This window comes from Dellaglioa sp. BT-FLS60 (assembly GCF_054941065.1).
This window is the reverse complement of sequence record NZ_JBSOLI010000035.1, coordinates 115,343-167,615: the sequence shown is the minus strand read 5'-3', so window position 1 is coordinate 167,615 and position 52,273 is coordinate 115,343. Positions and strand designations below refer to the sequence as shown.

General features: G+C 34.6%; 51 protein-coding genes and 1 tRNA gene (1 of these 52 only partly in view). 11 read left to right on the top strand and 41 right to left on the bottom strand.

From position 1 onward, the window contains the following. Positions 1-164: 164 nt before the first annotated feature. The 7 genes from ACVQ8P_RS07265 to ACVQ8P_RS07235 form a co-directional block, all read right to left on the bottom strand. The gene (locus tag ACVQ8P_RS07265; protein WP_462298548.1) at positions 165-830 is read right to left on the bottom strand and encodes an ABC transporter ATP-binding protein; all 666 of its coding nucleotides are present in this window, start codon (positions 828-830) and stop codon (positions 165-167) included. Then, positions 831-1,892 (bottom strand): FtsX-like permease family protein, encoded by a 1,062-nt coding sequence (locus ACVQ8P_RS07260; RefSeq protein WP_462298547.1) that lies wholly within the window; start codon positions 1,890-1,892, stop codon positions 831-833. It lies immediately after the preceding gene. Between the two features lie 100 nt (positions 1,893-1,992). Next, the gene (locus ACVQ8P_RS07255) at positions 1,993-2,949 is read right to left on the bottom strand and encodes a hypothetical protein (RefSeq protein WP_462298546.1); all 957 of its coding nucleotides are present in this window, start codon (positions 2,947-2,949) and stop codon (positions 1,993-1,995) included. Between the two features lie 128 nt (positions 2,950-3,077). Next, complete coding sequence (locus ACVQ8P_RS07250) at positions 3,078-3,410, bottom strand: AzlD domain-containing protein (RefSeq protein ID WP_462298545.1); 333 nt, start codon at positions 3,408-3,410, stop codon at positions 3,078-3,080. Positions 3,411-3,412: 2 nt separating this feature from the next. Next, on the bottom strand, positions 3,413-4,192 hold the full coding sequence (locus ACVQ8P_RS07245; RefSeq protein WP_462298544.1) for an AzlC family ABC transporter permease: 780 nt from the start codon (positions 4,190-4,192) through the stop codon (positions 3,413-3,415). 247 nt (positions 4,193-4,439) lie between these two features. Next, positions 4,440-4,676: a hypothetical protein gene (locus ACVQ8P_RS07240; RefSeq protein WP_462298543.1), complete on the bottom strand. Its 237-nt coding sequence runs from the start codon at positions 4,674-4,676 to the stop codon at positions 4,440-4,442. Between the two features lie 90 nt (positions 4,677-4,766). Further along, complete coding sequence (locus ACVQ8P_RS07235) at positions 4,767-6,179, bottom strand: MDR family MFS transporter (RefSeq protein ID WP_462298542.1); 1,413 nt, start codon at positions 6,177-6,179, stop codon at positions 4,767-4,769. Between the two features lie 170 nt (positions 6,180-6,349). Between ACVQ8P_RS07235 and ACVQ8P_RS07230 the strand changes: the two genes are divergently transcribed. Then, a complete protein-coding gene (locus tag ACVQ8P_RS07230; RefSeq protein WP_462298541.1) occupies positions 6,350-6,955 on the top strand; it encodes a TetR/AcrR family transcriptional regulator in 606 nt (201 codons plus the stop codon). Between the two features lie 60 nt (positions 6,956-7,015). Here the strand turns inward: ACVQ8P_RS07230 and ACVQ8P_RS07225 are convergent, their stop codons facing one another. The 6 genes from ACVQ8P_RS07225 to ACVQ8P_RS07200 all read right to left on the bottom strand — a co-directional run bounded on the left by ACVQ8P_RS07225 (position 7,016) and on the right by ACVQ8P_RS07200 (position 15,043). Beyond that, a complete protein-coding gene (locus tag ACVQ8P_RS07225; protein WP_462298540.1) occupies positions 7,016-10,132 on the bottom strand; it encodes a YhgE/Pip family protein in 3,117 nt (1,038 codons plus the stop codon). Positions 10,133-10,330: 198 nt separating this feature from the next. Further along, on the bottom strand, positions 10,331-11,683 hold the full coding sequence (locus ACVQ8P_RS07220) for a serine hydrolase (protein ID WP_462298539.1): 1,353 nt from the start codon (positions 11,681-11,683) through the stop codon (positions 10,331-10,333). Between the two features lie 51 nt (positions 11,684-11,734). Then, positions 11,735-12,898 carry a sensor histidine kinase gene (locus ACVQ8P_RS07215; RefSeq protein ID WP_462298538.1) on the bottom strand — a complete coding sequence of 388 codons (1,164 nt, stop codon included), beginning with the start codon at positions 12,896-12,898 and terminating at the stop codon, positions 11,735-11,737. 13 nt (positions 12,899-12,911) lie between these two features. After that, complete coding sequence (locus ACVQ8P_RS07210) at positions 12,912-13,598, bottom strand: response regulator transcription factor (RefSeq protein WP_462298537.1); 687 nt, start codon at positions 13,596-13,598, stop codon at positions 12,912-12,914. A gap of 144 nt (positions 13,599-13,742) precedes the next feature. Further along, the gene (locus ACVQ8P_RS07205; protein ID WP_462298536.1) at positions 13,743-13,946 is read right to left on the bottom strand and encodes a hypothetical protein; all 204 of its coding nucleotides are present in this window, start codon (positions 13,944-13,946) and stop codon (positions 13,743-13,745) included. A 17-nt stretch (positions 13,947-13,963) separates the two neighbouring features. Continuing rightward, complete coding sequence (locus tag ACVQ8P_RS07200) at positions 13,964-15,043, bottom strand: lactate oxidase (protein ID WP_462298535.1); 1,080 nt, start codon at positions 15,041-15,043, stop codon at positions 13,964-13,966. Between the two features lie 276 nt (positions 15,044-15,319). Between ACVQ8P_RS07200 and ACVQ8P_RS07195 the strand changes: the two genes are divergently transcribed. Beyond that, positions 15,320-16,075 carry a hypothetical protein gene (locus tag ACVQ8P_RS07195; protein ID WP_462298534.1) on the top strand — a complete coding sequence of 252 codons (756 nt, stop codon included), beginning with the start codon at positions 15,320-15,322 and terminating at the stop codon, positions 16,073-16,075. 83 nt (positions 16,076-16,158) lie between these two features. Here the strand turns inward: ACVQ8P_RS07195 and ACVQ8P_RS07190 are convergent, their stop codons facing one another. The 11 genes from ACVQ8P_RS07190 to lepB all read right to left on the bottom strand — a co-directional run bounded on the left by ACVQ8P_RS07190 (position 16,159) and on the right by lepB (position 25,818). Continuing rightward, on the bottom strand, positions 16,159-16,914 hold the full coding sequence (locus tag ACVQ8P_RS07190) for an SDR family oxidoreductase (RefSeq protein ID WP_462298533.1): 756 nt from the start codon (positions 16,912-16,914) through the stop codon (positions 16,159-16,161). 190 nt (positions 16,915-17,104) lie between these two features. Beyond that, positions 17,105-18,592, bottom strand: a complete 1,488-nt coding sequence (guaB, locus tag ACVQ8P_RS07185) for an IMP dehydrogenase (protein WP_462298532.1) — start codon at positions 18,590-18,592, stop codon at positions 17,105-17,107. Positions 18,593-18,748: 156 nt separating this feature from the next. Then, positions 18,749-19,504 (bottom strand): DUF1129 family protein, encoded by a 756-nt coding sequence (locus tag ACVQ8P_RS07180; protein ID WP_462298531.1) that lies wholly within the window; start codon positions 19,502-19,504, stop codon positions 18,749-18,751. Between the two features lie 29 nt (positions 19,505-19,533). Continuing rightward, complete coding sequence (gene ychF / locus ACVQ8P_RS07175) at positions 19,534-20,634, bottom strand: redox-regulated ATPase YchF (RefSeq protein ID WP_462298530.1); 1,101 nt, start codon at positions 20,632-20,634, stop codon at positions 19,534-19,536. Positions 20,635-20,656: 22 nt separating this feature from the next. Then, a complete protein-coding gene (locus ACVQ8P_RS07170) occupies positions 20,657-20,857 on the bottom strand; it encodes a DUF951 domain-containing protein (protein WP_462298529.1) in 201 nt (66 codons plus the stop codon). Positions 20,858-20,871: 14 nt separating this feature from the next. Further along, positions 20,872-21,753 carry a ParB/RepB/Spo0J family partition protein gene (locus tag ACVQ8P_RS07165; RefSeq protein ID WP_462298528.1) on the bottom strand — a complete coding sequence of 294 codons (882 nt, stop codon included), beginning with the start codon at positions 21,751-21,753 and terminating at the stop codon, positions 20,872-20,874. After that, complete coding sequence (locus ACVQ8P_RS07160; RefSeq protein ID WP_462298527.1) at positions 21,743-22,510, bottom strand: ParA family protein; 768 nt, start codon at positions 22,508-22,510, stop codon at positions 21,743-21,745. Before ACVQ8P_RS07160 ends, ACVQ8P_RS07165 begins: the two co-directional genes overlap by 11 nt. A 6-nt stretch (positions 22,511-22,516) precedes the next feature. After that, the gene (noc, locus tag ACVQ8P_RS07155; RefSeq protein WP_462298526.1) at positions 22,517-23,359 is read right to left on the bottom strand and encodes a nucleoid occlusion protein; all 843 of its coding nucleotides are present in this window, start codon (positions 23,357-23,359) and stop codon (positions 22,517-22,519) included. 18 nt (positions 23,360-23,377) lie between these two features. Beyond that, on the bottom strand, positions 23,378-24,112 hold the full coding sequence (gene rsmG, locus ACVQ8P_RS07150; protein WP_462298525.1) for a 16S rRNA (guanine(527)-N(7))-methyltransferase RsmG: 735 nt from the start codon (positions 24,110-24,112) through the stop codon (positions 23,378-23,380). A 99-nt stretch (positions 24,113-24,211) separates the two neighbouring features. Next, positions 24,212-25,162 (bottom strand): pyrimidine-specific ribonucleoside hydrolase RihA, encoded by a 951-nt coding sequence (rihA, locus tag ACVQ8P_RS07145; protein ID WP_462298524.1) that lies wholly within the window; start codon positions 25,160-25,162, stop codon positions 24,212-24,214. Between the two features lie 53 nt (positions 25,163-25,215). Further along, the gene (lepB, locus tag ACVQ8P_RS07140) at positions 25,216-25,818 is read right to left on the bottom strand and encodes a signal peptidase I (protein WP_462298523.1); all 603 of its coding nucleotides are present in this window, start codon (positions 25,816-25,818) and stop codon (positions 25,216-25,218) included. Positions 25,819-26,295: 477 nt separating this feature from the next. Here lepB and ACVQ8P_RS07135 point away from each other — a divergent pair, with 477 nt between their 5' ends. After that, positions 26,296-27,495: a C40 family peptidase gene (locus ACVQ8P_RS07135; RefSeq protein ID WP_462298522.1), complete on the top strand. Its 1,200-nt coding sequence runs from the start codon at positions 26,296-26,298 to the stop codon at positions 27,493-27,495. A gap of 172 nt (positions 27,496-27,667) precedes the next feature. On the opposite strand, the gene ACVQ8P_RS07130 is transcribed toward ACVQ8P_RS07135, so the two are convergent. The 4 genes from ACVQ8P_RS07130 to ACVQ8P_RS07115 all read right to left on the bottom strand — a co-directional run bounded on the left by ACVQ8P_RS07130 (position 27,668) and on the right by ACVQ8P_RS07115 (position 32,421). Continuing rightward, a complete protein-coding gene (locus ACVQ8P_RS07130; protein WP_462298521.1) occupies positions 27,668-30,238 on the bottom strand; it encodes an efflux RND transporter permease subunit in 2,571 nt (856 codons plus the stop codon). Positions 30,239-30,348: 110 nt separating this feature from the next. Continuing rightward, a complete protein-coding gene (locus ACVQ8P_RS07125) occupies positions 30,349-30,927 on the bottom strand; it encodes a TetR/AcrR family transcriptional regulator (protein ID WP_462298520.1) in 579 nt (192 codons plus the stop codon). A 120-nt stretch (positions 30,928-31,047) separates the two neighbouring features. Then, entirely contained in the window at positions 31,048-31,731 is a 684-nt protein-coding gene (locus tag ACVQ8P_RS07120; RefSeq protein WP_462298519.1) for a VIT1/CCC1 transporter family protein, read from the bottom strand. Positions 31,732-31,743: 12 nt separating this feature from the next. Next, the gene (locus tag ACVQ8P_RS07115; protein WP_462298518.1) at positions 31,744-32,421 is read right to left on the bottom strand and encodes a VIT1/CCC1 transporter family protein; all 678 of its coding nucleotides are present in this window, start codon (positions 32,419-32,421) and stop codon (positions 31,744-31,746) included. 286 nt (positions 32,422-32,707) lie between these two features. Between ACVQ8P_RS07115 and ACVQ8P_RS07110 the strand changes: the two genes are divergently transcribed. Together ACVQ8P_RS07110 and ACVQ8P_RS07105 are read left to right on the top strand one after the other, a co-directional pair. Beyond that, positions 32,708-32,780, top strand: a tRNA-Ala gene (locus tag ACVQ8P_RS07110). A 256-nt stretch (positions 32,781-33,036) separates the two neighbouring features. Beyond that, positions 33,037-33,258, top strand: coding sequence for a hypothetical protein (locus tag ACVQ8P_RS07105; RefSeq protein WP_462298517.1), 222 nt, complete (start codon positions 33,037-33,039; stop codon positions 33,256-33,258). On the opposite strand, the gene ACVQ8P_RS07100 is transcribed toward ACVQ8P_RS07105, so the two are convergent. Beyond that, positions 33,253-33,564 (bottom strand): helix-turn-helix domain-containing protein, encoded by a 312-nt coding sequence (locus ACVQ8P_RS07100; protein WP_462298516.1) that lies wholly within the window; start codon positions 33,562-33,564, stop codon positions 33,253-33,255. The genes ACVQ8P_RS07105 and ACVQ8P_RS07100 overlap by 6 nt on opposite strands. A 380-nt stretch (positions 33,565-33,944) precedes the next feature. On the opposite strand from ACVQ8P_RS07100, the gene ACVQ8P_RS07095 reads away from it, so the two are divergent. Both ACVQ8P_RS07095 and ACVQ8P_RS07090 read left to right on the top strand, forming a co-directional pair. Further along, positions 33,945-35,459, top strand: a complete 1,515-nt coding sequence (locus tag ACVQ8P_RS07095) for a TcaA 3rd/4th domain-containing protein (protein WP_462298515.1) — start codon at positions 33,945-33,947, stop codon at positions 35,457-35,459. Between the two features lie 18 nt (positions 35,460-35,477). Then, positions 35,478-36,365, top strand: a complete 888-nt coding sequence (locus tag ACVQ8P_RS07090; protein ID WP_462298514.1) for a DUF6574 domain-containing protein — start codon at positions 35,478-35,480, stop codon at positions 36,363-36,365. A gap of 100 nt (positions 36,366-36,465) precedes the next feature. On the opposite strand, the gene mnmG is transcribed toward ACVQ8P_RS07090, so the two are convergent. The 4 genes from mnmG to jag all read right to left on the bottom strand — a co-directional run bounded on the left by mnmG (position 36,466) and on the right by jag (position 41,210). Then, the gene (mnmG, locus tag ACVQ8P_RS07085; protein WP_462298513.1) at positions 36,466-38,376 is read right to left on the bottom strand and encodes a tRNA uridine-5-carboxymethylaminomethyl(34) synthesis enzyme MnmG; all 1,911 of its coding nucleotides are present in this window, start codon (positions 38,374-38,376) and stop codon (positions 36,466-36,468) included. Positions 38,377-38,406: 30 nt separating this feature from the next. After that, positions 38,407-39,795, bottom strand: a complete 1,389-nt coding sequence (gene mnmE / locus ACVQ8P_RS07080; protein ID WP_462298555.1) for a tRNA uridine-5-carboxymethylaminomethyl(34) synthesis GTPase MnmE — start codon at positions 39,793-39,795, stop codon at positions 38,407-38,409. Between the two features lie 208 nt (positions 39,796-40,003). Further along, positions 40,004-40,456 (bottom strand): MarR family winged helix-turn-helix transcriptional regulator, encoded by a 453-nt coding sequence (locus ACVQ8P_RS07075; protein WP_462298512.1) that lies wholly within the window; start codon positions 40,454-40,456, stop codon positions 40,004-40,006. 25 nt (positions 40,457-40,481) lie between these two features. Further along, positions 40,482-41,210, bottom strand: a complete 729-nt coding sequence (gene jag / locus ACVQ8P_RS07070) for an RNA-binding cell elongation regulator Jag/EloR (protein WP_462298511.1) — start codon at positions 41,208-41,210, stop codon at positions 40,482-40,484. A 171-nt stretch (positions 41,211-41,381) separates the two neighbouring features. Between jag and ACVQ8P_RS07065 the strand changes: the two genes are divergently transcribed. Then, positions 41,382-42,236: an aldo/keto reductase gene (locus ACVQ8P_RS07065; RefSeq protein WP_462298510.1), complete on the top strand. Its 855-nt coding sequence runs from the start codon at positions 41,382-41,384 to the stop codon at positions 42,234-42,236. 408 nt (positions 42,237-42,644) lie between these two features. On the opposite strand, the gene ACVQ8P_RS07060 is transcribed toward ACVQ8P_RS07065, so the two are convergent. Together ACVQ8P_RS07060 and ACVQ8P_RS07055 are read right to left on the bottom strand one after the other, a co-directional pair. Continuing rightward, the gene (locus ACVQ8P_RS07060; RefSeq protein ID WP_462298509.1) at positions 42,645-44,597 is read right to left on the bottom strand and encodes a glycoside hydrolase family 127 protein; all 1,953 of its coding nucleotides are present in this window, start codon (positions 44,595-44,597) and stop codon (positions 42,645-42,647) included. 34 nt (positions 44,598-44,631) lie between these two features. Then, on the bottom strand, positions 44,632-45,969 hold the full coding sequence (locus ACVQ8P_RS07055) for an MFS transporter (protein ID WP_462298508.1): 1,338 nt from the start codon (positions 45,967-45,969) through the stop codon (positions 44,632-44,634). A 191-nt stretch (positions 45,970-46,160) separates the two neighbouring features. Between ACVQ8P_RS07055 and ACVQ8P_RS07050 the strand changes: the two genes are divergently transcribed. Both ACVQ8P_RS07050 and ACVQ8P_RS07045 read left to right on the top strand, forming a co-directional pair. Continuing rightward, positions 46,161-47,006 (top strand): helix-turn-helix domain-containing protein, encoded by an 846-nt coding sequence (locus ACVQ8P_RS07050; RefSeq protein WP_462298507.1) that lies wholly within the window; start codon positions 46,161-46,163, stop codon positions 47,004-47,006. A gap of 54 nt (positions 47,007-47,060) precedes the next feature. Beyond that, complete coding sequence (locus tag ACVQ8P_RS07045) at positions 47,061-47,936, top strand: ROK family protein (RefSeq protein ID WP_462298506.1); 876 nt, start codon at positions 47,061-47,063, stop codon at positions 47,934-47,936. 463 nt (positions 47,937-48,399) lie between these two features. Here ACVQ8P_RS07045 and ACVQ8P_RS07040 read toward each other — a convergent pair whose 3' ends face one another. From ACVQ8P_RS07040 to rpmH, 6 genes are all read right to left on the bottom strand, one after another. After that, positions 48,400-48,594, bottom strand: a complete 195-nt coding sequence (locus ACVQ8P_RS07040; protein ID WP_462298505.1) for a PspC domain-containing protein — start codon at positions 48,592-48,594, stop codon at positions 48,400-48,402. Between the two features lie 116 nt (positions 48,595-48,710). Then, positions 48,711-49,601, bottom strand: a complete 891-nt coding sequence (locus ACVQ8P_RS07035) for an IS3 family transposase (protein ID WP_462298554.1) — start codon at positions 49,599-49,601, stop codon at positions 48,711-48,713. After that, positions 49,556-49,939 carry a helix-turn-helix domain-containing protein gene (locus ACVQ8P_RS07030; protein WP_462298504.1) on the bottom strand — a complete coding sequence of 128 codons (384 nt, stop codon included), beginning with the start codon at positions 49,937-49,939 and terminating at the stop codon, positions 49,556-49,558. The genes ACVQ8P_RS07035 and ACVQ8P_RS07030 overlap by 46 nt, the downstream gene beginning before the upstream one ends. A gap of 185 nt (positions 49,940-50,124) precedes the next feature. Beyond that, on the bottom strand, positions 50,125-50,964 hold the full coding sequence (gene yidC, locus ACVQ8P_RS07025) for a membrane protein insertase YidC (RefSeq protein ID WP_462298503.1): 840 nt from the start codon (positions 50,962-50,964) through the stop codon (positions 50,125-50,127). 22 nt (positions 50,965-50,986) lie between these two features. Further along, entirely contained in the window at positions 50,987-51,325 is a 339-nt protein-coding gene (rnpA, locus tag ACVQ8P_RS07020; RefSeq protein ID WP_462298502.1) for a ribonuclease P protein component, read from the bottom strand. Positions 51,326-51,389: 64 nt separating this feature from the next. Continuing rightward, positions 51,390-51,524, bottom strand: a complete 135-nt coding sequence (gene rpmH, locus ACVQ8P_RS07015) for a 50S ribosomal protein L34 (protein ID WP_057974157.1) — start codon at positions 51,522-51,524, stop codon at positions 51,390-51,392. A 509-nt stretch (positions 51,525-52,033) separates the two neighbouring features. Between rpmH and dnaA the strand changes: the two genes are divergently transcribed. Further along, on the top strand, positions 52,034-52,273 hold the beginning of the coding sequence (gene dnaA / locus ACVQ8P_RS07010; protein ID WP_462298501.1) for a chromosomal replication initiator protein DnaA. The gene runs 1,113 nt beyond the window's last position; 240 of the gene's 1,353 nt are visible here — the first part of the coding sequence; the start codon lies at positions 52,034-52,036; its stop codon lies off the right edge, out of view.

Genomic DNA, 52,273 nt, shown 5'->3' with positions numbered 1-52,273 from the left:
TTAGAAACTTTTATAGATTTCGCATCAGAATATTTTATACCCTTAAGATTCATACAAAAAAAGGCCTAATCACTAAGTGATTAGAACCTTCATAATATCATTCACCAACAACAGTTGACGAAGAACCAAATAAGAAGCATGCTTTCCTTTTAACCTATTATTCATTATTCTTCTGTTAATTGACCATCTCGCATGAAGAATGTTTGATCCGTATAAGCCAATACATCTTCATCATGTGACACCATAATAATCGTTTGTCCGGTTGCTTTAGTAATATCAGCCAACTGTTGGGCAACTTGCTTAGCTCTGGCACTATCCAGACTAGCCGTTGGTTCATCAGCAAAGATTAACTCTGGCTGACCAAACAAAGCTCTAGCAATTGCGACACGTTGTCTTTGTCCACCTGATAAACTACCAGGATATTGATTTCGTTGATCCCACACGCCTAATTCACGTAACATTGTTTCGGGATTTTTATTTTCTTTTTTAGCATGCATTTTATTCACTAATTCAAATTGTTCTAAAACAGTTAAAAATGGCACTAAATTTGACCCCTGTAAAATAAAGCCAAATTCATTAAATCGTAAACTAGTTCGTTCCTTTTCACTTAATTTACCAATTTCTCGATCTTTGAAATAAATATCGCCTTCACTTGGTCCTTGTAAACTGCCCATAATGGTTAGCAACGTCGTTTTCCCTGATCCAGATGGTCCTGTTAAGCCAATAAACATTCCTGGTTCAACAACCAAATCAATATTTTTAAGCGCTAACTTAGCACTATCACCTTTGCCAAATGTTTTAGAAACGTTAGATAATCGCATTAAACTCATTTAGACACCTCCAATTGCATCAAGTGGATCAACACGTAAGATTTTAAAAATTGAAAATAGTGAGCCCAGAATAATCATCATTAATAAAACAACTGAGAACCCAATAACTAAGAAGGCATTATTTAAAAATGGTACGGCAGCTGGCAAGGATAACGCCGTGGCCACATCTGCAATAATTCCCAATCCAATTCCAGCTAAACCTAACAACGATGATTCCCAGATAAGGCTCTTGACTAAGGTGCTACTTGAAATTCCTTGGGCACGCAAGACGCCGTAAACTGCTGTTTTTTCAATCGTTAAAATGTACATAAAGATGCCGACAATAAACGCAATAATAACGAATAATGCCCCAATCATTAACGTAAAGGTCTTTACTTCAGGACCATATCCAGGAATGTTATTGATTAATTTTTTCATCGTTAATGTCGCAAATTGTTTATCTTTTTTGATTTTGGCCGAATTTTTCAAAACAACGGCACTTATTTTTTTAGACGTATCGTTCGAGCCATAACGCAACATCTGATAATCCGTTAAGCGTAAGTAAACGACTGGTGCTGTTGTATATTTATTCCCAGTCGTTATCCCAACCACTTTATAGACTTGATCTACGTTATTAATCTTTATTTTCTGTCCTAATTTAGTTGCTTCTAACCCATTATCAACAACCACTTCATTAGCCTTTTGTGGCATTCTTCCTTGAACTAATTTGGGCTTCAAAAATTGGTTAAATTGAATACCAAACACACTAATGTCAGCTTTTTTTTCATTACTTCGACTAGCAACACCCATCATTTGTCCTAAATAGGCACGATCAGCACTTGCGCCTGAAATTTTAGGAAGTGTATCCATTTGTATCTCAGAAGATGCTAAATTATCATTCGCATACTGGTCGATAACCACACTATCTGCGTGCCAATTATCAATCGACGAACGGTTATTATTCGCAAGTCCAAAAGCTAATCCCGTTAAGAAAAAAATCAGATAGGATACTAGAAAAATAGTGAAAATGATAAGTCCGTATCGAAACTTGTTATGTTTAATCTCTTTAATAGCTAAGTACATCTAACATTCCTCCTTTTTTACTATGAAATACCTCTTTAATTTTAAGAAAAGAGCATGATTCCCAACAAAACTAGGAATCATGCTCTTACAAATAATTAACTTATTTATAGTCGCGTGCTGCGATAGCTTTAACACTCATTGTTTCTTTAACAGCTTGTTTAATGATTTTAGCAACATCTGAATCACTAAATGCATTAGGATTTACGCCAGCAAATTTAATTGAATCACGTGCTGCCTGAATACGAGATGCTGAGATTTTCTTACCATTGCCATCCACAAACTCTGATGAACTTGTTGTGTATTCGTTTGAACCTGAATACGATTTTGCAGCAGCCTGTTCTTCTGATGTCAATGTAGCTGATGAACTCGTTTTTACACTATCAGCAGGATTACTGTACCCTTTTGCACTAGAAGAATCACTACTACTGTCGCTACTATTACGACTACTTTGTGACGTTACCAAACTTTCTGAACTACTTGTTGGATAACCAATAGTTACTAATTGTTTATCATTATTTTGTTGTAAGGCTGTTGCCTTTTTCTTTAAATCTGAGTAATAACTTTTATCGATATTACTATCTTTTAAAATTTCAGCTAATTTTGTGTTTGATTCTGTATAACTATATTGCGCATTTAAGTTCATTGCAGCATTATAATCTTTTGTAAATGATGCCCGTTTTTTAATCACTGTTGTTAATTCTTTATTTAAATTTGTTGCTCGCTTCTTAATCACAACTGATGCGTCATGGTCTGCTAAAACGACGCTAATTGAATCCTGTGCCTTAGCATACTGACGGGCTTCGACTTTATCGAGAGCCGTCCTATAATGCATCACTTGTAATTTATAAGCTTGTGCTGTTGCATCATTTGACTTTTTTTGTAGTGCAACGTCAAAAGAATTTTCAGCTTTAGTATATTCTGCATTCTTAATTGCAGTTTTACCTTTTTTCATTGCTATATTATAATTTTTTGCAGCTTCTGCATGCTTCGTTAAACCGTAGCCACCGAACATCCCTACGATAACGATTACAACTAGTCCCCATACCCATTTCTTCATCTTAACCACACCTCTTAATATCATATTTAACTTACGGTTATTATATCATGGAATGCCCTTCAACCACTAATTAAAAATAAGAATTCAGTCTCATAGAGAAACTGAATTCTTATTTTTTTAATTTATATTTATAAGATGAGTGATAATAACATTATTGCGCAAAGTCCGAGTACAACGGATAGACCCATTGATCTCGTTCGATAAGCTATCGCAAATACAATTACGGCAGCTATTAATTTTGTTACGTTATCTACACCCACAAATTGGAATTTTGAATTAATAAAAAGGTCTTTAAAAACTAATGCCGAAAATAAAGCAACAGGTACATATTTCATCCATTCATTAAACCATTCTGGAATTTCTCGAGATGAAAAAACTCGTAATGGAATAAATCGAGGTAAATAAGCAACAATTGCAGATAAAACAATTAATAAAAGATGCTCCATTGATGTCATTTCCATAATTATTTTTCCTCAGAAACTTTAGATTTTCTATTTATTGTGTGTCGACTTGCTCTGGGCTTAATCGTATTTAGCAACTTATTACGTTTACCTTTTCTGACGATTTCATGTTCTATAATGAATCCAATAAAAGAGGCTAATAATGTTGCAACAACTAATCCCATTGTACTTTGGAATAGGGCCATAAAGACAATGGCTAATATTCCTGATAGGATACTAATAATAATCGTTAAGTAATTTTTAAGTTGCATGACAATCATATAAATAAATAATGACGTTAATGCAAATTCAACGATACTTAAATCAATTTTTAATCCAGCACCAATTAAACTACCGACAACATTACTCATTGCCCAAAATAGTAATGAATAATGTTCAACCATTAAGGCATCTTTTGGTTTCCATTCTTTATCTGTTGCAAACTTCAAATAATTAACTGCGTAATTTTCATCGTTCATTGATGCCGCAAATATGTATAAGAATTTACGACTAGTCCCTCGAATATATTGCGATAAACTAGCGCCTAATAACGCGTAACGCAATTCAAGGAAAAATAACATTGTCACAATTGAAAGGATTGGTGAGTGAATTGTCAGCATTGATGCAATCAAAAACTGTGCACCACCTGAAAAAACAAGCACGGAAACTAATCCTGCTAGTATCGTATTGAAGCCTGCTGCATGTAATAAAATCCCGCATGCGAGTCCAATTGGAATATAACTCAGGCAAAGTGGCATCACAATTTCGAAAACTGTCAGCCAGCGTTTTTCCTTTTCTTTCACGATAGTCCTCCAATAACATAAAATGGTTTTGCGCTATAAATTATAGCATACATCTATTTTTTAATACTCTTTATTTAATAAATCTAATCAAAAAGTTATCCAATAATGCGCTATTTGCTAAAAATATGTCTGGTTCGACGATACGATCCGTTAAGATTACCATAAAATTTGTATCTATAAATACCCTACCCACAACTAGTTATCTAAAAAAGAGGTTAGCGTTAAATAAGCACGCTAGCCTCTAGTCCTACTTAATTAATTCTAATCCTGCATAATTAATGACAACTTTTTGTTTCAATTCTTCAGCTGTTTCATTCTTAAGAAATTCTTTATCGAATTTAATAATAGCCGAATTTTTTAATTGTTTTTCAACGACGCCAGTAAAGAACTCATTATTTGTTTCGAAGCTAACTCGTGTATCCACTGTGAACGGGGTACCTTTTTCGTTAACTTCAATATTCTTTTCATCAAAATGACTTAACATAATTTGACCTCCTATTGGTTTAAACATTAATATTTATAGTATAACGCTTTTCCACTATTATTACGACTATTAGCATTATCTAAACACAACTTATATTTTGACTTTATGACTTAACATCATGGCCGGAATCAAGATGACGATAACAAGTGCTGTCGACCACATGAAGCCATACTGATACGTATGCGCTAATTGAGCAATATTAGAAACATGATGGTTTGTGTTATACGCTGTCACAGCTGTGGCTAAGACTGCTGTCGCAAATCCAGATCCAATTTGTTGGAACAGATTTGAGCTAAGTGATGCTGCAGCTGAATCTGATTTATCTAACCCAATATAGGCATCTGCCTGAGTAGCCGATTTGATTGCTGAGCCACCAATACCTCGAATGAACATGACTAACGCAATTAATACATAAGGACTCGATGCATCAAAGTACATGAACGGAATTGTTCCAACTAATGTCACAGCTACACCAATGATTGTGACCCAACGAGCACCTAATGAATCAATTAAATTACCAATGGCTGTTCGTGAAACTAACATGCCAATTGATTGTGGAATCAGTGATACTGCAGCAATGATGGTACTTTCACCACGAATATCTTGGAAGAAAAGAGGCAAGAGTAACATAGGCCCTGATGTAACAAATCCTGATAAGAAGATACCTAACATTGAACCTGAAAAGTTACGATGTTTGAATAAATGTAATGGCATAACCGCCTTTTCTTTATTCATTCGTGCATAACCTATATAAATGAACGCAAGCATCATTCCAACACCAACATAAGCTAATGTGGTGGCATTATTAAACGTCCCTTTCGTACTGGCCTGCACCACACCGTACACAATTGTCGTGGAGATTGCGATAAGCAAGGCGACACCGACATAATCAAATGGCATGGTCTTATTCTTTGGTGCAACTTGTGGCACTTTAAGTGTGAGTAATATTGCAGCAACGATAACAACTGGCACATTGACGAAGAAAATCCAGCGCCATGATAGATATTGAACTAACAAACCACCAATAATCGGACCCACCATTGGACCCAGTGTCATTGGAAGACCAATAATGGCCATCATACGACCCATTCTGTTACCACCGACTGAATCAACTAATAACGTAAACATGACTGGCATAAGTAAGCCACCAGCGAAACCTTGAATCAAACGGAAAATAATTAATGACTCGATATTCCAAGAAATACCTGATAATAATGAAGCAACTCCAAAAGCAATTTCTGCCCAAAGATAAACAGTCTTACCTGAGAAACGCATCACTAACCAACTTGAAAATGGTACAGCAGCACCCATAGCCAGAATGAAGCCGGTAACAGTCCATTGAACAAGTGCTAAACTGGCGTAAAAATCGATACTTAATTGGTTAACTGCAATATTAACCATTGTGGAATCTAGCATTGGCGCCATGATACCAAGCACCATAATCCATGACATAATAACCAATTCACGTGGAATTGGATCAAGCTTTGTATTTTTAGTTTTCATATAAAAATCTCCTAATAGTTATTTTAGATACACTGTGTATCTTTCTACGAAAATAACTATAACCTTAATTGCTATCAAAAGCAAGTTTTAATTACATCGTGTATCTATTTTAAGTTCATTCTGTATTTATGTTATACTTAATTCACCTAAAATGAAGGGACTTGAAGACTATGATTGATAACGAAAGAGCAGCTCGTATGACGAAAAAAGAATTGACCCAGGCTATTTTCCAATCGGCTATTACTATTTTGAATGAATCAGGTTATGAAAATGTAACTTTTTCAAATGTGGCACGACTTGCCAAAACAGGACGTCCTGTTCTCTACCGACGTTGGAAAACACCTTTTGATTTGCTTTTAGATGCCGTTACTTACTTCTCTGAAGATGAAGTGACTGACTATTCATCTATTGATTTTTCTGGTGAAACACTTCGTGATAATTTAATTTCGGTACTTAGTCATTTCGATGCATCCCCTCAGTTCATGCGTGCCTTCTTATTTGAACTAGGCCGAGACACCTCCTCTGTTCAAAAATATTCAACTCAAATGCGTCAACAAAATTTATATTTAATGGAACAATTACTATCGCAAGCTCAATTAAATGGCGAAATTCAGCACACTGTCACTGATGATATTAAGCTCTTACCTTTTAATTTATTGCAATACCAAGCCATGATGACACCCAATGATATGACTACCCAATTTGTAACTGATTTTGCAGTCCGGATTGTTGATCACATCGTTTTACCTGCTATTTTGGCACAGCAAAAAGAATAATAACCAAAAAAAATAAGGTCACACAGAAATCAATTCTGCGTGACCTTATTTTTGTAGCACTTATTTTTCTAAATCTTGTAATTTTTGATTATCATCTAGTTGTGATTTACCAGCAAGTCCAATATTTTGGAGAACTTGCATTGCAATCCATAGTAGAACTAATGAAACAACAGCGAAGATTACAAGAACAAAGACACTCGTTCCAATTTGACCACTACCCATTCCAGATGTTAATGATTCACGGAATCCTAAGGTAGAATACGTCATTGGTAAGAAAGGATGAATAGCGTTAAAGAATTTATTCGTCACTTCCATTGGGAATGTACCACCAGCACCACCAAGTTGTAACATCAGAAGAACCATAGCCACGAATCGACCAGGGTTATCGAATGCCATAGCAAGTGCCATAACAAGGTACATCGACGTTAATGAGAAGACTGTTGCAATTAAGTATGTTTCAGCAATACTGTTTGCTTGTAATCCGAAGATAAGCATACCAGTAACTTCAATAACCGCCATACCAATGGCAACAACTGTTCCGATAGCAACTTTACTCCAGAACCATGCAGTTGCTGATTGACCTTCTGTTGAAATCTTACGAATTGGGAAAGCAAAGTTAAAGACGATTGCCCCAACATATAACGCAAGTGAAAGAACATATGGTGCTAAAGCATGTCCGTAATTAGGGACATAACTATAGTTCTTATGTTTCAAGTCTGAAGGTGCAGCAAACATTGAAGCTGTTTTATTAGTTGCTTTAATGCCGTTTACAGTATCTGAACCTGTTTTAAGTGCAGTAGCTAACGTTTTTGAACCCTTTTTAAGTGATTTAGAACCATTACCCAATTTATCTGAGTTATCATCTAATTTTTGAGTACCATCAGCTAATTGGCTAACACCTGAAACAAGTGTTGGTACTTGATCATTCAAGCTAACTAACCCATTTGACAATGTATCTGATCCAGTCGCTAATTGACCAACGCCTGATGTCAATGCTGGTACTGAACTGTTCAACGTTGTTAATCCTGTACTTAATTGACCTGAGCCTGATACTAGTGCACCACTATTTTCTGCCAATTGTGATGAGCCATTTGCTAATTGACTTACTCCTGATGTCAAGGTTGGTACTGAACCATTTAATGTTGATAGGCCTGTACTTAATTGACCTGAGCCTGATACTAAAGCACCACTATTTGCTGCCAATTGTGATGAACCAGTATTAGCAGTTGAAACACCAGCAGTGTACTTTTGGACACTTGGAATCAATCCAGGTGTCTTGCTTGTTCCATTTAATCCAGTTTTAATTTGGCTTAACCCATCATTTAATAATTCTGTTGCTTGGATAGCACCCATAGTAGATTGTGTATTTCCTTGTTGTGTTAATCCAGTTTCAACAGTTGTCAAACCAGCGACTAACTGAGTAATCGCATTACTTGAGAGATTCAGGACTTTCCCACCGGCTGCTAACTTAGCAACGCCTTCTTTTAATTCTTGTAACTTAGGTATTAATTCTTTAACAACTGCTAATTGAGTTTGAATATCTTTCAATTTATCGCCATTATCAGTCAATGGTGTTGTCATATCAGATAAATCTGTTTTAATTGCTGCAGTATTGCTTCCTGATGCATTTAAACTAGTACCTGCAATTGTAAGATTATCTCCTAATCCTTTTATAGAATTAGCAATATCTGTTGCCATTGTTGGATCTGATTTTACTAATTCAGCAAAATCTTTTGATTGCGTAAATGCTACTAATGCAGCCATATTACTTTTTGAATCTTTTAACTGTTCAGCAACACTAGATGTCTCCGTTGTACTATAGAGATGATCATTTAAAGAACTTAATTGTGACCCGGCATCAGTTGCTTTAGCAGCAACTAATTTTGTATTAGCCCCAATTTGAGTCAAGTCTGCTGTTAGTTTGTCAACATCAATATCGGGTGCATCTGCACCATTTAATTCAGAGTTTAATTTTGTTATTCCAGCATCTAATGCTGTAAGACCTTCTGTTAATTTTTTTTCATTAGTTGTATTATCCGAACCAACAGTAGTTAGATTTTTTAATTTATCATTAATTTCAGTAGCAGATTTTTTTAAACTTGCAGTTAATGCTTGATTACCTGCTTGAACTTGTGTAACACCTGTTCCCAACTCACTTGTTCCAGCGTTCAATTTTTTAGAATTTGAACTTAATTCTCCCAAACCGTCATTTAATGAAGAAACACCATTCGTGTACGTCTTAACACCGCTTGCCAATGTTGTTGAACCATCATTTAACTTCGTAACGCCTGATGCTAGTGCACCAGTGCTTCCATTCAATGTTTGTAATCCGGTATTAACAGTGCCAACACCATTCGTGTACGTTTTAACGCCACTTGCCAATGTTGTTGAACCATCATCTAACTTCGTAACGCCTGATGCTAATTCGCCTGTACTTCCATTAAGTTTCGATAATCCAGCACTTAATGAACCCGCACCTGTTGTTAATTTTTGAACGCCATTTTTTAATGGCACAACACTCGTTGATAATGTTTGAACACCATCGTTAACAGTGCCAACACCAGTAATATAGCTATTTAACCCATCATTCAATGTTACCGTACCATCAGATAATGTTTTTGAACCAGTTGCAGCTGTCTTAAAGCCTTTACCGATTGTTTTAACTTGATCAAAAATAGCCGTTGCGTATGATTTCGTAACTGATTCTCGAATTTGACTATTTAGTTGTTTTGCTGCTGCTTCACTAATAACTTCACCAATGTAGTTACGTGATGCATTGGTATCGTAAGTGATTTGCATTTTCTTAGGATTTGTATCCAACAATGTTGCAGCGTTAGAAGAGAAGTTTTCAGGCAACGTAATAGTTGTATAGTACTTGTTGTCTTTCATCCCCTGTTTAGCTTGTTTTTCGGAAACAAATGTCCACTTCAATTGGTGGTTACTCTTCAACTCTTTCACAAGTTGGTCCCCAACATCCAAGGTTTCACCGTTATATTTAACGGATTTATCGTTGTTCACAACCGCTACTGGTAGCTCACTTGTTTTACCATATGGATCCCAAACTGATTTCAAGAAAAAAACAGCATATAGAATGGGAATGAGCATAATAACGATTGTTGAAAGAAGAATAAGTTTATTCTTTCCAACAAATTTAAATTCATTTTTGATCATTTTCATTGAAATTGGTGCCCCCTTAGTTAATTATCTTTACTTATATAAACTTTTATCGATACGTTATAATATACATCAAATGTCCACGAAGGACAAATTTTTTTTACTTTTTATTTTCTTTTTAATGTTTCTTTAATTTCGTGCCACTAACTTAACCTAGATAGACAAAAAAATCATCTTAAAATACAGATGATTTTTATTGGTTTAAAATAGATTTTTGAAGAAGTTAGCAGTTGCTCGCCACATAATAACGAAAACATTCGCTTTTTCAATTGCTTTTTCGTTTGTTCCAACAACAGAAAGTGATTTTGCGCCATCAACATAAGTTAATGCATTATCTTTACCCGTTAATTTAAGCGTACCAATATTACTGTTAGCCTTAATTGGTGCTTCTAATCCTGTCTTTTTAACTAATTTTTCATTTTTTGAAACTTTAGCTGAAATAACACTCTTAACTGTTTCGCCTTTTTTTAACCAAACTTTTTGGTCAGATTTAAGCGTTACTTTTGCTGTTAATTTTTTACCATGGAATACAGGTAAACTATCGGCATTTTTAAATGTCGTACCAGCTTTGATTGTTTTAACATTAAACACATCAAAAACATATGACATAATTTTTTGTGTATCTTTAAAACGACTCACATCTGTCTGACTTTTGTGCGATGATCCTAAAACCACCGTAATAATCCGATGTCCGTCTTTTTTGACAGTCCCTGTGAAACATTCACCCGCTTTATCTGATGTCCCTGTCTTCAAGCCATCAACAGGTAATTCAGTATAAGCCTTAGCTAAACCAGGTAACATCCAGTTCCAATTTTCCATTAAAGTTTGGTCAGATGTGCCTTTATCGAAATATTTACGTTTAATACTGGTTGTTTTCAAGACTTCTGGGTATTTTTTAAGTAAATTTTTAGCGATGATTCCCATATCTTTAGCTGTCAATGCATTTTCATCTGACTTAGCTGAACCAGGGTAACGATCATTTTTACTAATATCACTATTTGTTAATCCAGATACATTATAGAGTTTTGCGTCTGTAATACCCCATGACTTAACTTTTGCGCGCATTAATGTAACGAAATCTGCTTGTGTTCCAGAAACTTGATGAGCCAATGCCATAATAGCACCATTAGCTGAATAAATTAAACTGGCATCATACAATTCTTTAACTGTATATGTCTTCGTTTTACTCAATGGCACATTTGACAATGAGGTATCCTGACTGATTTTATAAGAATCATTATCAATTTTAACTTTTTGATCCCAAGTTAACTTACCACTTTTAATTTGGTCCAAAATAATATCAATCGAAACTAATTTCGACATCGATGCAATCGGTAAGACCGCATCAGCATTCTTTTCATAAATAACCTGACCCGTATCTGCATCAATTGCTAAAGCGGCTTTTGCCGTTAAGTTAATCGCAGTTGAACTTGTTGTTGCTGCTGCTGATACTTGTTTAACATCGTGAAGTCCCATTGCTGTGACCCCAGTAAATAATGCTGCACCTGAAATAAGGCCAATTACGAATTTCTTTGTCTGTTTTAAAAATGTCATTTTCCTTTACCCTCTAACTTCTCTTAGTCCTTTAAGAATACCTAATAATACCTATTCTTGCAACTGTTCTTCTTGCTTTCTAATCAGCTTTTTGTCCTTATTAAGTGGTAAATGAATCACAAAACTAGTCAGATCATCATTTGAAATAACATAAATATACCCGCCATGAAGTGTCACAATACTTTGAGCAATAGCGAGTCCTAAGCCCGTACCTCCTGTTTTTTGGGAACGCGATTCTTCTACTCGATAAAAGCGATCAAACAACTGGTTAAGTGATTGTTCAGGAATTTTTGGGCCATCATTGGACACTTTTACGATAACTTCCTGACCAATTTTTTCCGCATCTAAATAAATATGTTTCCCACCAGAACCATATTTTAAGGCATTAGAAATTAAATTATTGAACACACGACCTAATTTGTCAGTATCAGCTTCCATCATTAATGGATTAGGGGTCGTGTCGCTAGTAATAACCATCCCTTTATTTTTGGCTTCAAACTCAAAACTAGCCGCTAACTGCGCTAACATTTGATTCATATCGAAGTCAATCGCATTAATCGGCGTCGATGTTTGACGGACTTTTGTATATTCAAATAGATCTTCCACCAAAACTTTCATTTGTTTTGATTTTACAAATGCCGTATGTGTGTAAGATAGCAAATCCTCTTGTGAATTATATTGATTATCTTCTATTAAACCTAAGTAACCAATAATTGACGTTAATGGGGTTCGAATATCGTGACTAACATTAGTAATCAGCTCATCTTTCGAATTCTCAATTCGACGTTCCTCTTCCATCGATTCAATCGTACTTTGAACCAACGCATTAATACTTGAGACCACCCGTGCCATATCCCCTTGTAATTTAAATGAAATTTGATGATCATAATGACCATCCGCAATATAATGTAATTCTGAAATAACATGTCGTAACTGCATTTGTCGATAACGTCGAATTAATCGCCAATAAAGAACAACAACATCCACAATAACCATGAACGCAATAAAAACGTTGCCCCAACTCCAGATATTGAAATCATTGGGTCCAAATGTTAATGCTGTCTTTATTTGGAATATCCCATTTCTAAGTCCTGGATTAGAAGCAATCGTTTGATTTAATAAGATAAAAATTGATAAATTCAGTAAAACTAATAAAATAATCGTGATGAATCCTTCACCGATTAATTCACTTTTTTCTCTACCGGTTAATTTCAAAGATATCCCCTCACTAATGCATTTCTATCTTGTACCCAACGCCCCAAACGGTTTTGATAATATCATCACCATTTGTCGCTGCTTCTATTTTATCACGCAAATGACTAACATGAACCATGACTGTTTTTGCTGAAATAATTGATTCTTGTTGCCATACTTGCTCAAAAATATCATCAGCAGAATAAACATGATTTGGATGTGAGGCTAATAAATATAAAATTCCGAATTCTAAGGCAGTTAATTGGATATCATTCCCCTCAACCGTTTGAACTTCATGAGAATCTTTTTTTATGATTAATGGTCCAATTTCAAGTGCAACATCAGGGACTGGATTTGAATTCTGGCTACGACGGAGCAATGATTTTACACGAGCCATAATTTCTAGTGGATTAAATGGCTTAACAACGTAATCATCAGCCCCCGTAATCAATCCCCGAATCTTATCCATATCTTCTGTTTTGGCAGAAACCATCAGAATTGGTATCTCAGAAGTTTTACGAACTTCTTTAATAACATCCATTCCGTTCATTTTAGGCATCATCACGTCTAGAATCATTACGCCTATTTCTGGCATTTCTTGTAATTTTTCAATCGCTTCAAGACCATTTTGAGCAGTGACAGCTTCATAACCTTCATTTTTTAAATAAATAGAGATTAGATCAACAATTTCTTTTTCATCATCTACAACTAAAATTTTCATTGGATGTCTCCTGACTTTTCTTAATTATAATTACATTGTATCAAATATCCCCCACGATAACTTTAAAGAATTGCTTAAGACTACTATTTGTAGCAACAAAAAAAGCTTCCATTATAAAAATGAAAGCTCTCTTCTTTAAAGAAATTAACCACGTGCTAATAAGTAGTTGAACAAACCACCCATTGTTTTGTCTGATAATTCAATTTCTTTACCAGCTTCAGTTACTTTAGTAATTACATAATAATCTTCAAATTCGGGTACCTCTAATTGCATCATCGCAACGAAAGCGGCAGCCGTTTTGTAAGTTGCTTGTAAATCTTCCCCATGAACATAATCAATGACTAACATTATTTATCCCCTTTTCTTTAGACTAATTCTGTCTTTTTAATAGCATCAACCGTTTTTGTTCCGGCTAATTGCATGTCAATTGTTAATTCTTTAGCTAAATGTTCAAAGACTGATTGAACCCCTTGGGCACCACCCAAATGAAGACCATAAACCATTGGGCGACCAATTGCTACGACATCTGCGCCACTAGCAAGTGCTTTGAAAATATGTGAGCCACGACGAATTCCACTATCAAAGACGATTGGTACACGTTTGTTAACTTTTTTAGCGATTGATTCAAGAACATCAAATGCTGCTGGTCCACCATCTAATTGACGACCACCATGATTAGAAACCCAGATACCTTTGGCACCGGCTTCAATAATAGCATCAACATCTAATGGTGATTGAACCCCTTTTACAAAGACAGGTAAGTCGGTGTAATCAGAGATTGTTTTGATATCAGCTAAACTTAACGTTTGTTTAGCGTTCGCATAAATTGCAGCAATTCCTTGTCCTTCACCTTCACCATATTCAGCTAGGTTAGCCATAGGAATAGGGAATGTGAAATTATTAATACTATCAGCTTCACGATTACCACCCAATGTTGAATCAGCTGTTAAAATGATTGCTTTCATCCCAACTTTTTTAGCTTGATCTAATAAGAAACGGTTAAATTTTTCATCTTTACTCATATATAGTTGGAAGAATTGAGGACCACCCGTTCCACCAGCGCAAGTTTCTGCAATTGTTTTGTTAGAATATGTGCTGAGTGACATAATTGAGCCAACTGCAGCTAACCCTTTAGCAGTATCAATTTCACCCTGTTCATGAGCCAATCCTTGTGCTGCGATTGGTGCTGCAATCATTGGTATTTTTAAATCAATACCCATAAATGTCGTTGATAAATCTGGATTATCAATATTTTGCAATACACGGGGTGCGATGTGTTTATGATCGAATGCAACTGTATTTTCACGTAACGTCCATTCATCTTCAGCTCCACCAGCGATATATCCAAAAGCACCTTTTTCCATGCCCTCTTCTACTAATTTTTCTAATGATTGTACATTTGTAATTTCAATTGAATGCTCTTCTTGACTTGCTTGATATGCCATAATATTTTATCCCCTTTATTTAATAACCAAAGTATAGCTTCTTATTATAAATATATCCAGAAATAACACTTATTTCTAGATAAAATAATTAACACACCTAATTGCCTTATTTTAAAGGAATCGGCACTATTTCATCTGTTGGAAATAGCCCGATACGATTACCACTCACACTGTTTATCCAACTGTCATCCATTACTAAAATGCCAGTTGCAATTCTTTCCGCCAAATGTTATAAAGTTATTATTCTATAAGAATAATTATATGGAGGAGATTAAGGTGTTAGTTAAGAAATTAGGGTTATTCATTATGTTATGTTCTTCACTTTTGGTTACTGTTGGATGTGGGAACCAAGCACCAAAAAGTCAGCACGAAAGTTCCAAAAGTACTCAAAAAACCAGCTCTGAAAGTGCTCAAAAAGCCAGTTCCGAAAGTGCTCAAAAAGCCAGTTCCGAAAGCGCTCAAAAAGCCAGTTCCGAAAGTGCTCAAAAAGCCAGTTCCGAAAGTGCTCAAAAAGCTAGTTCTGAAAGTGCTCAAAAAGCTAGTTCCGAAAGCACCAAAAAGGCGACTAACCTCATCGATTCATCATTAATAGGAACTTGGTATGGCTATAACTCATACAAATCTAAAATTGATACTATTAAAATTACTGGTAATAAAATCACCACAAATGGCGACATTACTGAATTACATCCTACCAGTGAACGAACTGCTGCTGACAAAGCACTCTTGGCAGGTTCTAGTACAGCTGGAAATAGTAAAGCGGACACCTATAGAATGCATCACTGGGGCTCATTTATATCAATGCGAGATTCTGATGGTCGAAAATGGCTTGACGTCAGAGGCTGGTATCAATCCGCGGGTGATGGTACTTACTACGGCGTTAAAACAAGACTTATTAATGGGCACAATACCCCAGTATTAACATTAGCAGGTGGTGCTGGCGTCTGGGCGAGTCAACATTTTTATCCAACTATGGCAGACGCTAAAAAAATGACCGATACTAAATTTAACGACGAACATACACAAGATTAAACGATTCAATAAAAAAACAGGTTCGATTTCGGTATAGAAATCGAACCTGTTTTTATCTGTCCTTTATTAATTAATAACCTAGCTTAAACTTTCTGAGCCGTTGGTCGCACAATAATATCAGAAATAGTCACATGTTTAGGTTGATCAACAATGTATGCCACTGCATTTGCAATATCTTCTGCATCAAGGACATTCATTCGTAGTTCTTCAGGGCTTGTCCCTGCGAACATCTTTTCCATTTCTTTTTGCATTTCAGGATTATCCAAGGTTGCACTCAATTCAGTGCCAACTGCACCAGGTGACACAATTGATGAACGAATGCCATGCAATCTTTCTTCTTGTCTTAACCCTTCCATGATGGCTCTAACCGCAAATTTAGTGCCATTGTAAACGGCTGATTCTGGGTAAACGACATGTCCTGCAACTGAATCAGTGGCAATAATTAACCCATCATTTTGTTTTTGCATAATAGGTAAAACGGCACCAATCCCATGTAATACACCCATCACGTTAATTTGTAATTCTTTTTCCCAGTTTTCAAACTTAGCCTCAGAAAGTTTTTCTCGTGGCATAATACCCGCATTATTATATAAAACATCAATTCGGCCATATTTAGCTATCGCAAAATCAATTAATGCTTGAACACTTTTTTTATCAGCGACATCTGTGACTTGATAGCTTGCTTGATCCCCAATTTCTTGAGCTAATTCTTTTAATCGATTTTCTCTACGTGCACCTAAAATAACTTTAGCGCCTTTACCAGCTAATTTTTTAGCTGTTGCTGCACCGATTCCTGAAGAAGCTCCTATAATAACGATAATTTTATTTTCAATAGCCATTTATAATTTCCCCTTTATTTTGAATTATAATTAATACTTATATGATATATTATAATTCAAAATCAGATCTATGTATAATACCTATATAACATGCTCATCTATTCATAGATCACATAGGAAAATAATCTTTCCAAATAAAAAGCAGGTCAAATATCTTTAATTAAAAAGAAATCCGACCTGCTTTTAATCTTTATTTAACTGAGTAATTAGGTGCTTCTTTAGTAATTTGAACATCATGAGGATGCGATTCAATTAAACCAGCACCTGAGATTTGAACAAATTGTGCATCATCTTGTAATACCTTCAATGTACCAGCGCCAACGTAGCCCATACCTGAGTGCAAGCCACCAACCATTTGGAAAATGATATCAGCTAAACTACCTTTGTATGCCACGCGGCCTTCGATACCTTCTGGTACTAATTTATTAGCTTCATTAACGCCACTTTGGAAGTAACGATCAGAAGAACCATTTGATTGTTCCATGGCTGCTAAACTACCCATACCACGGTAAACCTTGAAACGACGACCTTCATAAATTTCGAATTCGCCAGGTGCTTCATCAGTTCCGGCTAACATGCTACCTAACATAACAGCATTTCCACCAGCAGCAAGCGCCTTAACAATATCACCAGAGTACTTAATACCACCATCAGCAATAATTGTCTTGCCATATTCACGAGCAACCGCAGCGGCGTCGTAGATAGCCGTTAATTGAGGTACACCGACACCAGCAACAATCCGTGTTGTACAGATTGAACCAGGACCAATCCCAACTTTAACAACATCAACACCAGCATCGTATAAAGCACGAGTTGCTTCACCAGTTGCCACATTTCCAGCAATTAAAGTTGCTTTTGGAAATTTTGCTCTAATTTCAGTAATTTTACGAATAACACCAGCTGAATGACCATGTGCTGTATCGATAACTAAAGCATCAACACCAGCATCCAGTAAAGCTGTCGCACGTTCGAATGTATCACTTGTCACACCAACAGCGGCGGCAACAAGTAAACGACCATGTTCATCCTTAGCAGCATGAGGAAATTCAACAACTTTTTCAATATCTTTAATTGTGATTAACCCAGTCAAACGACCAGCATGATCAACAATAGGTAATTTTTCAATTTTATTTGTTTGGAGAATCTTTTCTGCTTCTTTAAGAGATGTTCCTTCTGCAGCAGTCACCAAACCTTTTTTAGTCATCACACTGTCAATTAAAACTGACATGTCAGAAACAAAACGTAAATCACGATTAGTAATAATACCAATCAATAAACGATTTTCTAAAGTTTCAACAATTGGCACACCACTAATGCGGTAACGTTTCATCAATTGTTCAGCATCCGCAACAGAATGTTGGGGTGTTAGATAAAAAGGATCAATAATAACGCCACTTTCAGAACGTTTTACTTTTCTAACTTCTTCAGCTTGTTGTTCGATGCTCATATTCTTGTGAATAACACCTAATCCACCTTGGCGAGCCATAGCAATCGCCATCTTAGAATCCGTGACAGTATCCATACTAGCACTTAAAATTGGGACGTTTAATTTGATATTCTTAGCTAATTGTACGCTGATATCAACCTCGTTCGGTAACACATGACTTTCTGCAGGTACTAACAATACGTCATCAAAAGTAAAGCCTTTTTTTACGAACTTCGTTTCCCAATTTGACATCTTAAAACCAACTTTCTAATTTTATTTTGTTTACTAACATAACAGATAAACTTAACATTGGTCAAGGCTATTGTTCGATTCTTATTAACTTATAATTGTTCGTGATTCTAGCAAAAAAGAGTCCAAACCTGAACTCTTTTACTAAATTCGAACAACTTAAAACATTGTTCGATTGATATTAAAACGACGTTTAACGTAAATTCTGATTGCAAATGAGATAGCTGCAATTACAGCGTAAACAACCGCTGGTAATGCTGCATTAAGTGGTCCTGGAATCAATGCTGCTAACATGTAAGCAAGAATCCAGATAGCAATAAAGGCTATCATGACTAATAATGTAATCCAGAAAGCTGGTTTGTCTTCCTTTTTGACATTTGGACCATATTTTTTATAAAAGAGTGCTGCACCAATACCACCCAAGATTGAAGTGACAACTAATGTTAATACACCACCACCGGAAGCACCGGCCTGCAACTTCGTTTTCTGCATGAACCCTGTCACAGCGTACATAGCAGCAAAGATGGCTAACATCATTAAGCCATTATCTAGCGCTGTTAACCAGAAGCTACCTGTTGGTTCAGTAGCTTTTTTCTGAGGTCCCATGATGATGTCAGCAGCTTTAGCACTAACAGGCCCATATAATTTCGTTGCAGTAACACCCTTACGTTGTTCTGTCCGTAATTCTGCGACAATCTCACTAACAACAGTGTCTCGTTTTTCATCACTAATTTCCGAGTCTGTCAAAATACCATTCAAACGGTAAACATAATCTTCATTACGTTTTGTTAATCCCGCAAAAGGACCTTCAGATTGTAATTTAGTATCCTTTTCTAAATGTTCTTTTTGTTTTGCTGCAGCTGTGGCATTTCTGTCTTCAACTGATGTTTCTTCGACTTTATTTTCATCTGCCATGATTAACAACTCCTACTGACTTATTTTATTTAGACGTTAAATCTGAACTCAATAATATCGCCATCTTGCACGACATATTCCTTACCTTCGGAACGTAAACGCCCAGCTTCACGAACAGCTGCAACACTTCCATTTTTATCCAAATCATCAAATGACATTGTTTCAGCACGAATAAAACCACGTTCAAAATCTGAATGAATAATTCCGGCAACTTGAGGTGCCTTCATCCCTTGTTTAAAGGTCCATGCACGCGTTTCAGCACCACCCGCAGTGAAGAATGTAGCCAAGCCTAATAATTTGTAAGAGGCTCTAATTAAACGATCAAGTCCTGATTCTTCAACCCCAGCAGCTTCAAGGAAATCAAGCTTATCTGCATCATCTAATTCAGCAATTTCTTCTTCAGTTTTAGCAGAAACAGCTAAGCATTCTGACCCTTCTTCTTTTGCGAAAGCCTCAATTAATTTCACATACTTGTTAGCACTTGGATCAGCCATATCATCTTCAGCGATATTAGCGACATAAAGAACAGGTTTATTGGTTAATAGGAACATTCCTTTAACATATTTCTCTTCTTCTTCATCAAATTCAATTGAGCGAACAGCATGTCCAGCTTCAAGAACAGGTTTGATTTTTTGCAAGATGCTAAACTCAGCCAATGCATCTTTGTCTTTTGTTCTAGCGACTTTTTCAACTTTAGCATAGCGTTTTGTGACACTATCTAAATCTGCAAAAACAAGTTCCAAGTTAATTGTTTCAATATCATCCATTGGATCAACTTTATCAGAAACGTGGGTAATATTATCATCATCAAATGCACGAACAACATGCACAATTGCGTCAACTTGACGAATATTTTCTAAGAATTTATTCCCAAGACCTTCACCTTTACTTGCGCCTTTAACAATCCCGGCGATATCCGTAAATTCAAAAGTTGTATGAATAATTTTCTTAGCTGGAACGACTTCATCAATACGTGTCAATCGTTTATCTGGAACTTCAACCATCCCAACATTAGGATCAATTGTCGCGAATGGGTAGTTCGCCATTTCTGCGCCTGCTTTTGTAATTGCGTTAAATAAAGTTGATTTACCTACATTTGGTAATCCTACGATTCCTGCCGTTAATGCCATAATTAGACGTCACTCTTTTCATTTATTTTGTATTATCTTCTGGTGTTGCTTTTTCTAACAATTTTTTCATCTTTTTTTCAAATTCCCGTCTAGGTAATAGAATAAGATGTCCGCAGCCTAAGCATTTAATGCGAATATCCATCCCCATCCGAACAATTTCCCAGCGATTAGTCCCACAGGGATGTGGTTTTTTCATTTCAACAATATCATGTAAATCATACATAACTGACTAACCTCCTAATCTAATGAAATATCAAGTAAGTCTAAAATACGATTCAAATCATCCGTTGATAAATAATCAATTTCAATTTTACCTTTATGATTCTTTTTACTTTGTTGAATCGAAACCTGCGTTCCAAATTTTTCTTTCAACAAATTTTCACTTTGTTGAACATAAATTGATTTTTCAACTTCGTTCACTTTTTTAGTGTTCTTTTTACTTTCACCATTCATTTGGGCAATCACTTTTTCTAACTCACGAACCGTTAAGTTTTCCTTAACAGTTCTTTTAGCTAATGCCCCAATTTTTTGTTTATCCTTCAATGACAACAACGTTCGCGCTTGCCCCATTGATAATTGATCCGCTTGAATTAATTCCTTAACTGCATTTGGTAAGCCTAATAAACGCAAGTAATTAGCGATGTATGGGCGACTCTTACCTAACCGTTCTGAAACTTGCGATTGTGTTAGATTTAATTTTTCCATCAATGTATTGTAAGCTTCTGCCTCTTCTAAAGGAGACAACTCTTCACGTTGTAAATTTTCCAAAATGGCAACTTCCATCATTGATTCTTCTGTCATCGTTCTAACAATTGCGGGAACGTCAGTCAAGCCAGCTAATTTAGATGCACGGAAACGACGTTCACCAGCAATAATTTCATAGCCTTTAATGACTGATTCTCTTACAATAATAGGTTGAAAAACACCTGATTTTTTAATAGAAGCAGCTAATTCTTTCAATGCATTTTCATCAAAAGTTTTACGCGGTTGGTACGGATTAGGACGGATTTCATCTAGATTCAGACGAACAACAGATTCTTTTGTGTCATCATATTGATCAAGCTCATCTTGAAATAATGCGTTAATCCCTTTTCCAAGGCCTTTTTTATTATTTGCCATGCGCTTTTAACACTTCCTTTGCCAATTCCATATAGACCTGAGCGCCTTTCGACTTAGGATCGTAATCAATAATTGCCATCCCATGACTAGGTGCTTCGGACAACCGGACATTTCGCGGAATAATTGTTTCATATACTTTTTCTGCAAAATATTTTTGAACTTCAGAAACAACTTCTGCGCCTAAATTCGTGCGTGCGTCATACATTGTCATCAAGACCCCTTCAATGGCTAAATCTGGATTAAAATGTTTTTGCACCAAACGAATCGTGTTAAGCAATTGGCTCAATCCTTCCAAAGCATAATACTCACTTTGAACTGGAATTAAAATTGATTTACTAGCCGTAAAAGCATTAATTGTAATCAAGCCAAGTGATGGTGGACAATCAATCAAAATGTAATCATATTGATCTTCAATTGTTTTAATGGCATCTAATAAACGTGTTTCACGAGCCATTTGTGGTGTTAATTCGATTTCAGCCCCAGCTAATTGAATCGTTGCCGGTACAATATCTAAGCCTTTATGACTTGTAGCTAGGATGGTCTCTTTGATTGGATATTCATTGACTAAAACATCATAAATATCTTTTTTAATTGTTGATTTTTCAATACCAACACCACTCGTTGAATTACCTTGCGCATCTGTATCTATTAATAAGACACGTTGACCTAATTCAGCCAAACAAGCACCCAAGTTCACGCTTGTCGTTGTTTTACCAACGCCGCCTTTTTGATTTGCTAATGAAATAACAATTCCCATGTTTGATTAACCCTCCTTTTTTGATTCAACTACATCAATAATGATACGGTATCCTGAATCAGTTTTTTCTTGTTTTGATTTAATTGTCACACCATTATCTTCTATAATCTTAACGGCTTGCTTCAATGTATTAACCACCAATCGTTTATCAGGATTACCCTTTTTCACGATTTTTTCTTTAGCTTTTTTTGCTTCCGGTTTGATTTTATCGTTGGCAATCAACTTTTCAGTTTCTTTAACCGTTAATTTTTCTTTTAAAATACGTTTTAATAATTTTTTTTGAACGTTCGCTGTTAAATTAACCATTGCCCGTCCATGACGCTCCGAAATTTGTTGCGACATAATTGCTGTTTGTACTTCATGCTCTAACTTCAACAAACGTAATTTATTTGCGACAAATGCCTGACTTTTACCCATATCTTCAGCTAATTTTGACTGTGATAGCTGATTCAAGTCCATTAATTTACTGTATGCCTCAGCTTCTTCGATTGCCGTTAATTCTTCTCGCTGTAAATTTTCAATGAGTGCCATTGATGCCGCTTGGTCGTCATCCATCTTCTGAATAATCGCGGGAATTTCTTTCCAACCTAACGAAGATACTGCTCGAAAACGACGTTCACCAGCAATAATTTCATATTTTCCAGTTTTATATTCTCGTAAAATGATAGGCTGTAACAACCCATGTTCCTTGATAGTTTGTGCTAATTCATCAATTTTTTGATCATCAAAAACACGGCGAGGTTGAAACCGATTAGGCACGATTTTCGTAACAGAAATGTCACTAACTTTTGTTTGATTCGTTTCATCTTCTTGCTGATTTTTACGATTTCCTAAAAATGAAAATGCCATTTTCTGACGACCTCCTGACTATCTTTTAGCTACAAGCGGTGTCCGTCCAGGGACGCCCGCTTTTCTAGGGTATTTCTTAGGACTTAATTTCACTTTATCGACCACTAATAAATGACGTTCATCATCAGAGATTGGTAAATTAAACTCATGATTAGCTACAACTTGTCCGCCTAAAAGATTAATAGCGTACTCAGCATCCGTTAATTCTTCATCCATTTTTTGAGCTTTTAAGGCAATAAATTGTCCATTTAATTTGACTAAAGGTAAACATAATTCAGATAGCACACTCAATCTGGCAACTGCACGAGCTGTCACAATATCATATTGTTCTCTATATAAACTCTTTTTACCCGCAAATTCTTCAGCGCGATTATGAAAAAAAGCAACCCCTGTAATATCTAATTTGTCCGCCAATTCATTTAAAAAGTTGATGCGCTTGTTCAACGAATCAACAATAGTCACCGTTAATTGCGGGAAAGCAATCTTCAGTGGAATTGAAGGGAAGCCGGCACCTGCGCCGACGTCACAAATAGATAAGGGCTCGCTTTGTAATTCTTTTGAATAGAAAGCAGGCGTTAAAGAATCATAGAAATGCTTCAAATAAACGTCTGATTTTTCTGTAATAGCTGTTAAATTAAGGTTTTCATTTGTCATTACTAAAAATTCATAGTAAGTTTCAAATTGTGCCATTTGTCTGTCTGTTAATTTAATGTCTTTTTTGGCTAATGCTTGACGAAATTCTTCTGGATTCATATGACTGGCCCTCCGTTATTTGTGAAACAAAACGATGTTTCACGTCCTGCTTAACTTTAACGTATTTAGTCCAGAAATACAAGCCACCTATAAGATTCTCTAACCTACTAATTCATCAAATTTTTTAAGTTTTGAAATTAATAGTTCAACAAATTTTGCACGGTCAATTGATAATAAGACTTCTGTATTTTTTTCTAGGCCTAATAAATCAAATTTATCAACAATCGTTTCGCCTCGAGTGAGATCACCGTTAACTTCAACATCAACGTGATAGTGGCCACTTGTAAATAGTTCTGGATGTAACATCCAAGCGATTGTGCAGGGATCATGTAAAGGAATCCCTTGGAATCCCCATTTTTCTTGACCATAGTAGATACCGTAAAATTTCAATAATCCATAAGCAGACTGTGCTACTTTATTATTAATTTTACCGATTTCTTCAATTTCTGAATCCAAGATTTGTGCTTGATGTGTTAAATTCAATCCAGCCATAACCATCGGAATAGAATCATTTAAAACCATTTTTGCTGATTCTGGATCCACGGCAATATTGAATTCTGAACCCGGTTTAACATTTCCAACGTCAGTTGAACCACCCATGAAGACAATTTTTTCAATTTTACTTTTCAACTCAGGGTAAACAGCTAAAAATAAAGCCATATTTGTCATCGGACCTGTCACAACCATTGTGATTTTTTCAGCACTTTTAGATACTATTTCAGCAATTAATTCAATGGCTGTTAAGTTAGTTGCAGGAATCTCAGATTTAGGTAATTCTGTCCCATCAACCCCTGTATCACCATGTACAGCATCAGCAATCATTAATTCTTGAAGTAAAGGTTTTTTATTTCCACTAGCAACGGGCACATCAGTCCGTTCCATCAATGTGAGTAATCGACAAGCATTATCAAATGTTTTATCAGGTGTTTGGTTACCCGCAGATGTTGTTACTGCACGTAAATCAAATTCTGGTGAAGCGACAATCATCATTAATGCTAATGCGTCATCATGGCCTGGATCACAATCTAAAATAATTGGTGTTTTTGTCATAATAAAATCTCCTCTTCTAACTTAACTTATTTTTTTCTGCATTTTTAATGCAATTAATAAATATATTTATGATCCGCTTTATTAAAATTCCAGAATGGTACTTTTACAACACCTTGAATTTTTGATTCATCAACAAATCCCCAGTAACGACTATCGTTAGAAACCGAACGATGATCCCCTAAAACAAAGTACTTACCTGCAGGCACTTTAGTAGCAGTTCCGTCTCTAGTCCATTTATTATCCATGGCCAAAGAACTAAATGTCCAATTTTTGGCATCTAACCCTTGAACCCTTGTTCCAACTGTCTTTTGATCCGTTGAAATGTAAGGCTCTGAAATTTTCTTTCCATTAACGTACACATGGTCATTTTTAAATACCACTGTATCACCAGGCATCCCAATTACACGTTTAACGTATTCTTGACCGTCTGTTGCATTAGGATCCACACCATAAGCATCAAAAACTACCGTACTAAAACGTTTAACATCGATTACTTTAACAACAGCAACGTGTTCATTATTAACCAAGTTCGGTTGCATTGACGGCCCATCAACACGCACCATTGTGACAACAAATGTTTTTAAAAGCATTGCAATAATTAATCCGACTGCAACTGGTATGACCCAACTCATTATTTCTTTAACTATTTTTTTCATAAATCCACCTAATCATTATGTATTTTTATTCCCTTTATTTAATTAATTATACGCTAACCATTTAAGGACTTTCAATGTCTAATAATTCAAATGATATCAGACAATGAAATCCCTTTCTATTAAATTTAAAATTTCATTTGCAACTAAGTAAAACGACTGGTATAGTTTTATTTAGTTCTATTAGTAAGGAATCGTAAGCTTTGTGTAATGTTTTCGTAACATTTCACAAGACGCCACATTTAAAAAGTAGTGAGTAAATTGCTTTTAAATCAGCTTTATTCACGATTTCTAAAAAAGAAACAAGTCTTATCAAAAATACATAAAGTATCACGGACGTTGTTGTGTAGGTCTTAGTTAGTCTATGTTACAAAATTGTGATGAATTGTAATATTTTTTGTATTTGATTGCAACACGAACTAGTTATAATAAATAGTATTAAGTATAAATTAATAAAAAAAGAAAGTAGATGTGACTCACTTGAATAACACAGTTAAATCATTATTACTCGGTACAATCGGTACTGCCGGTCTCCTTCTTGCATCTAATGCAAACGCCAATGCAGCAACTGTTAAAGTTCAAACAAACGATACTGTATGGACTTTTGCTCAAAAGTACGGTGTTTCAATCAAAACAATCGAAACTTTAAACAACATTGATTCAGGATCTCATATCATTATACCTGGTCAATCATTGAATATTCCTGCAAAAGATAGCAACGCTAAAACAAGCACTGATACTTCTTCTGCTTCTGATACTACTAGTTCAGCAAGCAAAACATCTATTACTGTTAAAACTGGTGATTCATTATGGTCAATTGCGAAAGCAAATGGCATTTCAATCACAGCTCTTCGTTCAGCTAATGGATTTGCTGATAGCTCAGCACTTATCTTACCTGGTCAAAAATTAGCAGTTACTGGTTCAAAAACTGTTACTGCTACAGCACCTAAAGCAACACCAGCTAAAACTGTTAAGCCAGAAACAGCTAAAGCAACAGAATCTGCAGTTTCTACAGATGGCAAAACAGTGACAGTTAAGAGTGGCGATTCATTATGGTCAATTGCTCAAACTAACGGTGTTACTATCTCAGCATTGTGCGATGCTAACGGTTTAACTTCAAGTTCAATGATCAATCCTGGTCAAACTTTGAAATTAACAGGTTCAGTTGCTAAGGTTGCTACTACAACTCCTAAAGCAGCTCCTGCAAACAATACTGCTACTACAAGTTCAAATACAACTTCAAACAGCACTACTACTGCTGCAAGCGAACCAGCTTCTACTAGCACAAATACTGCTTCAAATACAACAACACAAACAGCAAGCTATTCAGCAAGTAAAGTTATCTCAATTGCTAAAGCATACATAGGTACTCCTTATGTTTGGGGCGGATCAACTCCTTCTGGTTTTGACTGCTCAGGTTTCACACAATATGTATTCGCTAAAGTTGGTATCAACTTAAACCGTAATACTATTGGACAAGAATCAAACGTTACTAAGAAATCAGTTTCTGCTGCTCAACCTGGAGATTTATTATTCTGGGGAGCACAAGGTTCTTCATACCATGTCGGTATTTACTTAGGTGGTGGCCAATACATCGCTGCTCCAGAACCTGGTCAAAATGTTAAAATCGGTGCATTAGCCTATTACCCTGCTTCATTTGCTGGTACCGTTAACAACTAATTATTAAATTCTATTGAAGCATTAACCTTTTCGGTTAATGCTTTTTTGTACCTGAAATGTATAAAATATTGGTTCTCCATCACCAGTTATTAAAGTCCTAACAATTTAACAGCCTCATAACAAAGAAACATGCCCATGTATGTGATAAATGACATACATGGGCACGTTTCTTTTATTTCTTATTTTTCTCCAACAAGTAAATAATTGCTGGAAGAATGGTTAGTGCACTGATTAACGCGAAACCTGTATCTAATACTGTTATTAACCCAAAACTTTGAAGAGCGGGGAAAGAAACGAAGATAATCGCTGTAAATCCACCCATAACTGTTAACGCGGAAACTGTAATTGCCTGTCCCACTGATGAAACAGCCCTCACAACTGCATCTCTTGTCTTCATCCCTGAATCGAATTCTTCTTTGTACCTTTCGAGTATCAGAATTGTAAATTCAGTTCCAATTCCTAAAACAAGTGAACTAAGCGTCATTGTTAATGGATTGTATGAAATTCCAAAGACATATAATACCAATGGTGATAATCCAAGCACAATTAAAATTGGAATAACTGGCATTAGAGCTAAACGAATATCCCGGTAAACCAATAATAAAACGACAAAAATAATCAATAAGCCAACAAACATGATTAAATTATGGTTAGCGGCCATGTTCACTGAGCCAACAATCTGCATAACCTGGGCTCCAGCTGGAGATATATCAACAGAACCTAAGTTTGCTTTTTTAATATCCGAGTTAATATGATTCATCAAGGTTAGCTGTTTATCCGTAGATAAATTCTTTTTAATTTTAAATTGAATGGTTGCGTAGCGTTTGTTATCACTGTAGCTTGTCTGACTTGCTGCAGAGGGTAACGTTGTAATCCCTTTACTAATCTCATGCTGTGTCGCCTTTTCTGGATCAACGCCAGCCGTTTTTAGTAATGTTGCGATTGAAGTCACATCTGAAATTCCAGAGTATTTACTATTTTCACTAGCACCAAAACTTTGAATCGTTTGAATATCAGATTTATCTATCTTTCCATCTGATTTCACTAAATAAGTCAGGTAAGTCGTTGATCCAGCTTCTTTTTGCAAATATTTAGTATTTTTTAATGCTGTCATATTTTGCGGAATCATTTTCATTAAATCAGTTTCCGTGCTTATTTTATTCTCAGCTGCGAATCCGAATCCCATCAAAATTAATCCAACAAATAAAATAGCCTTAGCATGATGTGTCACCCAATTAGCGTAACGACTTAAAATTTTAGCCAATTTTGCGGGGCCAACTTCTTTAGGTTCTTTTTTATTTTTTCGCTTTTTACCATCTAAAATGGTCATTGTTGAGAACATTAATACAATTTCAGCAATATAAGATGAAACGACCCCAATTGCTAACGTTAACCCAAATTGTTGCATCATTGGTGCCTTTGATAAGAACATCATCAAAAAGGCAAATGTCATGACAATCAAGGCAATTCCAACAGCTGGTCCCATGCTTTTAATTGATTTTTCAACAGATTGATCCACATCTTTACTTTGCCTGTACTCTTCCTCATATCGATTATGGAATTGAACACCAAAATCAGTTCCAAGACCAATAATAATAGGTAATGTCGCCATAGTTGCCAACGTTAACGGAATTTTTAATAATCCCATAATCCCAAATGTCCATATTAATCCAACGGTCACAAATAGTAGTGACAAAAGACGTCGACGAACTGGGAAGACACTAGCAAGAATGACAATCATAAGTACAACGGCTAAGCCAAACATGGTACTCATTGTACTAACAACAACATCATTAACTTGACCATTAACAGCAGGACCACCTGCTAATCGAACTTTGACATTTTTGCTAAAATGTTCTGCTTTAATTATCTTATTGGTCTCTTTTGATAATTTAACATATGAGTTCATATCTGTTTTGTCTGATGTATTAACAACAAGCAGCATGTTTTTAGCATTGTTTGGTAGTAATTGATTAAGTTGTGCTGGCATCTTACCGTTATCAGAAAAGACTAAATCATGAACTAAATCAGAATCCATATTTTGGACTTTTGGCAACATTCCAACGACAAACGTCTGCATACTCTGCTTTTGCTGACTTGTTAATTGCGATAACATATAAGCTTGAATTTCATTTGTTTGTGCATGTGATAACGAGCTAGTAAGCGCCTCTTGCGATGTCGCACCCGCTTGAATCTTTTGTGCCATTGCTGCTTGTTGGCTTGTTGAAAGTAGGCCAACTGTATATTTTTGTAGCGCAGCTGTTTGTGTTGCATTTAAGCTGGAATTAACTTTTGTTGTTAATTTTTCCTTTTGCTTAGTGGTTAAACTATTCATTAACCCTGTTTGTAATTTGGCTGAACTTGTTAAATCAGATGAACTTGTTCCTGCATTTTTAAATTGTTCATTCATCACTGACACAAGATTCTTTGATCCTTTAACATTATCAACAGAATTTATTTTCTTAGAAAAATCGGCAACTTTTTTTAAATTATTGCTTGAAAGTAAATCCTTTTGGTTACCCGAGAGTAGGACGTAAATACCGTCCCCACCGAAGTTTTTTTGGTACGTTGCAGTATCTTTATAAACTTTAGAATCTTTACTAACAAATATTTCATTACCCATTGAAATTTTAATATTTGCTAACCCTATTCCTAATATTAGTGTGACAATTAAAGTCATACTAATACTTAATTTTGCATGTTTACGAATCATAGTTGCAAATGAATGAAATACTTTTGCCAAAATCGAGCCATCTCCTTTTAATTTAATTACTAGAATGCTTATTCTACTTATAGTTAAAAAATGAAACAACCAATAAAATAAGCCATTCGTTGCAAAATGCAACAGATGGCTTATTTTGTATTACTTTTATTAAAATTTATCAGACTGATTAGAACTTTTATAATCTCTTCAGCATTTTGTTCCATCCCATTATCTATCCACTTATAAAAAATGCCAACGACGCCACCTGCCAGCATATAGGAAATGTATTCTGACTGGGCCGACTTCAAAACGGGGTTATAGAACTGATTTCGAATATCATCTTTACGTTCTATTTCATTCGGCAATTTAATAATTTCATTTGCAACTATTTCAACTAAAATGGGATAAAGCTCAGAATTATTATTAATGGTTAAATTTCGAATCAATCGTTCTTGTTTTTTAATAACCAAAATACTTTGGCGAATAAATTCTTCATTTGTGAGCGCCCTCATATTTTCATTAAACATGCTTGAAATTGACACATGAATTGCTTCTTCTAAAAGATCTTGTTTATCACGATAATAGCGATAAAAAGTACTTCGATTAATTTTAGCAGCTATCGTTATTTGTTCTACAGTAATATTACTCAAAGAAGTTTTTTCTAGCATTTTAATAAACGTATCAAGTATATTCTTTTTAGCTCTTTGCTGTGCATTTGTTGCTACCATAATAGGTCTTCCTCATTTTTCATCAGTTTACTACTTGATTCAAAGCTTACACTATTACCCCTATAATAGAAAGTTCCTGCCGTGTAACACAAGGCACAATGTTTCACATGAAACAATTGTTTAAGCAAAGAATAATCCAATATAGTACGTCACAAGCATTGTTATGAGCCCTGCTATGACGTTACGTAAAATAGCTGGCATCTTTCTTGCATTACCCAAAGACGCACTAATAAAGCCTGTTAAAGCCAATGCCAGCGTCACGACTACAACTGTGCCCCACATTTTCATAGTGCCAGGCAAAAAGGTCATTGCAAGTAATGGAAAAATACCACCTAACGATGACGCAACCATTGATGAAAAAACAGCATCCCATGGATTTAGATAATTTCCAATTTCGATATTGTACCGTTCCCTCACAGTGCCTTCCAGCGCATTATTTGCCATAATATCATCGGCTGCCTTAATGGCTAATACTTTGGAAACACCCTTTTCTAAGTAGGCAGAAATTACCATTTTGCGTTCTTGTTCAGGATCGTCAATTAGTCTTTTCTTTTGCGTTTCAACGACTGCTTTTTCCGTATCCTTTTGCGTACTAACGGACACATACTCTCCAGATGCCATCGAAAATGCAACTGCTAACAAATCTGACATTCCAGCAATAAAAACAGCAAATGGACTTGATGTTGCCGCTGCCACGCCAAAAACCACCCCTGCCACCGTCAAAATACCGTCATTTGATCCTAAAACCCCGGCACGTAATATATTTAATTCTGCCCCTAATGATATTTTCTTTCTCTCTGCCATTATTTTCTCCTTTTATGCGAATAAATGTCCAATAAAATAAGTAATCGCCATCGTCAAAAGTCCAGAAATAACATTTCGGATAATGGCTAATTTTCGACTAGAATTACCAAGTGTTGCGCTACCATAGCCCGTCAAAATTAAAGAAAAAATAACAGCCACTATCGTCATTTGAATTCTAATTTGTTTGGGAAACAATGTTATCGCGAATAATGGTAGTGCAGCACCAACTGGGAATAATAACATTGATGCAACCGCCGCATGCCAAGGATTCGTATAATGTTCTGGGTCAATGCCATATTTTTCCTTTGCCGTTACCAAAACAGCATCTTTTTCCATAAGTTCAGTTGCTATCTCCATGGCGACATTTTCAGAAATACCTTGCTTTTGATAATACGTAACTAAATCGCTTTTCTCAGAATTAAAATGTGTTTTAATATTTTCAGTTTGCACGTCCATGGCCGCTTTTTCTGTATCTTTTTGTGTATTCACAGAGACATATTCTCCAGCAGCCATTGAGAACATTCCCGCGAACATTCCTGCAATACCAGCAATAAAAATCCCAAAATTACTAACAGATGCACCTGCCACTCCGAGCACAATCCCAGAAACCGAGATAATACCATCGTTAGCTCCCATCACGCCAGCACGTAATATATTAATTTTTTCTGCTAAATTTATTTTTTGCAACATGGTTATCTCCTTTGTTTATTTCGCAAAATTAAATTTTGCAAAACCTTTACCCATCTCATATCTCTTCTAACTATTAATTTTAGTGCCTCCATGAATATCAGTCAAAATTATCATCCGTTATTCCTTTATTAATACGTAAAAAACCTTATTATACCGGCAAAAAACATTTAAAAATTAATTTACCTTCACTTTTTTTAATTGAGAACCATTGTTATTTAGACTGTCTCACTAGGAAATACAGATTTTACTTTAATTTATATCTATTTGGTGTATCATAAACATATTCGGGCCCTTAGCTCAGTTGGGAGAGCGTCTGCTCCGCAAGTAGAAGGTCGACGGTTCAAATCCGTTAGGGTCCATTAAAATATAAAGAAGCGAGATCACTTAATTAAAAGTAATCTCGCTTCTTTTAGAGAAAATATCTCTCATTGACAAAACTTGACACTATCGTTAAAATTAATTTTATAAAAAAGACTATGACCCTCACATAGAAACCAAAATTAATTTTTTTAAAATATCAGTCTTATAATATAAATATTTTTGTTGTAATCTAAGCATTAGCTAATAAAGGCTAATGCTTTTTTTATGCAATTTTTTATAAGGGAGATTTTATTTATGAATGGGACAGAAGTACACGATAATTTGAAGATGCTACAGGATTTAAAATTTTTAATTTATAAGTTTAGTGACTATCGAGTTGATTTTCACAATTTTGATATTTTAACTTTAGACCTACCCACCAAACAAATTGATTTATCTTTGGCTTATCAAACACAAAAAAAAGATCACACTATTGAAGAAATAGCATGGTCCATCATTAAAGATAATCATTTATAAACGGATTATTTTGAGCAATAATTCAGCTGTTGCTTCACGCTTATCTTCTGGCAAAGAAGCTAGATAATTAATTAAATCAAGCGTTGCAACACCTTTTAAATTTTTATCAGTAAAAAAATCAGCTAAAGTCAGATCTAATGCTTCAGCAATATCTGATAATTTTTTCATCTTAATATTGTCTAACTTTCCGCGTTCTATCAGAGAAATTAAACTAACAGAAGATTTTGACTTTTCAGCCAATTGCTCAATGGTCATATTCAATAATTTTCGTTTAGCACGAATCAATATTCCTATTTTTTCAAGCATCTTAAACTCCTAATCAGAAAGGTAATATCTTTATGGTAAAGGATTTCAAATAAATCAAACAGAGTTGTAGTTATCGTTTTATAAAATAAATCTATATGCAATAACCTCTTCGATTGTTAAAATAAGTTAAGGTTCAATTAAGGTACGTTCATTATTCGTTGATTCGGTATTAAATCCGATTTAAAGGGAGGCTCTGTGGGGAGATTACGAACGATAACATTAAAATTGAGATACATAAGTAGTCGTATAAGCGCACATAACATCTCAACCAATTTCCAAAATTTTTTATATTTTTATTGATTTAGTCATTATTTTAGAACAAATTATGCAGGAATTTAGATACCTGCTACAGATCCAAATACTACTCAAAAGGAGAACTAATGATTAAAAAAGACTATATCTATCATGCTCCGCTAGATAATATGACCGGAAGTTCTACCAAAAAATTCTGTCCTAATTGTGGAACTGAAGTGTCACAATCAGACAATTTTTGCCCTAACTGTAACTTTAATTTACGTGTTGCACCGGTTCAACAACAAGTACCAAACCAACAAGAAATGCCAGCTAACCAGACACGTTCTGCTAAACCACCCATTTCAGGTAAAACAAAATTTTTCAGAATTTTAATTGGCGCAATCATTATTATTATTTTGGGTGGTTATTATGCTGGGACCAAATATTATTCAAAAGAGAATCAGATTAATCGAATGACAGAGGCTCTAAAAACTGACAAAAATATGAAAAACTATTTTTCAACGTCAGATACTGCATTAAAAATTACTGATTCATCTATGAAGCCTGCATCAGATGCTTGGAATAGTGCGGCTTCCCTTAAAGAGTTTAAAAATGGCTTAACGAGCTCAACAAACACTTCTAACCAATTCCAATTAAAAGAAAATGGTAAACATTGGTTATTATTCCCTAAATATACAGCCAATTTTTCAACCGTTTCCGTTAAATTATCAACAAATACTTCTGGCGCTGTCATTAAAATGAATGACAAGAAAATTGCCACAGCTAACTCTGATGATTACAGTAAAACTATCACAGGCTTAGTCCCTGGTAGTTACAAAATAGAAGCAACTGGCGCTGTTGATGGTACTAAATTAAATAATGAATCAACCGAGATACTCAACAGTCCAACTTCTAGCGTAAATCTAGATTTAAGTACCATTACGTTTAGAATTAAAAGTATCGCAAAGGCCGATATTTACGTTAACTCAAAAAAAGTCGGCACAACTAATGGCTCTGGAACCGCAACAATTGGACCTATTGCCTCTTCTGGAAACAATATTTTACAACTTAAAGAAAAAGTTGGTGACAACACGCTTGTTACAAGTAAATATAAAATTTCAGGTAGCGATGACGATAATAGCGTGACGCTAGATAGTTCTGATGAAGATGGCTATCAAGATAGTTCTGAAAGTAATTTATTCAATATTACTTTCCCTGACATGTTAACCCTAGACGATGCCCAAAGTTACATGGATAATTTATTTTCACATATTAGTGATTACACTAGTGAAGGTGACGATTCCGACGAGGATTCAAGCGACAGTTACGGAACAATTGGTAGCTTCTTCGTTGGTGGTGAAAGTAACGCGGATGCTAAATCATGGATTAAAATTGCTGAGAGTTACTACAATAATGATTCAATTGAAAGTGTCGATTATGCTACTAAAGTCAAAACGATAACACCTACAGCTAAGAATAAATTCGATGTCACTTATGATGTGACTTATACTTTTGATCTCACTGATAGTGATGATGACTATTCAACTAAAACACAAGTCTTCGAATATACCGCTAAGGTCAATTATTCTAATAATGATGATTTCTTAATCAATTCAATTACACCAGCAAAAAAAATTAGTGAAAAAACTGAAGATAACTAAACCTTGGAGGAAATAACAATGAAAACATGTCCTAACTGTGGGTCTCAACAACCAGCAACCGTAAAATTTTGTACAAACTGTGGGTTCGCCTTCCCGGCTGAACCTACTCAAAAACCTGCTCAAAAAGCAGATCAACAACAAACACAAAATGTACCAGAACCAACAAAATTCCAACAACAATATGCACCCGAACCAGAAACTAGAAGCCAAAATGAAAATGTTGAACAAGCCAAAGCTTTCGCAACAAATTATTGGTCTTATTTCTTAAATGCCATTAAACATCCAACAATTTTAGAAAATGGTCATAAATATTTTGGCTTTGCGACAATTATCTTGTTCGCATTATTCAATGATATTTTTGTAAAATTATTGTTAAATAGCGTCGCTTCATCAGTTTCTTCAGCTATAGATAGTACAAACATGTTCTCAGAATTTTTTGGTGGTTCAAGCAGCTCAGCTGTTAGCCAAGGTGAATCAACAGTTGAGAGCGGTCTCTATGTAAAACTATTCTTCTTGACGTTACTCGTTTTTGCTGTTTATGTCTTAATTGGCATTTTCGTTCGTAACGTTGTGTTGGGTGATAAAACCGACACACTATTAGCCTTTACAAATCGTTTCACACATTATTTAATGGTCAATCTTGCATTATCGGTTCTTAGCATGATTTTAATGTTAGCTGGTCTTAAAGCTTTTGCTGTGTTCTTATACTTTTTAATGGCAATTATTATGAGTGTGGCATTTATTCTAGCAATTATTGTTGATACACACCCACTTAAAATTGATCGCCTTTACGGTGTTGTTATTGGTCAATTACTATTGGCATTTGTTGTCTTCCTTGTTATGACCGTATTTGCTGTTAGTTTAGCATCAAGTTTAGCGTCAATTATACAAGCAGCGGGACTATAAAAATTCCCTTCGGCAAGATAACTCATTAATCTTTCAATAAAAAAAGGCGTCAATTAAGTATATTATACTTAATTGACGCCTTTTATGCATCCCTATAACTTTAGTTATTAACCTTAGCAATCTTACCCTGTTCGATATAAACAGCGAGAATCGATAAATCAGCGGGATTAACACCACTAATACGACTAGCTTGAGCTAATGTTTCTGGTTGGATTTTAATAAATTTTTGACGTGCTTCCGTCGCAATTCCTTCAATCGCATCGTAATCGATGTTTGTTGGAATTTTTTTAGCTTCCATACGTTTTAATTTCGCAACTTTTTCTTGCGCTTTTTTGATGTAACCCTCATATTTAAATTGAATTTCAACTTGCTCAATAATTCTATGATCTAATTCATGGTCAGGGCCTGGCATGAATTTGGCAACATCTGCATAAGTCACTTCAGGACGACGCAAGAATTCGTTAGCCAATACGCCATCTTTCAAGGCAGCACTGTCATGTTCTGCTAAGAAAGCATTCACGTCATCAGTTGGTTTAATACGGAATGATTGCAATCTAGCTTTTTCAGCTTCAATTTCAGCTTTTTTGGCTTCAAAAATAGCTAAACGTTCTTCTGAAATCAACCCAATATCATACCCTTTTTCAGTTAAACGTAAATCTGCATTATCATGACGTAAAATGAGACGATATTCAGCACGAGACGTTAATAAACGGTAAGGTTCATTGGTCCCCTTTGTTACTAAATCATCAATCATAACGCCAATATAAGCATCACTACGATTCAATGTAAAATCTTCACGGCCTAAAGCACGTAATCCAGCATTAATTCCTGCTACCAAACCTTGCCCAGCAGCTTCTTCATAACCAGAAGTTCCATTTGTTTGACCCGCAGTATATAGATTCTTCACTAATTTTGTTTCAAGCGTTGGGCGTAATTGGTAAGGCGCCACAACATCATATTCAATCGCATACCCTGGACGCATTAATTCAGCGTTTTCAAGGCCCTTAATTGAATGAATAATATCTTGTTGAACTTCTTCTGGCATTGATGTCGAAAGGCCTTGAACGTAAAATTCATCCGTTGAGCGACCTTCTGGTTCCAAGAAGAGTTGATGACGAGGTTTATCAGAGAATCGGACAATCTTATCTTCAATAGATGGGCAGTAACGTGGACCCACACCTTTAATAATTCCTGAGAACATTGGTGCACGATCAAGATTAGCATTAATAATTGCATGCGTCTTTAAGTTCGTGTACGTTAACCAACAAGATAATTGATTTTTAACATCAATATAAGCTTCATCAGGTGTTTCAAAACTGAAGTGATTAGGCTCAACATCACCTGGTTGCTCATCAGTCACACTGTAATCAATTGTATTCCCATCAACACGAGGTGGTGTCCCTGTTTTGAAGCGTTCCAAATCAAAACCAAGTGCTTCAAGATTTTCAGATAATTTAATGGCAGGTTGTGAATTATTAGGACCTGATGAATAACTTAATTCACCAATAATAATTTTACCTCGAGCAGCCGTCCCAACCGTTAAAACAACACTTTTAGAACGGTACTTTGCGCCAGTATTTGTTACAACACCACGGCATTCACCATCTTCGACAATTAAACTATCAACAGTTCCTTGACGTAACGTCAAGTTTTCTTCTTTTTCCATTGTATGTTTCATTTCGCTTGAATAAAGATGCTTATCAGCTTGGGCGCGTAATGCTCTAACCGCTGGCCCTTTACCCGTATTCAACATACGCATTTGAACGTAAGTTTTATCAATATTACGACCCATTTCGCCACCTAAGGCATCAATTTCGCGTACAACAATTCCTTTAGCAGGACCACCAATTGAGGGGTTACATGGCATAAACGCAACCATGTCCAAGCTAATTGTAATCAGTAATGTTTTATTGCCCATTCGTGCAGCAGCAAGTGCTGCCTCTGAGCCGGCATGTCCAGCACCAACGACAATGACGTCGTAGTCTGGCGCATCATAAGTTTTAATGTCCATTTATATTTACATCCTCCTATTTGCTGACAATTATTTACCTAAACAGAATTGACTAAATAATTCCGTGAGTAATTCATCCTGATAACTATCACCAGTGATTTCACCAAGTAATTCCCAACTTCTGGTCATATCAATTTGAACTAAATCAATTGGCATCCCTGCAGCAATTCCTGTTATAACATCATCTAACGCAGTTTCAGCTTGATTTAATAAGCCAATATGACGAGAATTCGTAATCATGATTGTTGTTTGACTGTTTTCGATCCCACCAAAAAATAAGTTAGCAATCTTTTCTTCAAGTTGCTTCATACCTTCGTGTTTCAAGACAGAAATTGAAATAATTTCAGTTGGATCAACCATGCTTTCTAACTCTTTGCGGTCTAAATTATCAGGTAAATCTGTTTTATTTAAAATAACAATTCGTTTATCATTTTGCGTTAATTTAATGAGTTGTTTATCTTCAGCAGATAAGGGTTCGTTGTTGTTTAAGACAAGCATTACTAAATCAGCTTGAACGATTGCTTCTTTAGAACGTTCAACCCCAATTTTTTCAACTTTATCTTCTGTATCCCGAATACCAGCTGTATCCACTAACTTCAAAGGCACACCCATAACATTAACGTATTCTTCAATCACATCACGCGTTGTTCCGGCAACATCAGTTACAATGGCTTTATCCTCATGTAATAAATGATTCAAAAGACTCGATTTACCAACATTAGGACGACCAATAATGGCCGTAGCTAATCCTTCACGTAACACTTTACCTTGTTGCGCAGTTTGTAGTAATTCTTGCACATATTTCTTAACATCTCGTGCTTTTTCAAGCAATAATTTAGTCGTCATTTCTTCACCAGCATCGTATTCTGGATAATCAATATTAACTTCAACTAATGCTAAAACATCTACGATATCTTTACGTAAATTACGAATTAAACGTGATAAATTACCATCTAACTGGTTCAAAGCCACTTTCATTGAACGATCCGTTTTAGCACGAATTAAATCCATGACAGCTTCAGCTTGAGATAAATCAATTCGACCATTCAAAAAGGCCCGTTTTGTAAATTCACCAGGTTCAGCTAATCGCGCACCATTACTTAATAGTAATTGTAAAATTTGGTTCGTTGGTACAATCCCACCATGACAGTTAATTTCAATGACATCTTCACGTGTAAATGTTTTTGGCGCTAGCATCACCGAAACCATGACTTCATCCACTTCTTCATCCGTTTTAGGATTTAAAATATGACCATAATTAATGGTATGGCTATCAACATTAGCTAAATTTTTCCCTTTAAACACGTTGTTAGCAATTTGAACGGCGTCTTCCCCACTCAATCGAACAATTGAAATGGCCCCTTCACCAGGTGGTGTTGAAATAGCGGCAATTGTATCAAATTCTGTTAGTTCTGGCATATCTTTAAATGCTCCCTTCATTTTCTTATTATCAGTCAGGCAACCTTGTTCTTTAAATTTTTTCAAACAAAAAAAGGGCCCACTCCACGCCATAAAAAGGACGTGGATAAAGCACCTTCACTACTTTATCTAATATTAAGTTCAATGCCAACAATATACTTGCTTTACTGGCATTTGTCAACAAATCTGTTTAACTAAATTGATTCGTTTAACTACGAATAGACCGATTTTCTAATTTACTAGTAATTATTTTCAATTCTTGAACATAACCTAGATATTCTTCTTCAGTCATATCAAACGAAGCAAAACAGCTAGCCATTTGTTCCATAATCTTACTTTTACTTTTTTTCGCTTTTTCAGTTAATGAAACATTTACGCGACGTTCATCTTCAGAATCTCTAGCACGTATAATCCAATCATCTTTTTCCATACGTTTTAGAAGTGGTGTTAATGTCCCATTATCCAAATGTAACTTTGCCCCAAGTTCCTTCACCATAACGGGGGCTTTCTCCCACAATGAAAGTAACGTAATATATTGCGGATACGTTAAATTAAATTCCTTCAGTGATTCTGTATAAAATTTATTGTAATCTTTTTGTGCTGTATAAATGGAAAAACAAAGTTCATCTTCTAATTTGTTCGGATTATGTTTTAAAGTCATATGTGGTGGCTCCTTCTATTACTGACTAATTCGTTTTATTCTTAGGTGCAACAATAACTGATCGTTTGGTTCCTGTTCCAACCGATGTTGTTTTGATTCGATTATTTCGTGCTAAATAAAAATGAATTTGCTTACGCTCGTTAGCAGGCATTGGATCCAATTGAATGGTTTCACCTGTTCGAATAACATCCTTAGCAACTTTAATTGTTAACCGTTCAATCGTTTCTTCACGACGCTGACGATATCCACCAACATCTAGAATAACATTCATTCGACTAACTGCTTTTTGGTTCATGTTAACTTGTGCTAAATACTGCAAGGCATTTAAGCTCTTACCATGTTTACCAATTAGTAAGCCCTGTTTACTCGTATTGAAATCATAGGTTACCTGACGACGTTCAAATTGAACGTTGATTTCTGTATCAATCCCCATCAATTCAGTAATATCAGCTAAATAATACCCAACATCATGAACTGCTTTTTCATTAAGCTGACTTCTAGCAGCTTTTTCTTCTGCCGTCAGCGGTTTTGATGCAATAATCTCTTTTTTTTCATCAATTGGTTTTTTGCTTGTCGGTTTTTTCACTATTTTTTTTTCAATTAACTCAACTTCCGCCTTTTGACGGCCAAAAAATAAGAATCCAGACTTGCCTTCATTGATTATTTTGATCTCGACCTGTGTTTTTTCAAGCTTTAAAGTAGCCAAACCACCAGCTACAGCTTGATCAACATTTTTTCCAGTAAATATGGGCATGTCCATCCTCCAAATATAATTATCATCGTTATATTATAGCACTAAATGCCCCCTTATCTATACCCTTTTTTGGAACGACTTTTTTTAAAAGTTCTATCATTTGACAAAATCTATAGGCCCCAGGCTATAATGACAATAGAAGTAAATAAAAACACTTGGAGGTTTAATTCTATGAATAAATTAACAGATACATATGAATTAGCAAATGGCGTAAAAATTCCAGTTGTCGGGTTTGGAACTTGGCAAACACCTAGTGGTGATGTTGCTAAAGCATCAGTAAAATCGGCCTTAGCTGCTGGTTACAGACATTTAGATACTGCTGAAATGTACCATAATGAAAGTAGCGTCGGTGAAGGTATCATCGAAAGCGGTGTTGCCCGTAAGGACATCTTTTTAACAAGCAAATTAGCTAACACGGCGCACACTTACGATGAAACACTAGCGGCCTTTGCACAAACATTAAAGGACTTGGACGTTGATTATCTTGATTTATTCTTAATTCACTGGCCTAATCCTGCTGCTTATCGTGAAGATAATTGGGAAAAGCATCTTCAAGAAACATGGCGTGCCTTTGAAGATCTCTATAATGAAGGTAAAATTAAAGCAATTGGCGTTTCCAACTTCCGTCCTCGTCATTTCAAAGTTTTAGAAGAAACACAAACGATCACACCAATGATCAATCAAATTAGATTGGCACCTGGTGATACCCCTAAAGAAACCATTGATTACTGTCATGAACACAATATTCAACTAGAAGCATATAGTCCATTAGGAACTGGTGCTATCTTCACTGAACCAACAATGGTTAAAATTGCCAGTCGTATTGGTCATAGCGTTGCACAAGTTACGTTACGCTGGTCATTACAAAATGGCTTCTTGCCACTTCCAAAATCTGTCCATGCTGATAGAATTGAAGAAAATACTCATTTATTTGATTTTGAATTATCTGATGCAGATATGGCAGAAATTAACTCACTTGAAGGTGTGGTTGGTTACGCACAAGATCCAGATACAGCAACTTTCTAAATTGTTTCACGTGAAACAAAAAAACTAACCACAATTTCAATTTAAAGTATCTCCCGTATTGGTCAATATCAAATACGGGAGTTTTTGTATTAACAGCATTATTCAAAAAATTTTAAAGTACGAGCTGTTTGAGCTTATCTTTAAGATATAAATTTATCACTAAAAAACGTATTCTTTTTCATATTATAAAATAAACAGTTCTGAAACATTATTTTACTAAGTATCTATCTGGGTAACTGATTATAATTTTTCAGGAATTAAAAAAATGGTTTGTATAAATTCGGTTAAATACCGAATTTATACAAACCAGAAAACTGCTTAACGTTTAATCCAATATTTAGGATTTACTTTCTTAGAACTGTTTATTCATTCAAACGTCTAACTATTTTATTTTGTCTCATTATTGGATTATTTATTATATACATTTTGCCAAACAGACATTTGTCCATCTTTTCTATTTGCCCAAGCATAATATGGAATCATCGTTACTTTATCATTCAAAAATTCATTTTTATCACTCTCATAATACAAATCGTTCGTTCTATCAACAATTTTTAATGCATCAATTTGTATTACAGCTATTCCTCCTAATAAATTTTGCTCAAATTTTACTTTTCGTTGTCCGTCAACTTTTAAATTAATTTTCCATAAGTCTGTATCATTATCTTCTTGCTCTGAGCAATAGACAAGCGGACCTCTTTGTACACCCACTTTGTTTATATTATATCTAACATTAGAATTTGATTTCATTATTTTAATACTAAAATCTAAATTTAATTCTATCTCAGTATCTTCTAAATCGATTGGAATATAAACATATCCATTTTCAACACTTACATTTGTTTCCTTTTTATTAATTTTAACAGTAAATTTATTTTCTGACCATTTAGGAATTCTAATACCAAAATTAAAATCATTATTTTTTTTGTTTGATATATTGAAATTTATTTTACCATCCCAAGGGTAATTATTAGTCTGTTTAATCTTAACTCCATTAGTAAACGTTGTATCATTTGCTATAAATTGATCAGATAAAATATAATTATTTTCTACTTTATATATATATTGGTCAATAGAAGCTATCAATCTTGCAATATTACTTGGACAACAAGCAACACCAAACCATTCAGCACGCCTTGTAATCGCATGTTCTCTAGATGGGTTGAATTTTGAAATTACCGGATCAGCTTCAAGTGGATTTACATAGAAAAAATGCGTACCGTCTAGCGAGAGACCACTAAGAGCTCCATTAAATATTTCTTTTTCTAAAATATCACCATATTCTCCATTTGATTCCAGTTCTAACATTTGACGTGCAAAAAAGCTCATCCCCACTGAAGCGCATGTTTCACCATACATAGTATCATTAGGTAAATCATAATCAGTTGTAAATTTTTCTCCAATATTTGTTGACCCAATTCCACCAGTTACATACATCCTTTTGTTTACAATATTCTTCCATATACGTTTGCACGTATCTAATAATTTTTTATTATTTGTTAATCTTGCAGTATGTGCCATCCCTGTACACAAATAAACAACTCTTACCGCATGGCCCTGTAATGTTTGCTGTTCATTTAACGGTCCTGATGCTTGTAAGTATTCACTTGTTATACTTTCCATTCCTGCAATCAAATCGTTATCAATGCCATCTTCTTGATTTTGCTTTTGAAAAAATAAAGGATCTTGTCCACGTTGATTAATAAAAAAATCAGCAAGTTTTAAATAACGTTCAATTTTAGTAACTTCATAAAGTTTTGTTAATGCCAGCTCGATTTCCGGATGACCATCTACTCCTGGAATTTGGCCTTCCTTTAATCCGAAATATTTATCAATACAATCAGCCATTTTTAAAGCAACCTTCAAAGACTTTTCATTACCTGTTACTTCATAATATGCAACGGCCGCTTCAATATAATGTCCCATGCTATATAATTCATGTGACTGAGACAATCGTTTAAATTTTCTTTCAGGTTCTTCTATTTGAAAATATGTAACTAAATATCCGTCATCATCTTGGGCATCATAAATTAAATCTACTACATCATCTGTTATTATTTTTAGTTTATCATCAGGATGATACTTTAAAGTAAATGCTGCAGCTTCTAGCCATTTATATACATCTGTATCTTGAAATGTATATCCCACATGATGTCCATTTTGACGCTTTGCAGCTATTTTAAGATTAGCGATTGCATGACTTTTTTCAGAACCTAATTCCGGACCACCAGGCTCTTTTTCAATTTTTATTTCTGCAGAATCATTAATAACATTCCATTGATAAGGTATGACTTTTTCAGGAATTAATTCCCGATACCTATTCCAAAATTTTGAAGTTATATCAATAGTTTTAATTTTCATTTTATATCTCCTTCTGAAAAATATTTCAGTTATATCATCTATTAGCTAATTCTTTTTTGATTTCTGGTTCCATTTTTTCATATTTAAAATAAAATAACATTATAAATCCAGAAATTGCATACACAATAACTGGTAACCAAATAAAACAAAATTTAATTGCTTCAAGTGAGGCCGCACTCTGTGATTGATTTGCAACATACCCAGCTGCAGCCATAATTTTAGTCGGGATAAAAGTTCCAAACCCTGATCCAAGTTGAATACAGAATGCGCTACCAACAGCAGTTAAAAAGCCAGATGCTCTAATCCCCGTTTTCCACTCGCCAAAATCTACTGTATCAGCTAACATTGCAAACGGCATAGCGCAAGCAAGCGAAGCACCAAAAATCCCAATAATCCAAGCAGCTATTATCAACGTTAAATTATTTCCAGCGACTGCCATCATGACTTGACCAAAAGCACCGACAGCTAAACCAATTAACATTGCCATTGTTTTATTTGTTATTTTCACAACAAAAGGAATTGCAATTGTTGCTATAATTCCTAAAATTTGTAATCCATTAAATACTGATGTTAATTGTTCGTTACCTAAATAATACTTAGCATAATAAATAGAAATACTATTTCTATCCGCTTGGGCAATCCAATAAACAACAAAAGCCATAACAAGAATATACCATGGGTAATTACCAACTGTTGCTTTTAAGCTTGACTTAAATGGTATTGGCTTAGTTATAGATACATTTCTTTCTCTCAAATTTTTAAATGCAGTAAACAATAAAATTACTGCTAAAACTCCAAAAATTGCCACCGTAATCATAAATCCTTTTTTATCATTCCCATTTCCAAAAAAAGCAACTAAAGGTAAACAAAAGGTACTAGTTATAAATGCTCCAATTTGTCCACCAGACATTCTGAAAGAATTAGCACTTATTCTTCCTTCAGAGTCTGAAGTTAAACTTGGTAATATTGCTGTAATAGGGGTTTGAATTCCAGTATATATTACCCCTGCTGCCAGAATATAAGTAACTCCTGCATAAATTACTTTAGCATTTCCAGACAAACTTGGCGCTGTAAATGCTAAAAAAGTTGCAAAAGCGAACGGTATTGCTAACCATAAAAAATATGGTCTACTTTGTCCCCATTTTGTATGCGTATGATCAACAATTGAACCCCAAACAGGAGCACTAATTGCATCAACTACCCTAGCAATCAATAAAATAAATCCAGCGCTTGCAACTGATAATTTGAACACATCAGTATAAAAATATAAAATATAACTTGAAATTGTAACATAAAGTAAATTTCCGGCCATATCAGTAAACGAATAACTAATTTTTTCACGTAAAGAAAGTTTTTCTTGCTTTTTATCCATAATTATTATCTCCTCTGTAGTTTTTTTATGATTGCTAATGCAATTCAAATATATAGCTAAAAATACTAAAATTTATATAGCGCCTATAAATTTAATACTTCTACATCATTGTAATCGCTTGCATTTTTTTAATAAACCCCTAAAATATATAAATAGGTACACAAATCCAATATGAAGAAAGGGGGAGCTAAATGTTTTTCACTTTTAACCTTAAAAATCCTTTGATTTTAAATAAAATTGAAATATATACATCAAGTAATTCTTTAAATCTTCCAAATAAAATGTCAGGAAAATTTGCTTTAATTATTATTGAAAATGGAGATGTACTTGTTTCATTAAATAGCACAAAACAACTACTTACTAAACAGAATTGGATAATATTTCAAGATAAATGTAACTCTTTAAAATTGTCTAGACCTAGCTCTGATTTAGTTTTTACCACAATTCATTTTAATACCAATAATTTAGTTTCTTTTTCTTATTCACCGGCAACAAGTACGCAAAACTCCTATAATTTAATTATTCCTCAATTTGGTAAATTCAAAAAGGAAGAAAAAATTCATTTACTCATTAAGGAAATTATTAACGCCTATTCAAGCAATTTACAATTTAATTTAAATCTCAATTATCTAACCTCAAGCTTACTAATTAATTTACATAATCAGTATATAGAGATGCTTTCCGACAGTACTTATTCAGTAACACCAGCAAAATTCGATTGGATTATAAATTGGGTAACCACTAACATCGAAAAACCAATGACTATTAATGAAATTGCAGATAAATTTGAAATGACTCCCTCCTACTTAACTTTTTTATTTAATAAATATCAAGGAATTTCTACAATTAAATTTATTCATGCACTAAAATTATCTAAATCCAAGGATTTACTTCTAAGTACGAATCTTACCATTTCTGAAATATCTTTTTATTTAAGTTTTAACAGTAGTAAATATTTTATGCGACTTTTTAAACAAGAAAATGGAATCACACCGACACAGTTTAGAAATATGTATGCTAACTCTTTTATAAATTAATAAAACGTTTAGAAAAATATTATTGATTTTTATCTCAAAAATGGAGGTGCCATCATGCTTTTTGGCAGTATTGAAGGCGGAGGAACTAAATTTATTTGCGCAGTTGGAAATGATAGTTATCAAATCGAGGATATTACTTACTTTCCAACTGAACAGCCAGAAAAAACTTTAAAAAAAATTGTTGAATACTTTAAAAAATTTGATATATCAGCATTAGGAATTGCTTCCTTTGGTCCTATAGAACTAAGAAAAGGATCAACCAAGTATGGATATATTACCACTAGCCCTAAATTAGGTTGGCAAAATACTGATATGCTAGGATACTTTAAAGCTCACTTCAATATTCCAATCAGTTGGAATACCGATGTTAATGGATCTGCTTATGGAGAATTTATAATATCTCGACTTTCTAATGAATCAATAAACTCTCTTGTTTACTACACAATTGGTGATGGCGTTGGGGCTGGCATAGTTGATAATGGTAATTTTATAGGTGATATTGGTCATCCTGAAATGGGACATGTTCCAGTAAAACGTCATCATCAGGATCTTAAATTTAAAGGAATTTGTCCTTACCATTCTGATTGTCTCGAAGGGCTAGTATCTAGTCCAACTTTTGAAGCAAGACTTGGAAAACGTAGTACAGATGTCTCTGTTAATGACCCTATCTGGGAGATAATGGCCTATTATGTTGCACAAGCATTTGTTCAGACTACTTTAACATGTAGACCAGGAGAAATTATTTTAGGTGGCAGTGTACCAAATCCTGAATTTATCACTAAAATTAAAAATAATTTTATGACTCTTATAAATGGTTACATTCCAATTTTCAATATAGATGAATATATAAAGACTCCATCTATAAAAAGAAATGAATCAGCAACTATTGGTAATTTTGCTCTTGCTAAAAAATTACTTAATCAATTATAATTAAAGGTCTATTAATTGTAATTGATTAAAATATTAAATTTACCGAAACTTTTATTAAAAGAGACTATGACATAAGTCTCTAAATTAAAACTGGTGTTTGAAAACTAAAAAGTTTTCAAACACCAGTTTTTTTTGTACAATTATAAATAAAAAGAGTATCGATAGACCCCAATACTCTAACATAACTTATCCTCGAAAGGACATTTAAAATGCAAAATAAGAATACCCTAAAGCTAAAGAACAAAAGTTACTTTCAGAACTAAAATAATGAAGGCTTCTTTGCATTTCAATCGATTTTCAAGTGCCGTGGGGCTTTACAAAGGACGCTGGAATTGTAATTATGGCTTTAAAAATCTTAAAATTTGTTACATTAAGGAATAGCTTTCTTTTTTTGAGGTCACTTATGTCACGAGCTCTCAATGACAATTTTCACCAATAACAGTTGACAAAGAACCTTTTTATATTATCTATTGCTAGAAGTACTTGGCATAATTAAAGCACAAAGAATGTAAACTAAAATACCAGGAAACGCAACACTCACAACGCTCAAGATGATATAACCTATTCTTGTTATTGTTGGATCCCAGTTAAAGTACTCAGCAATACCACCAACAACCCCTGCAATAACTCTATCATTTGATTTTGTTAATTTTTTCACCTTAATAACCTCCCTGTTATTACTTTTCTTAATTATAACTAAAATAAAAAACCAAATCTACTAAATGAGATTTGGTTTGAAGTGCCCCAATAAAGTTAGACAAAAATATTAATATGTTAGTTCAAAGTGTGACACCTGTAAGTTTCTCTATATTCTACAGGTGTCATTCCTTTTTTATTTAAAGAAATTCTTTCATTATTATACCAGTTAATATAATCTGCCATTTTTTCTTTTAAATCTGTAATGGAAACGATAGTTTCTCTATTCAAACATTCTCTTTTTAGTAAACTAAAAAAACTTTCAATTGGTGCGTTATCTAAACAATTTCCTTTACGTGACATACTTTGAATGATTCCCATACCACATAGCTTTTTTTGGAAATTTTTGTTCTGGTACATAAACCCTTGGTCCGAATGTAGTATCGAATTGTCATTATAATTTTTTAATCCATTTAGCGTATCGTTGATTAATTTCAAATCTGGATGAACACTAACTTGATAGGACACAATTTCTTTACTACCCTGATCGATAATCGCGGAGATGTATCCCCAGCCCTGTTCAGTTTTAATTTGTGTAACATCGGTATGAAATATCTCTAATGGTTTTGTGGCTTTAAACGTTTGCTTGAGTAAATTACGAGCTACGTGACCGACGGTCCCTTTATATGAATTATATCTGGAATTATGCTTGTTGTACAAAGTTACCTTTAATCCTAATTGCGTCATTAGTGATCTGATAGTTTCTTTACAGTAATTAAACCCATTTTTAAGAGATAAGAACCAAATTCTTCTATAACCGTAGGTTAGCTTACTCTTGTTAAATATTTCACGAATAAAGTGCTTAATATCAGTATATTTATCAAGCTTAGATAGGTGCTTTAAATGATAGTAATAAGTTGACCGTCTTAAATCGCACATGGACAATAAGCTATCTAATGGATAATCATGCCGTAGTTCGTAAACTACTTGGAACTTTTGTTTTCCACTTTTCGAACTACGGCATTGAATTTTTTTAAGATATCACGTTCCATTTTTACTAACTGAAGTTCGTTTTCAAGTTCTTCTATTTTTTTATTTTTATTATTGTCTTTAATTTTATACTTCTTTTTTTTATTTATCATGATGGACTGTCTCTTTTCTAATGCTTTTAAGCCAACTATACCGTGTTTTTGATAAATACTGAACCATCTTTGGAAAGTTGAAGGAGATATTAAAAAATGAGAAGCAATTTTATTAGGTCCTAATCCTGTATTTAATGCATATTTAATGACTTCTAATTTAAATTTAATAGGTTGATGCTGTCGTGATACATGGTGCAACCCAATATACCCATGTTCTTCAACCAAGCAAACCCAATATTTAATATTTTGTGCCGAAACATTAAATATTGGGTTTTGTAACTATAAGATGAACTTAAGTATAAGCTCACCATTTTAGATTTAAAATCTATTTCATATTTTGTCATAAAAAACACCCCAATAAAGTTAGATTTTTAAGTCCAACTTTATTGGGGCACTTCAGTTTCAGACACTTATTTTTTATTACGGCCTTTATAGGCTTTCTTTTTTGCTTTTTGAATAGCTTGGACTTTTTCTTTTTCAAGACGAACTTTTTCTTCACGTTCACGCGTAATTTTGAACGGATTGTTAATCATTAACGTTTGTCCAACTGAAAATGCATTTGTTATAACCCAGTACAATGACAAAGCTGATGGTAAATTGATAGCTGTAACAAGAATCATTACTGGCGTACCATAAACCATGATTGATGACATTGAATTAGCTTCTGGTTGGGCCATAACACCCAATTTAGAAACAAAGTAAGTTAAAATTGCAGCCAAAATAGGTAAGATGAAGTACGGATCTTTATCACCAAGTTGTAACCACAAAAATTCACCTGTTTTTAAAACATTAGTTCTTAAAATAGCCTGATAAAGAGCAAGTAAAATTGGCATTTGCACTAATAATGGTAAACATCCAGCAACTGGATTAATACCTGCTTCTGCATACAATTTTTGTTGTTCTTCACGTAATTTTTGGACAGTTGCAGCATCTTTACCAGAATGCTTAGCTTGAAGTGCCTTCAATTGAGGTTGTACTTCAGCTGTTTTACGCATACTTCTTGTTTGGTAAATCATTAATGGTAACAAAATAACCCTAATAATTATGGTAAAGATGATAATACCAACACCATAGTTTCCACCAAATAATTTTGAAAGGAAAATAATCGCTCTAGAGAAACTAAGGATAATACCACCATCCCAGATTCCTGTACTATTTTCCGTTATTGGCGTTGTACTACATCCTGCTAGGACCAACATCAACCCTAACATACTGAATAGGACTAAAAATCGCTTACTCTTCTTTTTCACAAGAATACCCTCGCTCACTTTATTAGTCTAAAATCTTAGCTATTTTTAAAACATGCATCATTTGTTTTTTTGATTCTTCTTGCGACAACCAAGCAACAGATGGTCTAGCAATAACCAAAAAATCACAATCTTGTTTAAGATCTGGTTTCAATTCTAATAACGATTGACGAATACGACGCTTAACCCAATTACGGGCAACCGCATTCCCAATACGCTTTCCAACTGAAATTCCGACTCTAAAATGAGCTTGTCCCGGTTTTTCCATCATATAAATAACATATTTCCGGTTCGCACAAGATTGACCCTTTTTAAAGACGGTTTGAAACTCTGCTTCCTTTTTAACGCGATATGATTTTCTCATGTAATATCTCCAGTTAATTAGGTTCTGTATCTTTGTAATAAAAAAAACCACTGAAATCAGTGGTCTATGCAGACAATACTTTTCTACCTTTACGGCGTCTACGTGCTAAGACGTTACGGCCGCCTTTTGTACTCATGCGTTTACGGAAACCATGGACACGTTCACGGTGACGTTTTTTAGGTTGGTATGTTCTTTTCATAATTTAGGCACCTCCTTAAATACTTAATGTTTCAACTAATCAGTATCTCAACAAAACAAGACACCAGTGATGTCAATTTCACTTACCGGAATATAATACCATACTTCTTTCTTCTATGAAAGAAAATTATGAGAATTATCTATAAATTAGTTATCCACATTTTCAAAGGATTTATTTTTTTCTTGTGGATGACTTGTGAAACACATCTCACGTTCCACAGTTCGGGTCACAGCCTTTTTCACAATAAACAGCCTGTTAATAAGTTATACACACCCTTAACTATTAATTGTTAACAACTCTTTAAAAAGCTATTAAATCAACGCTTACATTCCTACCTTTTTTGTGGATAACTGGTTGCTATTGGGGCTACTGTTTCTTTTTACCCAACCTTGTGGAAAACTTATTAAACCCCTTGTTATTCTTTTTTGCACAATTTTTTAAACCTGTGGAAAACTCCGCTTTAAAATGCTAAACTAGAGTTACGATTTATTTAGACAAGGAGGCTTTTTTTGTTTACTCTCGAAAATTTATGGACTTCACTGACAGATTATTTCAAAACACAACTCAACCCTGTGAGTTATGAAACTTGGATTTCTTCAGCTGAACCAAAGCAATTTATTAATAACGATCTCATTATTGAACTTCCTTCCCAGTTGCACAAAACTTATTGGATTCAACACTTAGCCCCAAAAGTTGTTGCTTTTCTTTATGAAAAAACTGGTGAAGAAATCAATCCTGTACTACAAATA

Excerpts from the sequence above, each read along its gene's own strand:
- ACVQ8P_RS07045 (WP_462298506.1), top strand. The coding sequence starts at position 47,061 with ATGCTTTTTGGCAGTATTGAAGGCGGAGGAACTAAATTTATTTGCGCA.
- ACVQ8P_RS07105 (WP_462298517.1), top strand. The coding sequence starts at position 33,037 with ATGAATGGGACAGAAGTACACGATAATTTGAAGATGCTACAGGATTTA.
- ACVQ8P_RS07065 (WP_462298510.1), top strand. The coding sequence starts at position 41,382 with ATGAATAAATTAACAGATACATATGAATTAGCAAATGGCGTAAAAATT.
- ACVQ8P_RS07165 (WP_462298528.1), bottom strand. The coding sequence starts at position 21,753 with ATGGCAAATAATAAAAAAGGCCTTGGAAAAGGGATTAACGCATTATTT.
- rpmH (WP_057974157.1), bottom strand. The coding sequence starts at position 51,524 with ATGAAAAGAACATACCAACCTAAAAAACGTCACCGTGAACGTGTCCAT.
- guaB (WP_462298532.1), bottom strand. The coding sequence starts at position 18,592 with ATGTCAAATTGGGAAACGAAGTTCGTAAAAAAAGGCTTTACTTTTGAT.
- ACVQ8P_RS07050 (WP_462298507.1), top strand. The coding sequence starts at position 46,161 with ATGTTTTTCACTTTTAACCTTAAAAATCCTTTGATTTTAAATAAAATT.
- ACVQ8P_RS07265 (WP_462298548.1), bottom strand. The coding sequence starts at position 830 with ATGAGTTTAATGCGATTATCTAACGTTTCTAAAACATTTGGCAAAGGT.
- ACVQ8P_RS07255 (WP_462298546.1), bottom strand. The coding sequence starts at position 2,949 with ATGAAGAAATGGGTATGGGGACTAGTTGTAATCGTTATCGTAGGGATG.
- ACVQ8P_RS07210 (WP_462298537.1), bottom strand. The coding sequence starts at position 13,598 with ATGAAAATTTTAGTTGTAGATGATGAAAAAGAAATTGTTGATCTAATC.
- rsmG (WP_462298525.1), bottom strand. The coding sequence starts at position 24,112 with ATGAATCCAGAAGAATTTCGTCAAGCATTAGCCAAAAAAGACATTAAA.
- ACVQ8P_RS07160 (WP_462298527.1), bottom strand. The coding sequence starts at position 22,510 with ATGGGAATTGTTATTTCATTAGCAAATCAAAAAGGCGGCGTTGGTAAA.
- ACVQ8P_RS07095 (WP_462298515.1), top strand. The coding sequence starts at position 33,945 with ATGATTAAAAAAGACTATATCTATCATGCTCCGCTAGATAATATGACC.
- ychF (WP_462298530.1), bottom strand. The coding sequence starts at position 20,634 with ATGGCATTAACGGCAGGAATCGTAGGATTACCAAATGTAGGTAAATCA.
- mnmG (WP_462298513.1), bottom strand. The coding sequence starts at position 38,376 with ATGGACATTAAAACTTATGATGCGCCAGACTACGACGTCATTGTCGTT.
- mnmE (WP_462298555.1), bottom strand. The coding sequence starts at position 39,795 with ATGCCAGAACTAACAGAATTTGATACAATTGCCGCTATTTCAACACCA.
- ACVQ8P_RS07250 (WP_462298545.1), bottom strand. The coding sequence starts at position 3,410 with ATGGAAATGACATCAATGGAGCATCTTTTATTAATTGTTTTATCTGCA.
- ACVQ8P_RS07120 (WP_462298519.1), bottom strand. The coding sequence starts at position 31,731 with ATGGCAGAGAGAAAGAAAATATCATTAGGGGCAGAATTAAATATATTA.
- ACVQ8P_RS07225 (WP_462298540.1), bottom strand. The coding sequence starts at position 10,132 with ATGAAAATGATCAAAAATGAATTTAAATTTGTTGGAAAGAATAAACTT.
- ACVQ8P_RS07230 (WP_462298541.1), top strand. The coding sequence starts at position 6,350 with ATGATTGATAACGAAAGAGCAGCTCGTATGACGAAAAAAGAATTGACC.
- rnpA (WP_462298502.1), bottom strand. The coding sequence starts at position 51,325 with ATGAGAAAATCATATCGCGTTAAAAAGGAAGCAGAGTTTCAAACCGTC.
- lepB (WP_462298523.1), bottom strand. The coding sequence starts at position 25,818 with ATGAAAAAAATAGTTAAAGAAATAATGAGTTGGGTCATACCAGTTGCA.
- ACVQ8P_RS07115 (WP_462298518.1), bottom strand. The coding sequence starts at position 32,421 with ATGTTGCAAAAAATAAATTTAGCAGAAAAAATTAATATATTACGTGCT.
- ACVQ8P_RS07205 (WP_462298536.1), bottom strand. The coding sequence starts at position 13,946 with ATGTTAGTCATTGATTATGTTCATGGGGAAGATTTACAAGCAACTTAC.
- ACVQ8P_RS07235 (WP_462298542.1), bottom strand. The coding sequence starts at position 6,179 with ATGAAAACTAAAAATACAAAGCTTGATCCAATTCCACGTGAATTGGTT.
- ACVQ8P_RS07190 (WP_462298533.1), bottom strand. The coding sequence starts at position 16,914 with ATGGCTATTGAAAATAAAATTATCGTTATTATAGGAGCTTCTTCAGGA.
- ACVQ8P_RS07125 (WP_462298520.1), bottom strand. The coding sequence starts at position 30,927 with ATGGTAGCAACAAATGCACAGCAAAGAGCTAAAAAGAATATACTTGAT.
- ACVQ8P_RS07260 (WP_462298547.1), bottom strand. The coding sequence starts at position 1,892 with ATGTACTTAGCTATTAAAGAGATTAAACATAACAAGTTTCGATACGGA.
- ACVQ8P_RS07100 (WP_462298516.1), bottom strand. The coding sequence starts at position 33,564 with ATGCTTGAAAAAATAGGAATATTGATTCGTGCTAAACGAAAATTATTG.
- ACVQ8P_RS07055 (WP_462298508.1), bottom strand. The coding sequence starts at position 45,969 with ATGGATAAAAAGCAAGAAAAACTTTCTTTACGTGAAAAAATTAGTTAT.
- ACVQ8P_RS07060 (WP_462298509.1), bottom strand. The coding sequence starts at position 44,597 with ATGAAAATTAAAACTATTGATATAACTTCAAAATTTTGGAATAGGTAT.
- ACVQ8P_RS07200 (WP_462298535.1), bottom strand. The coding sequence starts at position 15,043 with ATGGCATATCAAGCAAGTCAAGAAGAGCATTCAATTGAAATTACAAAT.
- ACVQ8P_RS07075 (WP_462298512.1), bottom strand. The coding sequence starts at position 40,456 with ATGACTTTAAAACATAATCCGAACAAATTAGAAGATGAACTTTGTTTT.
- ACVQ8P_RS07090 (WP_462298514.1), top strand. The coding sequence starts at position 35,478 with ATGAAAACATGTCCTAACTGTGGGTCTCAACAACCAGCAACCGTAAAA.
- jag (WP_462298511.1), bottom strand. The coding sequence starts at position 41,210 with ATGCCCATATTTACTGGAAAAAATGTTGATCAAGCTGTAGCTGGTGGT.
- ACVQ8P_RS07220 (WP_462298539.1), bottom strand. The coding sequence starts at position 11,683 with ATGACATTTTTAAAACAGACAAAGAAATTCGTAATTGGCCTTATTTCA.
- rihA (WP_462298524.1), bottom strand. The coding sequence starts at position 25,162 with ATGACAAAAACACCAATTATTTTAGATTGTGATCCAGGCCATGATGAC.
- ACVQ8P_RS07240 (WP_462298543.1), bottom strand. The coding sequence starts at position 4,676 with ATGTTAAGTCATTTTGATGAAAAGAATATTGAAGTTAACGAAAAAGGT.
- noc (WP_462298526.1), bottom strand. The coding sequence starts at position 23,359 with ATGGCATTTTCATTTTTAGGAAATCGTAAAAATCAGCAAGAAGATGAA.
- ACVQ8P_RS07170 (WP_462298529.1), bottom strand. The coding sequence starts at position 20,857 with ATGTATGATTTACATGATATTGTTGAAATGAAAAAACCACATCCCTGT.
- ACVQ8P_RS07180 (WP_462298531.1), bottom strand. The coding sequence starts at position 19,504 with ATGGCAGATGAAAATAAAGTCGAAGAAACATCAGTTGAAGACAGAAAT.